Source organism: Lactococcus sp. FSL W8-0209 (genome assembly GCF_038006585.1).
Taxonomy (GTDB): Bacteria; Bacillota; Bacilli; order Lactobacillales; family Streptococcaceae; genus Lactococcus; species Lactococcus lactis.
Genome location: NZ_JBBOVN010000001.1, coordinates 230,687 through 288,357, shown reverse-complemented (window position 1 = coordinate 288,357; position 57,671 = coordinate 230,687). Strand labels below are relative to the sequence as shown.

Annotated in this window: 38 protein-coding genes, 10 tRNA genes and 6 rRNA genes (2 of these 54 running past the window's edge); 35 read left to right on the top strand and 19 right to left on the bottom strand. The window is 37.8% G+C overall.

Annotated elements, in window-relative coordinates:
* The 4 genes from MKX45_RS01445 to ychF all read right to left on the bottom strand — a co-directional run.
* Positions 1–910, bottom strand: partial view of a cell surface protein gene (locus MKX45_RS01445; RefSeq protein WP_445667034.1) — the 5' portion only. It extends 83 nt beyond the left edge of the window; only the first 910 of its 993 coding nucleotides appear in the window; its start codon is at positions 908–910; the stop codon falls past the left edge of the window.
* The gene (locus MKX45_RS01440; RefSeq protein ID WP_340816728.1) at positions 879–2,213 is read right to left on the bottom strand and encodes a trypsin-like serine protease; all 1,335 of its coding nucleotides are present in this window, start codon (positions 2,211–2,213) and stop codon (positions 879–881) included. The genes MKX45_RS01445 and MKX45_RS01440 overlap by 32 nt, the downstream gene beginning before the upstream one ends.
* Before the next feature lie 396 nt (positions 2,214–2,609).
* Positions 2,610–2,879, bottom strand: coding sequence for a helix-turn-helix domain-containing protein (locus tag MKX45_RS01435; RefSeq protein ID WP_340816727.1), 270 nt, complete (start codon positions 2,877–2,879; stop codon positions 2,610–2,612).
* Positions 2,880–2,990: 111 nt separating this feature from the next.
* Positions 2,991–4,106 carry a redox-regulated ATPase YchF gene (gene ychF, locus MKX45_RS01430; protein ID WP_015425597.1) on the bottom strand — a complete coding sequence of 372 codons (1,116 nt, stop codon included), beginning with the start codon at positions 4,104–4,106 and terminating at the stop codon, positions 2,991–2,993.
* Positions 4,107–4,386: 280 nt separating this feature from the next.
* Here ychF and MKX45_RS01425 point away from each other — a divergent pair, with 280 nt between their 5' ends.
* Entirely contained in the window at positions 4,387–4,944 is a 558-nt protein-coding gene (locus MKX45_RS01425) for a helix-turn-helix domain-containing protein (RefSeq protein ID WP_010905025.1), read from the top strand.
* Between the two features lie 9 nt (positions 4,945–4,953).
* Here the strand turns inward: MKX45_RS01425 and MKX45_RS01420 are convergent, their stop codons facing one another.
* The 5 genes from MKX45_RS01420 to dnaA all read right to left on the bottom strand — a co-directional run bounded on the left by MKX45_RS01420 (position 4,954) and on the right by dnaA (position 14,866).
* On the bottom strand, positions 4,954–5,154 hold the full coding sequence (locus MKX45_RS01420) for a DUF951 domain-containing protein (RefSeq protein WP_003132155.1): 201 nt from the start codon (positions 5,152–5,154) through the stop codon (positions 4,954–4,956).
* A gap of 36 nt (positions 5,155–5,190) precedes the next feature.
* Entirely contained in the window at positions 5,191–8,802 is a 3,612-nt protein-coding gene (gene addA / locus MKX45_RS01415) for a helicase-exonuclease AddAB subunit AddA (RefSeq protein WP_057719905.1), read from the bottom strand.
* Positions 8,795–12,094, bottom strand: coding sequence for an ATP-dependent nuclease subunit B (gene rexB / locus MKX45_RS01410; RefSeq protein WP_340816726.1), 3,300 nt, complete (start codon positions 12,092–12,094; stop codon positions 8,795–8,797). Before rexB ends, addA begins: the two co-directional genes overlap by 8 nt.
* Before the next feature lie 105 nt (positions 12,095–12,199).
* Entirely contained in the window at positions 12,200–13,342 is a 1,143-nt protein-coding gene (gene dnaN, locus MKX45_RS01405; protein ID WP_128267411.1) for a DNA polymerase III subunit beta, read from the bottom strand.
* 156 nt (positions 13,343–13,498) lie between these two features.
* Entirely contained in the window at positions 13,499–14,866 is a 1,368-nt protein-coding gene (gene dnaA, locus MKX45_RS01400; RefSeq protein WP_057719912.1) for a chromosomal replication initiator protein DnaA, read from the bottom strand.
* An 843-nt stretch (positions 14,867–15,709) separates the two neighbouring features.
* On the opposite strand from dnaA, the gene MKX45_RS01395 reads away from it, so the two are divergent.
* From MKX45_RS01395 to MKX45_RS01355, 9 genes are all read left to right on the top strand, one after another.
* Positions 15,710–17,256: ribosomal RNA gene (locus MKX45_RS01395) — 16S ribosomal RNA — on the top strand.
* 93 nt (positions 17,257–17,349) lie between these two features.
* Positions 17,350–17,422: transfer RNA gene (locus MKX45_RS01390), tRNA-Ala, on the top strand.
* A gap of 138 nt (positions 17,423–17,560) precedes the next feature.
* A 23S ribosomal RNA gene (locus MKX45_RS01385) occupies positions 17,561–20,461 on the top strand.
* Positions 20,462–20,544: 83 nt separating this feature from the next.
* Positions 20,545–20,660: ribosomal RNA gene (gene rrf / locus MKX45_RS01380) — 5S ribosomal RNA — on the top strand.
* Together the 16S, 23S and 5S rRNA genes with 3 tRNA genes alongside form the textbook arrangement of a ribosomal RNA operon.
* Before the next feature lie 9 nt (positions 20,661–20,669).
* Positions 20,670–20,741: transfer RNA gene (locus MKX45_RS01375), tRNA-Glu, on the top strand.
* A 36-nt stretch (positions 20,742–20,777) separates the two neighbouring features.
* Positions 20,778–20,851 (top strand) — tRNA-Asn (locus MKX45_RS01370).
* A 95-nt stretch (positions 20,852–20,946) separates the two neighbouring features.
* On the top strand, positions 20,947–21,888 hold the full coding sequence (locus MKX45_RS01365; protein ID WP_015427248.1) for a TIGR01212 family radical SAM protein: 942 nt from the start codon (positions 20,947–20,949) through the stop codon (positions 21,886–21,888).
* A 130-nt stretch (positions 21,889–22,018) separates the two neighbouring features.
* On the top strand, positions 22,019–22,609 hold the full coding sequence (locus MKX45_RS01360) for a class I SAM-dependent methyltransferase (RefSeq protein ID WP_128268131.1): 591 nt from the start codon (positions 22,019–22,021) through the stop codon (positions 22,607–22,609).
* Positions 22,610–22,734: 125 nt separating this feature from the next.
* A complete protein-coding gene (locus tag MKX45_RS01355) occupies positions 22,735–23,622 on the top strand; it encodes a GRP family sugar transporter (protein ID WP_003132622.1) in 888 nt (295 codons plus the stop codon).
* Positions 23,623–23,696: 74 nt separating this feature from the next.
* Here the strand turns inward: MKX45_RS01355 and MKX45_RS01350 are convergent, their stop codons facing one another.
* Entirely contained in the window at positions 23,697–25,004 is a 1,308-nt protein-coding gene (locus MKX45_RS01350; RefSeq protein WP_057720933.1) for a serine hydrolase, read from the bottom strand.
* 327 nt (positions 25,005–25,331) lie between these two features.
* Here MKX45_RS01350 and rpsL point away from each other — a divergent pair, with 327 nt between their 5' ends.
* From rpsL to purR, 4 genes are all read left to right on the top strand, one after another.
* Positions 25,332–25,745 carry a 30S ribosomal protein S12 gene (gene rpsL / locus MKX45_RS01345; protein WP_003129874.1) on the top strand — a complete coding sequence of 138 codons (414 nt, stop codon included), beginning with the start codon at positions 25,332–25,334 and terminating at the stop codon, positions 25,743–25,745.
* An 18-nt stretch (positions 25,746–25,763) separates the two neighbouring features.
* The gene (gene rpsG / locus MKX45_RS01340; protein WP_015427245.1) at positions 25,764–26,231 is read left to right on the top strand and encodes a 30S ribosomal protein S7; all 468 of its coding nucleotides are present in this window, start codon (positions 25,764–25,766) and stop codon (positions 26,229–26,231) included.
* Positions 26,232–26,499: 268 nt separating this feature from the next.
* A complete protein-coding gene (fusA, locus tag MKX45_RS01335) occupies positions 26,500–28,629 on the top strand; it encodes an elongation factor G (protein WP_003129877.1) in 2,130 nt (709 codons plus the stop codon).
* 350 nt (positions 28,630–28,979) lie between these two features.
* Positions 28,980–29,795: a pur operon repressor gene (purR, locus tag MKX45_RS01330; RefSeq protein ID WP_010906422.1), complete on the top strand. Its 816-nt coding sequence runs from the start codon at positions 28,980–28,982 to the stop codon at positions 29,793–29,795.
* A 50-nt stretch (positions 29,796–29,845) separates the two neighbouring features.
* Here the strand turns inward: purR and lepB are convergent, their stop codons facing one another.
* The 4 genes from lepB to MKX45_RS01310 all read right to left on the bottom strand — a co-directional run bounded on the left by lepB (position 29,846) and on the right by MKX45_RS01310 (position 33,257).
* Complete coding sequence (gene lepB, locus MKX45_RS01325) at positions 29,846–30,472, bottom strand: signal peptidase I (RefSeq protein ID WP_021465036.1); 627 nt, start codon at positions 30,470–30,472, stop codon at positions 29,846–29,848.
* 11 nt (positions 30,473–30,483) lie between these two features.
* Positions 30,484–31,362 (bottom strand): ribonuclease HIII, encoded by an 879-nt coding sequence (rnhC, locus tag MKX45_RS01320; protein ID WP_010906420.1) that lies wholly within the window; start codon positions 31,360–31,362, stop codon positions 30,484–30,486.
* A 144-nt stretch (positions 31,363–31,506) separates the two neighbouring features.
* The gene (locus tag MKX45_RS01315; protein WP_015427242.1) at positions 31,507–32,178 is read right to left on the bottom strand and encodes an ABC transporter ATP-binding protein; all 672 of its coding nucleotides are present in this window, start codon (positions 32,176–32,178) and stop codon (positions 31,507–31,509) included.
* 8 nt (positions 32,179–32,186) lie between these two features.
* Positions 32,187–33,257, bottom strand: a complete 1,071-nt coding sequence (locus tag MKX45_RS01310; protein ID WP_057720932.1) for an ABC transporter permease — start codon at positions 33,255–33,257, stop codon at positions 32,187–32,189.
* Positions 33,258–33,626: 369 nt separating this feature from the next.
* Here MKX45_RS01310 and rplM point away from each other — a divergent pair, with 369 nt between their 5' ends.
* The 12 genes from rplM to MKX45_RS01250 all read left to right on the top strand — a co-directional run bounded on the left by rplM (position 33,627) and on the right by MKX45_RS01250 (position 40,369).
* Complete coding sequence (gene rplM / locus MKX45_RS01305) at positions 33,627–34,073, top strand: 50S ribosomal protein L13 (RefSeq protein ID WP_010906417.1); 447 nt, start codon at positions 33,627–33,629, stop codon at positions 34,071–34,073.
* Positions 34,074–34,092: 19 nt separating this feature from the next.
* Positions 34,093–34,485 (top strand): 30S ribosomal protein S9, encoded by a 393-nt coding sequence (rpsI, locus tag MKX45_RS01300; RefSeq protein WP_004254378.1) that lies wholly within the window; start codon positions 34,093–34,095, stop codon positions 34,483–34,485.
* A gap of 407 nt (positions 34,486–34,892) precedes the next feature.
* A 16S ribosomal RNA gene (locus MKX45_RS01295) occupies positions 34,893–36,439 on the top strand.
* Between the two features lie 93 nt (positions 36,440–36,532).
* Positions 36,533–36,605, top strand: a tRNA-Ala gene (locus MKX45_RS01290).
* A gap of 138 nt (positions 36,606–36,743) precedes the next feature.
* Positions 36,744–39,644 (top strand): 23S ribosomal RNA (locus MKX45_RS01285).
* Positions 39,645–39,727: 83 nt separating this feature from the next.
* A 5S ribosomal RNA gene (rrf, locus tag MKX45_RS01280) occupies positions 39,728–39,843 on the top strand.
* A gap of 3 nt (positions 39,844–39,846) precedes the next feature.
* Positions 39,847–39,919, top strand: a tRNA-Val gene (locus MKX45_RS01275).
* 35 nt (positions 39,920–39,954) lie between these two features.
* Positions 39,955–40,035: transfer RNA gene (locus MKX45_RS01270), tRNA-Tyr, on the top strand.
* Between the two features lie 6 nt (positions 40,036–40,041).
* Positions 40,042–40,112 (top strand) — tRNA-Trp (locus MKX45_RS01265).
* A 10-nt stretch (positions 40,113–40,122) separates the two neighbouring features.
* A tRNA-His gene (locus MKX45_RS01260) sits at positions 40,123–40,195 on the top strand.
* Between the two features lie 6 nt (positions 40,196–40,201).
* A tRNA-Gln gene (locus MKX45_RS01255) sits at positions 40,202–40,273 on the top strand.
* Between the two features lie 12 nt (positions 40,274–40,285).
* Positions 40,286–40,369: transfer RNA gene (locus tag MKX45_RS01250), tRNA-Leu, on the top strand.
* 130 nt (positions 40,370–40,499) lie between these two features.
* On the opposite strand, the gene MKX45_RS01245 is transcribed toward MKX45_RS01250, so the two are convergent.
* Together MKX45_RS01245 and MKX45_RS01240 are read right to left on the bottom strand one after the other, a co-directional pair.
* Positions 40,500–40,793: a hypothetical protein gene (locus MKX45_RS01245; RefSeq protein WP_003131256.1), complete on the bottom strand. Its 294-nt coding sequence runs from the start codon at positions 40,791–40,793 to the stop codon at positions 40,500–40,502.
* 378 nt (positions 40,794–41,171) lie between these two features.
* Positions 41,172–42,191, bottom strand: coding sequence for an SDR family NAD(P)-dependent oxidoreductase (locus tag MKX45_RS01240; RefSeq protein WP_340816725.1), 1,020 nt, complete (start codon positions 42,189–42,191; stop codon positions 41,172–41,174).
* Positions 42,192–42,315: 124 nt separating this feature from the next.
* On the opposite strand from MKX45_RS01240, the gene MKX45_RS01235 reads away from it, so the two are divergent.
* Positions 42,316–42,855, top strand: a complete 540-nt coding sequence (locus MKX45_RS01235; protein ID WP_057720775.1) for a TetR/AcrR family transcriptional regulator — start codon at positions 42,316–42,318, stop codon at positions 42,853–42,855.
* A gap of 29 nt (positions 42,856–42,884) precedes the next feature.
* On the opposite strand, the gene MKX45_RS01230 is transcribed toward MKX45_RS01235, so the two are convergent.
* Positions 42,885–45,578, bottom strand: coding sequence for a cation-translocating P-type ATPase (locus MKX45_RS01230; RefSeq protein WP_128267910.1), 2,694 nt, complete (start codon positions 45,576–45,578; stop codon positions 42,885–42,887).
* A 128-nt stretch (positions 45,579–45,706) separates the two neighbouring features.
* Here MKX45_RS01230 and MKX45_RS01225 point away from each other — a divergent pair, with 128 nt between their 5' ends.
* From MKX45_RS01225 to MKX45_RS01205, 5 genes are all read left to right on the top strand, one after another.
* A complete protein-coding gene (locus MKX45_RS01225) occupies positions 45,707–46,228 on the top strand; it encodes a DUF536 domain-containing protein (RefSeq protein ID WP_003131246.1) in 522 nt (173 codons plus the stop codon).
* 277 nt (positions 46,229–46,505) lie between these two features.
* Complete coding sequence (gene gap / locus MKX45_RS01220; RefSeq protein WP_003131244.1) at positions 46,506–47,516, top strand: type I glyceraldehyde-3-phosphate dehydrogenase; 1,011 nt, start codon at positions 46,506–46,508, stop codon at positions 47,514–47,516.
* Between the two features lie 69 nt (positions 47,517–47,585).
* Positions 47,586–47,930, top strand: coding sequence for a zinc ribbon domain-containing protein YjdM (locus tag MKX45_RS01215; RefSeq protein WP_340816724.1), 345 nt, complete (start codon positions 47,586–47,588; stop codon positions 47,928–47,930).
* Positions 47,931–48,062: 132 nt separating this feature from the next.
* Complete coding sequence (gene recG, locus MKX45_RS01210; RefSeq protein WP_445667033.1) at positions 48,063–50,063, top strand: ATP-dependent DNA helicase RecG; 2,001 nt, start codon at positions 48,063–48,065, stop codon at positions 50,061–50,063.
* Entirely contained in the window at positions 50,063–50,809 is a 747-nt protein-coding gene (locus MKX45_RS01205; protein ID WP_057720772.1) for a hypothetical protein, read from the top strand. Before recG ends, MKX45_RS01205 begins: the two co-directional genes overlap by 1 nt.
* Positions 50,810–50,858: 49 nt before the next feature.
* Here the strand turns inward: MKX45_RS01205 and mnmE are convergent, their stop codons facing one another.
* Positions 50,859–52,226, bottom strand: coding sequence for a tRNA uridine-5-carboxymethylaminomethyl(34) synthesis GTPase MnmE (gene mnmE, locus MKX45_RS01200; RefSeq protein ID WP_057720771.1), 1,368 nt, complete (start codon positions 52,224–52,226; stop codon positions 50,859–50,861).
* Between the two features lie 211 nt (positions 52,227–52,437).
* On the opposite strand from mnmE, the gene MKX45_RS01195 reads away from it, so the two are divergent.
* Both MKX45_RS01195 and MKX45_RS01190 read left to right on the top strand, forming a co-directional pair.
* Positions 52,438–53,073 carry a hypothetical protein gene (locus tag MKX45_RS01195; RefSeq protein ID WP_003132036.1) on the top strand — a complete coding sequence of 212 codons (636 nt, stop codon included), beginning with the start codon at positions 52,438–52,440 and terminating at the stop codon, positions 53,071–53,073.
* 116 nt (positions 53,074–53,189) lie between these two features.
* Positions 53,190–53,918, top strand: a complete 729-nt coding sequence (locus MKX45_RS01190; protein WP_057720781.1) for a pseudouridine synthase — start codon at positions 53,190–53,192, stop codon at positions 53,916–53,918.
* A 78-nt stretch (positions 53,919–53,996) separates the two neighbouring features.
* Here MKX45_RS01190 and MKX45_RS01185 read toward each other — a convergent pair whose 3' ends face one another.
* Positions 53,997–54,611, bottom strand: coding sequence for a TetR/AcrR family transcriptional regulator (locus MKX45_RS01185; protein WP_015427233.1), 615 nt, complete (start codon positions 54,609–54,611; stop codon positions 53,997–53,999).
* A gap of 416 nt (positions 54,612–55,027) precedes the next feature.
* Between MKX45_RS01185 and MKX45_RS01180 the strand changes: the two genes are divergently transcribed.
* A protein-coding gene (locus tag MKX45_RS01180) for a 2-hydroxyacyl-CoA dehydratase (RefSeq protein ID WP_057720780.1) crosses the window boundary here: on the top strand, positions 55,028–57,671 show its 5' portion. Its footprint extends 1,658 nt past the window's final position; only the first 2,644 of its 4,302 coding nucleotides appear in the window; it begins with the start codon at positions 55,028–55,030; its stop codon lies off the right edge, out of view.

Here is a 57,671-nt window from a genome sequence, read left to right as displayed (position 1 = left end):
AATGAGTTCCTACTGTCGCATTAGGATTATAGAGACGATAAATAGGAGTTTGAGTTGATGTACTTGAATAAAAAGCTATCCCCTCGGCAAGCCAACCTAGAGAAACCAAATGAGCAACTTCTGCTTTATTTTCAGTATAAAAATGGTCCCCAGCATTCGGATTATAAACACGATAAACTGCTTGATTATAGACTGTCTTTATTGGAGATTCTTCTGAGATTCCTTCATAGTTCCAACCAGATTTCACGAGTGAATCACGTTCAAAGGAATTTTCCGTATAGAAATGTTCTCCAGAATTTGGATTGTACATACGATAAAGTGGGACGGTATGTTCCTTGATTGTTACATAGAAAGTTTGATTACTATATTTCGCATACATAAAATCAGGAGAACCGTAGCTAGTAGGTGCAATATTTGTCCAAGCATCAGGATATTTACTAAGTAATTCTTTTTTGAAATCACTAGACAGCATATAAGTCAATGCAACTGTAGCTGTTCCAGCTTTTTGAGCAGTATATTGCCAACCTTGTGTCAAAGCTATTGTTCCCGTGGATAGCGAGGGTAGGGTTGCCCCAATAAGATTATTAGTTGCTGTATTTTGATAAAAATTCACAGAACCCTTTGGCGTCATATTATAGATTGGCAAAACTTTAACTTGATTAAAAGCCCCACTTTCCCCAACATAAACACTTTTTGAAACCTTTGAAATATCATAAAAAGGACTATTTAAATAAAAACCATTGTCCCTATTGTAAACTTCAGTAAAACTTTCACCTGTATCTAATGACTTTGTTGATGCCTGAGCAGGTAGATTTTCTTTGAAACAAACAAGGCTCAAAATTACTAACGGAATTGTTGAAATCATTATTTTTTTATTTTTAGCTAAGACCATACCATGCCACTCCTTCATATTTCCATCCTGATTTTACAAGACTATTCTTTTCTGCCAGACTCGTTGTATAAAAGTGTGAACCAACTTTTGCATTTGGATTACAGAGCCGATAAACCGCCTGACCATTTGAGGGGTCAGAATAGAATGAAATTTGTTCATATCTCCACCCAACTTTTACAAGTGAATCACGCTCTGCAGAATTTCCTGTATAAAAATGATCCCCTGTGTTTGGGTTATACAAACGGTAGATTGGTAGTTTAGAGTTTGTTGGTGCAAACCAATCCACCCCTTCATATCGCCATCCAGCTTTTACTAGAACGGTTTGTTCGGTTGAATTTGTAGTATAAAAATGTTCGCCACTATTTGGATTATATAATCTATAAACATTTGTGTAAGAAGTATAACCAGTAAAAGCAGAAACGAATGAACCTTTTTCTCCATTCAATCTTGTACCAACATTTGTATTATTACTACTATTGGAAAATAATATTTGTTCTGTATTTACGGCAGAAACTTGATTATTTGAGGTATAAACAGGACTTCCACTATCTCCGGGTGACATATCATTGTTGTAAGACAAGGTATCTGTATTTACCGCTGTTACATTTCCTTTAGAAGTCCACATATTTCCATAACTTACTCCTTGGCTAACAGTAAATTTAGCACCAGGATAACCACTTAAAACAACAGAAGAACCTTTTGTAATTGAGGAATTAATTCCAAAGAAACCAGTCATTCTCCCTACACCTGTATTTAGAGAAATCGCTCCCAAATCATTTCTAGGGTTATATGTTGAAGATTCTGCATTGCTATCAGAAGAATTTACCCAGTTATAATCCGCATATAACTTAGAGGAAGAGAAATACCCATAAGGAGCATAAGTTCCATTATTTCCTGGATATACTCTTACTGATGTAGCCCATCCACCTAAATCCTTATTATATACGCAGTGCCCTGCCGTAAGAAGATTGTAAGGAGAAACGAAAAATGCTGTTCCTGCTTGAGAACCTTTGGGAAAATTAGCAACCACCCATGCAATTGCATAATAAGGATAGTTAGTAGTAGTATTAACATGAGTCCAATTGTTATTGATAATAGAGGAACTACCATTTCCAGTAAAATAACTATTTGTTAATGTATTGGGAACAAAAAGGGTTTTAGATACCCCTGATATTGAATTGGTAATGGTTGGGTTAGCATTAGATACAACTGTTGAACCATTATTGCTTACCAATTGTGTTGACGCATTTGCAGGAGCACTAAATATTAAAATAAACAATAAAATAGTTCCTACATTGATTAAATATTTTTTTAGTTTCATAAGTTTTCTCCTAAGCTTAATTTAAAACATTGAGCCACTTCTTGACTAAGGAAAATTTTTCAAATTAACTTCATCTTTATTTGTTATCTTCACTTAATCAAATTGATGGGATAATAATTTTATTCATCATTTTTTTGCGCTAATTTAAGCGCGTGTAAACTTCTATTTACATTATTACACCTCCTTCTTAACAGAAAATGTTTCCGTTTTCTTATAGTTATACTCTTATGTAACCTTTATGTCAATAAAAAGTTTTTTTTCAATCATTGTAATATTAAGCAAGGCATGGTATTTTATAGCGAACAAAAAGACCCAATATTCCTATTGAGTCTTTCATTATCATCAAAACAAATGTAAAACAAATTTCAAAATAAAAAGTAAAGGAATGATAAATCCTCAACCCACCTTATAAATTAACTTCAAAGTCCGTTTGTCATCAATCTCATGTTTTGCTTTTTCTTCCATCTTTTTGTCACCTTTGAGCAACGTGTCCAAAGAACAATCGAAAATTTCACTAAGTAAGATAATTTGGTCTGTTGTTGGTAGTGATTTTCCTGTCTCCCATTTTGAAATTGATTGACGAGAAATATGCATTTTTTTCGCCAATTCTTCCTGACTGAAATTTTTCATTTTACGATTTTCTTTGATTATCTGAGAGATTTCCATGTTGCCTTCCTTTCATGCTTTAAGAGTATCGTTTTTTATTCTTCAACTCAAGCATTTTTAGGTTGCAAAAATGCACCGATTCGGTGCACTTCTTCATTTCATTTACAAGGTTTACACGTTGAAACGGAATTCCATAATGTCGCCATCTTGACCAACATATTCTTTTCCTTCTTCACGCAAGCGACCGGCTTCACGAACAGCTTTTTCTGAACCGTATTTAAGCAAATCATCATAAGACATAGTTACTGCGCGGATAAAGCCTTTTTCAAAGTCTGTATGGATAATTCCTGCCATTTGTGGAGCTTTCATTCCACGCTTGAAGGTCCAAGCACGGACTTCTTTTTCACCAGCAGTAAAGTAAGTGGCCAGGCCAAGAAGGTGGTAAGCTGCACGAGTCAACATATCAACACCAGATTCTTTTAAGCCAATTGCTTCCAAAAATTCTGCTTTTTCATCATCTTCCAACTCTGAGATTTCTTCTTCAACACGAGCAGAAATCACAGCAACTTCAGCATTTTCAGTCGCCGCAAACTCACGAATTTGTTTCACGTATTCGATATTATCAGGTTCGCCTACTTCATCTTCTGAAACATTAGCCACATAAAGAACTGGTTTACTTGTCAATAAGAACAAGCTTTTAAGAACCTTTGTTTCATCTTCGTCAAAGTCAATTGTTCGTGCTGATTTACCATCTTCAAGAACCGGTTTGAGCTTTTTCAAAACATTAAATTCTGCGACCGCATCTTTATCTTTTGCTGTACGAGCAACTTTTTCAACACGCGCATAACGTTTATTGACTGATTCTAAATCGGCCAAAATTAATTCAAGATTAATTGTTTCAATGTCTGCCATTGGATCAATAAAAGCATCTTCACGATTATTTTCACGCATTACATTTTCATCATCAAAAGCTCGAACAACGTGAATGATGGCATCTACTTCACGAATATTGGCAAGAAATTTATTTCCTAGACCTTCTCCGCGTGAAGCCCCTTTAACAATCCCAGCAATATCTGTAAATTCAAAAGTTGTCGGAACAGTTTTCTTAGGTTTAATCAACTCTGTTAACTTGTTTAAACGTTCATCCGGTACTTCTACCATCCCCACATTTGGGTCAATTGTTGCAAAAGGATAGTTTGCAGCTTCTGCGCCTGCTTTTGTAATTGCATTAAAAAGAGTTGATTTACCAACGTTTGGTAAACCAACGATACCTGCTGTTAAAGCCATGTTTTATATTCTCCAAAATTAAGATTAATTAGTTCTAATTATACTGTAAATCGCCTAAAAACACAATAAAGGCAAGGAAAATCATAGAAAATCTCTAAGTTTACAAGTTTACACAAGGCTCGTAAACAATAGAGCGTATCATCACTAGCCTTTATTTTAAAGGCTTGCCACAAAATGTTACCCTAAAATACCACTATGTTCTTGCTTTTAACTTCGCTTTAGTTGATAATGAAATCAGAAACAAATCACTAGATTGCCCATTTAAATTTAAGGAGAAAAAATGCTCGGAGAAAATTTACAAAAAGCTCGTCTTGCCCAGAAGCTCACACAAGAAGAAGTTGCAAAAGAACTTTATTTTAGTAGACAAGCCATTTCACGTTGGGAATCCAATAAAACTGAACCAAATTTTGAAACATTGATTGCCCTAGCCGAATTATATGAATCAGATTTATCAGCTTTTGCTCAAGGAATTGAACCCCAAAAAAGAAAGAAACATATCAACCTATTTGCTGGTTTTGGCTTAGTCTTTTTTAACTTCGTTCTTGGTTTCTGGTTGATAATTACTACTGCTTTGATTCTTTTGGCTCTCTATGCTATTATATTAGCTTTATTCCTTGCTCCATTTATTATGATTTTCGCTGTTGCTACTCATAACCCACATATTACTTTTGGCAATGCGAATGGAGCAACAGGTTTTGACTGGTGGTACTGGTTAGTTGCAATTATCGCTTGTTCGCTGATGGTTCTTGTTAGCCCTTTGATTTGGCGATTTACAAAGTTACTTTACTTTTGGCTTATTAAATACCTCAAATTTAATCTCAAATCGGTTTATAATTAAAAAAAGGGCTCACTTGAGCACCTTTTTTATTTTTTTATTAAAGTCAAAACGACTCATCATCACTTCATGATTGCAGTTTGTACATCTTATCTTGATATCTGCACCCAATCTAGTGATTTCCCAAGCATTTGCTTTTTTACCAGTCGCCTTAACAGTGCAGGCATGAGGTTTCTTCATCTCGACAATCGAACCTAATTCATATTCCAGCATTATCTATCCTTTCTATACAATTCCTGTCATTATAATCTAATCATCTAGTTTTTCAACAAAAACTTGCTGAGGGCCTCCTAATAAAATGAGATACTTGTCAACTTGGTTGACATCGTAGGCTTTTTTCAAAGCCTCACTATAAAGATTCATCTGATCTCTATAACGCTCTTTTATTTCAGAAATAGCTGAAGAACTTGTAAATCTATCTGTCTTATAATCAAATAGAACGATTTTATCAGTAAGTTTAACAAATCCATCACAAATTCCCCGAACAATATACTGCTCTTTAGCAAATTCATCTGTTCTCAACATTGAAAATGGTGCTTCTTTAACTGTTTTATCAACATTTTCTGATAAAAACTGACCGAAATCTGTATCAAACAAAGTCAAAATTTTAGCAATATCAATTTGATTTTTTATTTTTTCATCAAATCCCATTTCATCAAGTGTCGCTTGAAAACTAAATAAATCTGCTTGAGAAAAATCTGCATACTGCATAAAACTATGTGTTGCCGAACCGATTTCTGCAGCAGTAACTTTCTTAGGACCAAAATCAGAAAAATCTAGCTTTTTGACCCGAGTAAATTCACTTATCGGTTGAATTTCACCCACTTGTAATTGTTTTTCATAGCTTCGTTTTTTAACCTGACTTGGTGTTTGAATACTTGAAAGCTCTGTTGCTGCTTGATTTGGATATTCATAATTCATAATTTTTTGAGCTTTTTGTATTTCATCAGAATAGGCCATGATATTATCAAATTTTTCCGATTCTTCGACCAATTTTTTGAAATCAGGTTGACTTGTAAATTCAAGTTTTTCTGCTTCCAACTCTTCTTTTGTGTAGACATTGAGTTTCATCGGAAGTTTTGTGGCATTTTGAAGCGCCAATATCCAGTGTTGAAAACCGCGACTTGAATTACGAAATTTATCTTCTAAAATCTTTCCTTCTAAACTTGCATTATCGTAAAGGTCAAGTCCTGATTTTTTATCCGTTTCTTTTATTTTTCCGACAAGATAAAGTTTTTTCTTTGCTCTTGTAAATGCAACATATAAAACACGCATTTCTTCTGAGAGAGCTGCTCTTTGTTTTAAGTCTTTATTCACCATATAAGGGAATGTTTCCATTTTCACTAAAGCATAAGGGAAATCAGTTATAACATCTGCTTCATCCTTTAAATCGGCAATAAGCTTCATTCCTAAACCATTTTCACGACTTAGGATAACATCTTCTTTCAAATCACGATCGTTGAAACGAGATTGTAAATTCATTAAAAAGACATAATCAAATTCTAATCCTTTTGATTTATGGAAGGTCATCACTCGAACAGCATTTTGAGGAAGTTTTATATTAACAGAAGCTAAATCATTATTTTGTTCCATAAATTTGTTGATTAATCTTACAAATTTAAATAATCCTTTATAACCAGAACTTTCATATGATTCTGCTCGAACCGCTAAGGCTTGTAAGTTCGCTTGACGCATTTCACCATTTTTTAAGGCACCAACATAGTCAAAATAGTAGGTTTCTGTATATATTTTCCAAAGTAAATCATGAATTGCAACTTGGTTTACAAGTTTACGCCACTCTGTAAACTTCTTATAAAATGCTTTAAGCTTGTCCTCTAAGGAAGGATTGATAAGTTCTGGATTTTGTCCTTCTTTATTAAGTGACAAAAGAATTTTATCCCAAAATCGAAGGTCATGGCTTCCTTGAGTACTGATTCTCGTTAATTCATCTTCATTAAATCCAAATAACGGAGACCTTAACATCGCAACCAATGATAAATCATAGAGTGGATTATCAATTGCTCGTAAAACGTCTAGCATAATTAAGACTTCCATTGATTTCAAAAAATCAACTCGTCCTTCATCAAGAACGACCGGAATATCGTAACTAAGCAGAATATCCTCAATTTTATTATTATTTGATTTAGAACGAACCAAGATTGCTATATCTTTTGGCTCAACTCCAGCTTCAATCAATTCTTTTATTTCTTGAGCTGCCCCTTTAATCTCTCCATCCGAAATTCTTACTTCGGATTCATCTGTTTCTTCATCACTTGTATTTTCTTTGTATAAAAGAAGTTCTGGATAAAAATCTTTCTCAGATTCAACTGGATAATCAGTAATGTTTCCTTGAACTAAGGCTTCTTCTTTGCCATAAGTCATCTCACCTAATTTTTCATCCATCAGGTGTTTAAAGATATCATTTGTAAATGTTAAAACCTCACCACGTGAACGAAAGTTTTCTTTTAGGCGAATTAATTGATTTGGATTTTCTGTCTTGGCATAGTCTTTATATTTTTCTAAAAAGAGGCCAGGGTCAGCTAAACGAAAGCCATAAATTGATTGCTTAATATCACCAACCATGAAGAGATTATGTCCATTCGATAAAAGTTCCAGCATTCGCTCCTGAGTGTGGCTGGTATCCTGATACTCATCAATCATGATTTCATCATAATGTTCTCTTAAAGTTTCACGTATATCTGGATTTTCCTCTAAAATTTCGATGGCAAAGTGTGCGATATCAGAGTACTCAAAAGCATTTTCATTCTTTTTACGTTCTAAATAACTTTGGTAAAACTCAATAACAAATTTTTGTAAATTTTCTGCGATTTCAAATGCTTGATTTTGATATTTTTCAATCAACTGACCATGTTTTATTTTATCAACAAACTTCCGAATTTCTCCAGGTTTGGATTTCGAGCCGACTAAGTCTTGCTTTTGTGCTGAAAAATCTTTTTTCAGAGCCGAAAGTATTTCATCTTTTGAAGAACCCACTCGAATATCTGTATCTATTGATAAAAATAGTTCTGTGAAAGTTGCAAAATCTTTAGTGGTTATTGCTTCTAAGAGTTCATTTTTATTATCTAAAATAAGGTTGGCCTTATCACGTCCAGCCCCTTTTTTAGCAATTACTCCATTGGTTAATGAAGTTTCTAGAAGTTCAAAAAATATCAGTAAATTCTCTTTTATATCTGCTGAAAAATCTGCAGACAAGTCTGTCAGTGATTTATATGTTTCAAAACCTTTTAAAAATTGATTTTCTAACCACTTTATTGGATTTTCAGTTGCTGATGCAAAACGGTAAGTAGTGTAAACCACTTTTTGAAAACCAGCAATATTTCTGTCTTTAGAAAAATTTTTTATAAGTTCTTCAAATTTTTCTTTTGAAACATTCAATCCTTCATCTCCTGATAGATAAGACTCAACCAATTGTTCAAAAACTTCTTGTCTAATTAAATCACTCTCTGTTTGATCAGCTAAGATTCGGAAATTCGGGTCAATATTTACTCGATTGAAATTCGTTTTTGTCAATTTTTGGGTGAAACTATCCATAGTTCCAATATCAGCATTTGACAAGTTATGTAAAGCAAGTGTCAACCTACGAGCTTGATTTTCATCAGAACTTTCTTGTCTGGCTTTTTTTAAATCTCGCTCAAGCCGCATCCGTAATTCGCTTGCTGCTTTTTTTGTAAATGTGGAAATGAAAAGTCGATCAATTTCAATTCCTTGTTTGACTTTCTCGACAATTCTCTGAGCCATAACAAAAGTTTTTCCGGAACCAGCACTCGCTGAAACTAGAATATTCTTACCAGAACTATGAATGGCTTCATTTTGCTCTGGAGTTAATTTTACTTCACTCATTTCGCCCTTCTCCTTTTAATTCTGCTAAGATTTCTGCTTGAGATTTTTGACCAATTTCACGACTGTGATCATTCATGTGTACATTTGCTTCAAATCGACAAATAGATTTAAGCGGACAGTAGCGACAACCTCGAACATTACCTGTTTGATCAATCCCTTCGGAGCGTTTCATAATTGGATTTATTGCAATCTGACCACTCTTAAGTCGCTGACCAGCATGCTGATAATGATTTTCATTCAATTTTAAAAGCTGTTCAAATTCTTCTTGATTGTAAATATTAGATTTTTTTACAGTAATATTTTCTATTGCTTTAATTTGGTCAGCTGCCTCTTCCAAAACTAAACCATCATAGCGCATTGATTCTTTCAATAAGCCAGCAATCTCTGATAAATGATTGATTTCTGATAAGTTAATTGGTTGATTTTTAAATTGTAAATAAAGAGCACCCCATATTTTTTGATTAGGAAAAGCTTCTTTAATCACGTCTAAATAGGTCATAAATTGTAAACTCAGACCGTCATAAGCATCCTGTAATTTAAAGGAATGAGCACTTGATTTGTAATCTATAGCTCCTAAATAATCAGAAGAAAGTTGGTCCAAACGGTCAATTCTTCCTCGTAAGTAAATATCATCAACAGAAAAATTACCTAATTCACTTTTTGGTAAGCCAAAACTACTTTCTGTCAGTAAAGTTTTAAGTTCATCAGTAGAAACTGTTTCCTTTAAAACTGTTGCAGTCTGTCTAACAATTTCTTCTAAATTGGTCCAAGTAAATCTTGCAGTTGCATCCTGAGTAAAATAACGAGAGTAATTACTGTCAACATCATGTAAAACTTTTGTCAATTTTTCATCAAAATTTTCAGCTGACAAAGCTTCTTCTTGCATGACTTTTTCAAAAACTTCATGGAAAAAGTTACCGACAATTTTGGAATTTATATCAATATTTTCAAAAGTTTCCAGACCCAAAGTGGTCTCTAAAAAGTACTGATATTCACAGTTATAAAAGCGTTCAAAAGAACTGACAGAAGCATAAAGTTTATCACCATAAATTTTGTCTAAGGTTTCTTTTGATAAGTTGACCGTATCAATATCTTTAGCTAAATCCAATAATATTTTTTGAAAATCAGGATTTGACTTAACTAAGATTCGGAAAATACTAGACCAAAAAACTCTTTTGTCATCATTTTTTCCTTCAGTTTCAATAAGTTCACGCTCAATTTTTCCAATCATAGAAATCACTGAACGACTGTTTCCAATGTGCTCTAAGCTTTCAAAAAGATTGACTTCTTGAATTTTTTGAAGAATTTTTTCATCCGCATGATTCAAAAATAATTGGAAAACTGGTGAAAATTCTCCTTGCTCATTTGCCATAATTTGTGGCATGGACAAAACTAAAGTTTCTTTTGCCGAATTCACTAAAGAAAGGAGTGTAAACTGATTTTTTTGATAGTTGACAACGTTCAACTGTTCAATAAACTGATTTTCATCAGTTGTTTGATTGATTTCTAGTCGTTCTTCATCGGATAAAAGTGTTGAATTTTTCTTTATTCTTGGAAAATTAGTTTGACTCAAACCAATGGCATAGATATATTTATTAGTTTTAGGTTCAACAAGTTCATAATCTTTGATGTTTACAACATCAACGTTTGCTGGAATTTGTCGATATTTTGCATTTTTCAATCCTGCTAATAAAATATCTAAAAACTCCACACTTTTCAATTTTTCATCAGAAAAAACGGCCAAAAACTCATTCAATATCGAAATAAGCATTTGCCAAACTTGTTCATGTTTATCAGCCATTTGATGCTTATTTTCAGATTCTGCTTCTGAAAAATAAGTGTTCATATTGGCCATTACATTTCCATTTTCAAGTAAAACTTGTAAATCAGAAACCCATTTTTTTCCTGTTTTTTGCCGATTTGTCCCCAAAAAGACTTGTAAAGGAGAATCATTTCCCAATAAGTTTTCGCGAAGTTGATTCACTAATTCAATTTTAGAAAACTCACTTTCATTGAATGCTTCCGTAAATTTTTTTCGACCAGAAATCTTATATTTTTGAACATAGTATTCAAAGTAATCAATAACTTCTTCATCAAGGTTGACATCAGTGTAAACCTTGCTTTTTAGAAGATTGACAACATCATCTGTCCGATAATTATTCTTTTTAATTGAAAGTAAACTTTCAAAAAAGATAACCAAAGGATGCTGACTCATTGATTCTTCTTGGGCATAGAAAAATGGAATTTCATAAAGTTCAAAAATTTCTTTCAAAGTAATTTCATAAGCAGCTGGATCGCCTACTAAAACTGTAAAATCTTTGAAAAAAGCCCCCTGACTTATTTTTTGTCTAATTTCCTTTGCGACACCTTCAATTTCAACTTTTTGATTTTCGGCTTCCCAAATTCTGAAATATTTTGCATCAGCAGAATTTATTTCAATATTTTGATCAGAAATGGCAAATCTTGAATCTAAATCGAGTAATTTTGTCAACTTATTGTAAACTTCATTGACAGATGAAGAAGCCATTTTTCTTAGTTCTACTGGAAATTTACTGCGAAAACGCCCAATCATTTGACTCGTACTGATATAAATTGTTTCAGATCCGGCTGTCAGTGAATTTTCATCACTATAAGTTCCAATGACAAAACGTGCCACTCTATCTTGAATACTTTCAATAAAAAGCTCTTCTTCCGCAGAAAATCGAGTATATCCATCAATGACAATTGTCACATCTTTGAGTTGAAAATCAAATTCCCCATCAGCAAGACGACTAGTAAAATCACTAAATTCTGAGTAGTTAGCATAGTCATTTGCTAACTTTTCTTCAAATCTACTTAAGATCTTTTTTAATTCTTGATTTTTAGGGCTGTCAGGTAAATTTTCTACTGACATATTTGCTGTCAGTAACTCTGTTCTTAACTGAATTAGCATTTCCAAAAAACCAGCAGAATCCTGTAGAGAAAAATACAATGGAATTTCTTCTTTTAAAAAACTCCTTAAAACACGTCGAAAAAGCATTGAAAGGCCTGCTGTTCCTAACTCTGTCTTTGTTGTCGCTTTTTCCCGCTTATCAAAATAATAGGGCAATTGCTTAAAACGAGTGACGAGTAAGTCAAAAACTGCTGCATCACCTCCCTTAGCCAAGCGCTCTAAAATTTCTTTCTCCTTCTCAAATGACATTGAAGAAGGCACAATGTAATAAACTTTTCGATTTTTTTCAAGTTCTTCAAGAGAAATCTCTAATAGTCCCTCTGTTAAATCTTGTGTAATTTCAGTATATAAAATTTCCATAAAAAATAGACCTAACTTTCGTTAAGTCCATTATAACAAAATCTAAAATTACTGACAGACATTTTCGTCAGCAAATCTAAGCTGACAAAAGAGCTGTCAGTAATTTTAATTTGTACGTACTGGTGTAATCAATTGAACAAATCCAGATTCTTCATTACGTGGTTGTAAAGTGAACGGACGAACATTAGAAATAAAGCGAATACGAACTTCTGGTGCTTTAATCACTTTCAAAGCATCAATCAAATATTCAGGATTAAAGCTGATTGCTAAGTCATTTCCTTCTTTTGATAAGGCTGTTAATTCTTCATGGACAGAACCTACCTCAGGAGAGTTGGCTGTGGTTACTACAGAATCACCAGAAACCGTCAATTTTACAGTTCCATTAGTTGTCATTACTGTCAATAAACGCGCACGATCCATTGTATGACGCAATTGCGCAGCATCAAAAACTAAATCTAAAGTATAATCAGCTTCATTTGGAATTAACCGATTAGTATCAGGATAAGATCCTTCAATCAAACGACTATAATAACTAATTGTTTCATTTCTAAAAAGCATTTGGCTTCCACTGATGAAAATTTCAATCTCTTCTTCATCATTTGTGAAAACATTTTTAAAACTATTGATTGATTTATTTGGCAAAATAACATCAAATTTTAATTCTGAATCTTCTAAAGGCAATAAACGTTGACTCATCCGATGTGAGTCAGTTGCGACTGCTTTTAATTCTCCAGTTGATAAAGTTTCTAAATGAACACCTGTAAAAATTGGACGATTTTCTTGAGTACTTACAGCAAAAACTGTTTCTGTAAAAATTTCTTTAAGTACTTTAACTTTCATTTTCAATGAAGAGCCTTCGGAAATTTCTTGTAAATGCGGATAGATTTCTGAATCCAGGCCTTTTAAAGTAATTTCTGACTTACCAGAAGTTAACAAAACTTGCTTTTGTTCTTTTTCAGTAAATTCAAGAGTGACTTCAGGTAATTGACTTACCACATTTTCAAAGAAAGCAGCTTCTAACAAAACTGAACCAGTCCCTGAAATAAGCATACTTGCATCTTTATTATCAACAGGTAAAAAATTCTTAATTGAAATTTGACCATTTGAACCAATTAAAGTAATTCCATTTTCTTCAACTTCAATTTTTAATTTTGTTAAAGCAGGAATTGTTACTTTAGAACCAATTGCTTGTTTGGTAATTCTCAAAGCATTTTGAAACGCATTTTTATTAATTGAAAATTTAATCATGAGATTCCTTTATAATTTCTTTTTATAAATATAATAGTAATAGTAGTAGGTCCTGTGGATAATCTGTATAAGACAAATCCACTTAGAAGTATAAGCTTTTCCCCTGTGGATAATTAAAGAATAAGTATTTTATAAGTCCTTGAGTTTTCCACAGGTTCAAAATTTACGTTTAATGCTATCGATGTCTTTTTGAACATCCATATCATTTTTCATCTTATCCGAAATTTGTTTATAAGCGTACATTACCGTTGTGTGATCACGGCCGCCAAAAGCAGTTCCAATTGCCGGAAGACTTGTACCTAAAAGTTCTCTGACAAGATACATCGCAATCTGTCTTGGAAAGGCAATTTCCTTAGGACGCTTAGGACCAACAAGATCTGAGAATGAAATATGATAATAATTAGCAACTTCATCTTGAATTTTTTTAATAGTAAGATTTGATAAAGATTGCTGAGTTGCATTTTTTAAAGAACGCAAAGCCTGACTTGCTGTCTCGATATCGACAACCGCAATGCCATTTGCTCGAGCCACAAATTCGACCCGATTTAGAGCGCCCTCGAGTTCTCGAACGTTTGAGTCAATCTGACCAGCAATATAAGATAGAGTTTCACTCGGAAATTCTAAACGACTTGATTCAGATTTAATCAAAAGAATAGCCATCCGAGTTTCATAGTCAGGAGCCGTAATGTCAGTAGTCAAACCCCAAGAGAAGCGTGAAACCAAGCGATCTTCCAAATTATTTAATTCTTGCGGAATACGATCAGAAGTTAAAACAATTTGGGAACCTTTATCATAGAGTGCATTGAAGGTATTGAAAAATTCATTTTTCGTCCCCTCTTTATCACTGAAAAATTGCACATCGTCCAATAGAAGTAAATCTAAATTACGATAAGTATTTTCAAAATTCTCCATTTGGTTTTTTCGCGTTGCATTAACATAGTCGTTAACGAAATTCTCCGAAGAAACATATTTAATTCGAGCCGTCGGATTGTCAGTCAAAATCTGATTTCCAATTGCATGCATTAAATGCGTCTTACCTAGACCAGCTCCACCATAAATAAATAGTGGATTATAGGTATCACCAGGTTTATCAGCAACAGCAATTGCCGCAGCCAAAGTCCAACGGTTACCAGGACCTTGCACAAAATTTTCAAAATTATATTTCTCGTTGAGACCACTAACCAAAGGAGAAGTGGGTTTAACAGTAGAACGCGGCTGCTCTTCAATAGAAGATTGATTATTTAAACGATGAAGTTCCAGTTCAGTTAACTCATCATTTGCATAGAGTTCATAATCAATCATCCGACCAAAGATCTCAAACCCCGCCGTTGTGATCAAATCGGACTGTTTTTTCCAATAATCTTTTTTCATTCCACTATCAAGCAAGATATTGGCAGTATCTTGCTCGACAGACATTAATTGAGCAGGCTCAATAAAAAAATCATAAGCTTGTTTCCCGATACTCTGCTGAGCTAGTTCGGTTACACGGGCCCAAAATTTTTGATTTTCATTAAGGGATGCCATATTACTCCTTTACTTTTTAGTTTGTTGATAACTCATTATATCACTTCACTTTATATTTTTCCACAGTCTGTTGAAATTAACAAAAGAAAGTTTTCCACCATAAGAAAAAGTTATTAACAAAACTGTGGATAATGTGTAAAAGTTTTTTTATCCACAGGAAAAGATAAGGAATACCAAATGCATACGGACTTATCCACAAACCAAAAAAAGTTAAATTTACAGATTATTTGCTGTGGAAAAAGAAAAAATTAAGAAAAATTTACCACAGCTTTTAGACAGTCATTTCTATCTTTGGGGATATTTTATCTCTAATGTAATAAAATCCAAGAATTTGAAAATAAATTGTTAAATTTTAAGTTTTCTACTATATAAAGACGTAATATAGAGACGAACTATTTACTACAAAATAAAAGAAAGTTCAATTTTCTACTATTTATAATAAAAATTTACTTAAGTTTAAAAACATCATTTCTACGTAAAAAATCAAAGAATTTTATTCTCAGAAGGTAAGAAAGACTAAAATAAGTACCTTATCTTACTAAAAAATAAGAAAAAATAAAAAGTAATGAAAATCAGTGGTGGCATGAAATAAAGCGAATACAGGGGAGGGAAAAAGCGAACGTAAGATAAAAAAAGTCGTAAAAGCCACAGTTAATTCTTGACAAGATTAGGTAGGTTTGATAGAATATAATAGTTGTCGCAAGAGACGAGGGTCTTGAAGCGATAAGCTAGACCATTGAAAACTGAATAAAGAAGAATGACTCATGTGATGTAGTAAGATACATCAAAAATCTGTCAATCAATAATGAAAGACAAGCCAGTCACTTCGGTGACTTAAATACTTTATTTGAGAGTTTGATCCTGGCTCAGGACGAACGCTGGCGGCGTGCCTAATACATGCAAGTTGAGCGCTGAAGGTTGGTACTTGTACCAACTGGATGAGCAGCGAACGGGTGAGTAACGCGTGGGGAATCTGCCTTTGAGCGGGGGACAACATTTGGAAACGAATGCTAATACCGCATAAAAACTTTAAACACAAGTTTTAAGTTTGAAAGATGCAATTGCATCACTCAAAGATGATCCCGCGTTGTATTAGCTAGTTGGTGAGGTAAAGGCTCACCAAGGCGATGATACATAGCCGACCTGAGAGGGTGATCGGCCACATTGGGACTGAGACACGGCCCAAACTCCTACGGGAGGCAGCAGTAGGGAATCTTCGGCAATGGACGAAAGTCTGACCGAGCAACGCCGCGTGAGTGAAGAAGGTTTTCGGATCGTAAAACTCTGTTGGTAGAGAAGAACGTTGGTGAGAGTGGAAAGCTCATCAAGTGACGGTAACTACCCAGAAAGGGACGGCTAACTACGTGCCAGCAGCCGCGGTAATACGTAGGTCCCGAGCGTTGTCCGGATTTATTGGGCGTAAAGCGAGCGCAGGTGGTTTATTAAGTCTGGTGTAAAAGGCAGTGGCTCAACCATTGTATGCATTGGAAACTGGTAGACTTGAGTGCAGGAGAGGAGAGTGGAATTCCATGTGTAGCGGTGAAATGCGTAGATATATGGAGGAACACCGGTGGCGAAAGCGGCTCTCTGGCCTGTAACTGACACTGAGGCTCGAAAGCGTGGGGAGCAAACAGGATTAGATACCCTGGTAGTCCACGCCGTAAACGATGAGTGCTAGATGTAGGGAGCTATAAGTTCTCTGTATCGCAGCTAACGCAATAAGCACTCCGCCTGGGGAGTACGACCGCAAGGTTGAAACTCAAAGGAATTGACGGGGGCCCGCACAAGCGGTGGAGCATGTGGTTTAATTCGAAGCAACGCGAAGAACCTTACCAGGTCTTGACATACTCGTGCTATTCCTAGAGATAGGAAGTTCCTTCGGGACACGGGATACAGGTGGTGCATGGTTGTCGTCAGCTCGTGTCGTGAGATGTTGGGTTAAGTCCCGCAACGAGCGCAACCCCTATTGTTAGTTGCCATCATTAAGTTGGGCACTCTAACGAGACTGCCGGTGATAAACCGGAGGAAGGTGGGGATGACGTCAAATCATCATGCCCCTTATGACCTGGGCTACACACGTGCTACAATGGATGGTACAACGAGTCGCGAGACAGTGATGTTTAGCTAATCTCTTAAAACCATTCTCAGTTCGGATTGTAGGCTGCAACTCGCCTACATGAAGTCGGAATCGCTAGTAATCGCGGATCAGCACGCCGCGGTGAATACGTTCCCGGGCCTTGTACACACCGCCCGTCACACCACGGGAGTTGGGAGTACCCGAAGTAGGTTGCCTAACCGCAAGGAGGGCGCTTCCTAAGGTAAGACCGATGACTGGGGTGAAGTCGTAACAAGGTAGCCGTATCGGAAGGTGCGGCTGGATCACCTCCTTTCTAAGGAATATATACAAAGACGTGAGCATTCAACTTTATTCAGTTTTGAGGGGTTTAGTCATAAACCTAAGCAAGAATCAACTTCTTGATTGTGGGGCCTTAGCTCAGCTGGGAGAGCGCCTGCTTTGCACGCAGGAGGTCAGCGGTTCGATCCCGCTAGGCTCCATTGTCAGACAAGACGTTAAAATCACTTGAACATTGAAAACTAAATAACAATATCTAATAACGATAAATAAACCAAAAGCTGTGAATTTTAAAGAATTTACAAACTTATACTTGAAAAACGATGATTATAAATCATCATGGCAAAGTTAATAAGGGCGCACGGTGGATGCCTTGGCACTAAGAGCCGATGAAGGACGTGACTAACGACGATATTCTAGGGGGAGCAGTAAGTACGCATTGATCCCTAGGTCTCCGAATGGGGAAACCCAGCTGCTACTAGCAGTTATTCATGAGTGAATACATAGCTCATGTAAAGGTAACGCAGAGAACTGAAACATCTAAGTACCTGCAGGAAGAGAAAGTAAAAACGATTTCGTAAGTAGCGGCGAGCGAACGCGAAGAAGGGCAAACCAAGAAGCTTGCTTCTTGGGGTTGTAGGACTGCAACGTGGACTTAAGCATTATAGTCGAATAACCTGGGAAGGTTAATCAAAGAGGGTAATAATCCCGTAGACGAAATAGCGCTTATACCTAGCAGTATCCTGAGTAGGGCTGGACACGCGAAATCCAGTTTGAATCCGGGAGGACCATCTCCCAACCCTAAATACTCCTTAGTGACCGATAGTGAACCAGTACCGTGAGGGAAAGGTGAAAAGAACCCCGAGAGGGGAGTGAAATAGCACCTGAAACCGTGTGCCTACAAGAAGTTCGAGCCCGTTAATGGGTGAGAGCGTGCCTTTTGTAGAATGAACCGGCGAGTTACGTTATGATGCGAGGTTAAGTTGAAGAGACGGAGCCGTAGGGAAACCGAGTCTGAATAGGGCGACTTAGTATCATGATGTAGACCCGAAACCTAGTGACCTATCCATGAGCAGGGTGAAGGTGTGGTAAGACGCACTGGAGGCCCGAACCAGGACACGTTGAAAAGTGTTTGGATGACTTGTGGATAGCGGAGAAATTCCAAACGAACTGGGAGATAGCTGGTTCTCTCCGAAATAGCTTTAGGGCTAGCGTCGAAATGTAAGTGTATTGGAGGTAGAGCACTGTTTGGGTGAGGGGTCCGTCTAGGATTACCAATCTCAGATAAACTCCGAATGCTAATACACATGTTCGGCAGTCAGACTGCGAGTGCTAAGATCCGTAGTCGAAAGGGAAACAGCCCAGACCAACAGCTAAGGTCCCAAAATATATGTTAAGTGGAAAAGGATGTGGGGTTGCATAGACAACTAGGATGTTAGCTCAGAAGCAGCTATCATTCAAAGAGTGCGTAATAGCTCACTAGTCGAGTGACCCTGCGCCGAAAATGTACCGGGGCTAAACATATTACCGAAGCTTTGGATTGATATTTTATCAATGGTAGGAGAGCGTTCTTAACCGCGATGAAGGTATACCGTGAGGAGTGCTGGAGCGTTAAGAAGTGAGAATGCCGGTATGAGTAGCGCAAGATAAGTGAGAATCTTATCCACCGTAAGACTAAGGTTTCCAGGGGAAGGCTCGTCCGCCCTGGGTTAGTCGGGACCTAAGGCGAGGCCGAAAGGCGTAGTCGATGGACAACTGGTTGATATTCCAGTACTAGATATGATCGTGATGGAGGGACGCAGTAGGCTAAGAGATGCCAGTTAATGGATTCTGGTCTAAGCAGTGAGGTGTGAGATGTGTCAAATGCATTTCTCTTTAACATTGAGCTGTGATGGGGAAGCAACTACGGTTGCGAACTCTCTGATGTCACACTGCCAAGAAAAGCTTCTAGCGTAAAGTCATATCTACCCGTACCGCAAACCGACACAGGTAGTCGAGGCGAGTAGCCTCAGGTGATCGAGAGAACTCTCGTTAAGGAACTCGGCAAAATAGCCCCGTAACTTCGGGAGAAGGGGTGCTGGTGTAAAAGCCAGCCGCAGTGAATAGGCCCAAGCAACTGTTTATCAAAAACACAGCTCTCTGCTAAACCGCAAGGTGATGTATAGGGGGTGACGCCTGCCCGGTGCTGGAAGGTTAAGAGGAGTGCTTAGACGTAAGTCGAAGGTATGAATTGAAGCCCCAGTAAACGGCGGCCGTAACTATAACGGTCCTAAGGTAGCGAAATTCCTTGTCGGGTAAGTTCCGACCCGCACGAAAGGCGTAATGATTTGGGCACTGTCTCAACGAGAGACTCGGTGAAATTTTAGTACCTGTGAAGATGCAGGTTACCCGCGACAGGACGGAAAGACCCCATGGAGCTTTACTGTAGTTTGATATTGAGTACCTGTAAGTCATGTACAGGATAGGTAGGAGCCATTGAAATAGGGACGCTAGTTTCTATTGAGGCGTTGTTGGGATACTACCCTTGACTTATGGTTACTCTAACCCGCTGGCATAATCGGCCAGGGAGACAGTGTCTGACGGACAGTTTGACTGGGGCGGTCGCCTCCTAAAGAGTAACGGAGGCGCTCAAAGGTTGGCTCAGATTGGTTGGAAATCAATCGTAGAGTGTAAAGGTAAAAGCCAGCTTGACTGCGAGAGCTACAACTCGAGCAGGTAGGAAACTAGGACTTAGTGATCCGGTGGTACCGCATGGAAGGGCCATCGCTCAACGGATAAAAGCTACCCTGGGGATAACAGGCTTATCTCCCCCAAGAGTTCACATCGACGGGGAGGTTTGGCACCTCGATGTCGGCTCGTCGCATCCTGGGGCTGTAGTCGGTCCCAAGGGTTGGGCTGTTCGCCCATTAAAGCGGCACGCGAGCTGGGTTCAGAACGTCGTGAGACAGTTCGGTCCCTATCCGTCGCGGGCGTAGGTAATTTGAGAGGATCTGTCCTTAGTACGAGAGGACCGGGATGGACTTACCGCTGGTGTACCAGTTGTTCCGCCAGGAGCACGGCTGGATAGCTATGTAGGGAAGGGATAAGCGCTGAAAGCATCTAAGTGCGAAGCCCACCTCAAGATGAGATTACCCATTCGTAAGAATTAAGAGCCCAGAGAGATGATCTGGTAGATAGGCTGGAAGTGGAAGAGTTGCGAGACTTGGAGCGGACCAGTACTAATCGCTCGAGGACTTTACCAAAAGAGTCAAATATAATATGCTTATGGTTTAAAAGTTAGAAGAATTGTTATTTAGTTTTGAATGTTCAAGGTAACATTTAATGATTTGGTCATCATTGCGATGGAGATACACCTGTTCCCATGTCGAACACAGAAGTTAAGTCCATCTACGGCGGAAGTACTTGGGGGTTGCCCCCTGGGAGATAGGCGAGTGGCCAAGTTGAAAGTATGGTCCGTTGGTCAAGGGGTTAAGACACCGCCTTTTCACGGCGGTAACACGGGTTCGAATCCCGTACGGACTATATTATTAAAACTCGGGGAACCGAGTTTTATGTTATTGCGGATTAGCTCAGTTGGTAGTAGCGCATGACTGTTAATCATGATGTCGTCAGTTCGAGTCTGACATCCGCAGCTTTTAAGAGACCTACGGGTCTCTTTTTTTATTATAAATACAGAAAATGTTTAAGAAATTTTGATATAATTTGATAAACGGAGAGATGATATAGAATGCAAAAGAGATATACAACTTGGAATGAATATTTGCGAACCAATTTTGGTGAAAAAATATTTAAAGTTCCTATTGATGCTGGTTTTGACTGCCCTAATCGGGATGGTACGGTTGCTCATGGTGGATGTACTTTTTGTACAGTATCTGGTTCAGGGGACATGATTTTGGAGCCAGAAGCTCCAATTGCGGACCAATTTGCTGCCGAAGTGGCTCAATTTCATAAAAAGTGGCCTGGAGTGAAGAAATATATTGTTTATTTCCAAAATTTCACTAATACTCACGCGCCTGTTGAAGTACTGAGAGAGCGTTTTGAACAAGCGGTAAACCAACCAGATGTTGTAGGTATTTCAATTGGTACTCGTCCTGACTGTTTACCAGATGACGTTGTGGATTACTTGGCAGAATTAAATCGTCGAATGGAAGTTTGGATTGATTTGGGTTTGCAGACTACTTATGAAGAAACATCAGATTTGATTAATCGAGCTCATGATTATGAAACCTATGTAGATGCGGTGAAGAGATTGAGGCTTCATAATATTAATGTTTGTACTCACTTAATCAATGGTTTACCTGGTGAAACTAGTGAGATGATGTTAGAAAATGTTCGTCGAATGGTTTTAGATTCTGATATTCAAGGTGTGAAATTACATTTACTTCATTTGATGAAGCAAACTCGTTTGCAACGTGATTATCATGAAGGAAAATTACAGCTGATGTCGCAAGAAGAATATGTAAAAGTGATTTGTGACCAATTAGAGATGATTCCAAAAGAAATTGTTATTCATCGTTTAACAGGAGATGCTCCGCGGGATTTAATTATTGGACCTATGTGGTCTTTAAAAAAGTGGGAAGTTTTGAATAGTATTGATGCTGAAATGGAACGGCGAGGAAGTGTTCAAGGTTGTAAAGATGTTCGGCTTAGTGATCTAATTACATTTTAACTGACAGGAGGTGAATTTTTATTCATCTCTTTTTTATTGAATTTGGTGTTATAATAGGAAAGAAATTGAAAATCTGTCAGTAAAACTGAAATTGGTATATAAAAATAATTAGAAAGTGATGAGGAAATAAATGTTAAAACAGTTAGAAATGGCTCACTGGATGTTGAAAGATATCATCAAAACTAATGATGTTGTGGTGGATGCAACGATGGGGAATGGTTATGATACTCAATTTTTAGCGGAATTAGGGGCGAATGTATATGCTTTTGATGTGCAAGAAGAAGCGCTAAATGCAACTGAAAAACGTTTAGATGATGCTGGAATAAAGAATCAAATATTTGAAAAAAATCTCTCGAATTTACTGACAGAGCCGTTAGTAAATCTAGTTTTGTCTGGTCATGAAAAGCTTTCTGAATATGTCAAAGAGCCAATCAAAGCAGCTATTTTTAATCTTGGATACTTACCCAAAACTGATAAAAGTGTGGTTACAAAGGCTGATACCACTTTGACTGCTCTAGATGCTTTGACTAATCAGTTAGTTGTAGGTGGAAGAATTGCGATTATGATTTATTACGGTCACGAGGGGGGAATGGAAGAAAAAGATGCCGTTATTAAGTGGACTTCTAGTTTGCCACAAAAGGACTGGGAAGTGACTTCTTATGCACCTCTTAACCAAATTCATACGCCGCCAATTTTAGTCCTAATCGAAAAAAGAAAATAAATTTACTTGAACAGTTGTGAATCTTATGTATTCTTTTATCTCTTGTTTTTTCCAAAAAAAAGAGTAAAATAGAGAAATGCTTAATTTTTTAAGTAAAAAATTATTTTAAAGAGGTAAATATACACATGCAAGGAGTTCTTCTCGCGCTTGTTCCAATGTTTGCTTGGGGTTCTATCGGATTTGTAGCTAATAAATTTGGTGGTGATGCTAAACAACAAACACTTGGAATGACTTTGGGCGCTTTTGTTTTTGCACTTATTGTTTTCTTATTCCGCATGCCAACGTTGACATGGCAAATTTTCTTAATTGGATTTATTGGTGGATTGCTTTGGGCAATTGGACAATTTGGTCAGTTTAATTCAATGAAATACATGGGTGTTTCAGTAGCAAGTCCGCTTTCATCAGGGAGTCAATTAGTAATTGGTGGCTTGATTGGGGTTTTTGCTTTCCACGAATGGACAAAACAAATTCAATTTATTCTCGGATTTATTGCGATGGCTGTTTTGGTAGTTGGGTTCTATTTCTCAGCTAAACGTGACCCAGAAAATGCAGTTGTTGAAGAAGGACGTAATTATACTAAAGGATTGACTGCTTTAACTTACTCAACTTTGGGATATGTTATCTATGTTATTCTTTTCAATAACTTAGCAGTACTTTGGTTCAATGTTCATTTTGATACATTGACAATTATCTTGCCAATGTCAGTTGGAATGATTTTTGGAGCACTTGTAATGGGTCGTTTCAAAATTAAAATGGAAAAATATGTTTATCAAAATATGATTGTTGGAGCAATGTGGGGTGTAGGTAATATCTTTATGCTTATGGCTGCAAGCGCTGCTGGTAACGCAATTGCCTTTTCATTCTCGCAATTAGGTGTCATCATTTCAACTATTGGAGGAATTCTCTTCCTTGGTGAAAAGAAAACCAAAAAAGAATTGGTTTATGTTGGAATTGGGATTGTTCTATTCGTAACAGGTGCAATTTTACTTGCAATTGTAAAATCTAAAGGATAATAAAAAAGCTGTCAGTAAATTGACGGCTTTTTTTTATAAGCTAATTTACTTACAGCTTTTTTGTCAGTAAAATTTTAGAGTTTTTCATTAACGAAATTTACAAAATGATTCCAAAAAACCTTTGGAGCGCTACTACGGGGGACAGTTTTCTTAGCAACCAATGGAATTTGTTCTGCGGTACAATTTGGAAGATAGCCTAAACTATCCTTTACTGTAGTAGAAAGAGTGACAAGTTTTTGGTTTTTAGTCACAGTTGCTTCAACGGAGGCTGTTTTTTCCTTACTGAATTTGACTGTCAGTGATTTTGTATCTGCACTACCATCTGTAGCGTAAGGAACAACGGGAGTGATATTTTGTGGAGCAACGAGTTGAACAGATTTTTCTTTTCCATCAGTCACAGTAATTTCTTTAAAATCATCTAAGGATTGATTTTTTTGCACAAGACTGGTCGTACGCCAATGACCATAAACATAGTTCATCAGTTGATTTGTGAGAGTGAAAGGAGTTGAGTTGTCAGCAGCAGGATCTGTAGCTTCTAAAACAACCGTAATGATTCTAAAACCGTTTTGATTTGTTGTTCCAGCAAAACAGTCAATTTGAAAACTTGTTGAACCTGTTTTCAAGCCATCAACACCAGTTCTTGAAGTAGAAAAACCACTAAGCATTTGATTTGTATTAGTTAAGGTCATCTTTGCTTCATTGCCGGTATCAAAAGGAATTTCTGTTTTTTTAGTGATTTGAAGAATTTCTGGAAAATCTTGAATAAGATGATAACTAAGTGTTGCTACAGCCTTTGCGCTCATTGTGTTTGTTGCTGAAGCACCAGACCCTGGATAAATATGACCGTTTAAATCATCATTTGGTAAGCCAGAAGCATTGACGAGATGGCTGTCAGTAATTCCCCAGTCTTTCATTTGTTTTGTCATCATATCAACAAATTTTGGTTCTGAACCAGCAATTTTTTCAGCTAAAGCGACAGCAGCAGAATTTGCTGACGGAAGAAGTAAAGCATTCAATAAATCTTTGACAGTATATTGACCATTTTGAGCAAGGGGAATATTGGAAGCATTAGAATTTTGAGTTAATTCATAAGCATAATCTGAAATAGGAACTTTAGTATTCCAAGTCAATTTATTTTCAGCTACATTTTTGTAAACTAAATAGGCTGTCAGTAATTTAGTGATAGAGGCGATCCGAGTGCTTGCATCATCAGCATTTTGCGCGTATAAAATTTTACCACTTGAGGCATCAATAGCAATTGCTGATTTAGCAGCAACTGTAAAATCATTTGTCGTTGGAGTCGTAGCAGCACTGACAGAAAAGCCCGAAAGGACTGACAGACTAATCAGGAAACTACAAAAAATAATTGCAATTTTTTTCATGACTCGATTATACCATAGTCTATTCGTAAGGTACAATAGATTCAAAACTTGATAGATAATTAAATAGTTTTATTTTTTCAAAGTCAATTCTAAAAAATAGATTGACAATTGTTATAAAAAATGATATTATATTAAACGGTACTTTTTACTTTGGACTCTCAGGAGAACTTGTATAAGTTGCTAAACTTCTTGTCAGAACTTGGCTTAAGCGACCATATACTGACTAAAAAATTGGCGATTCGCCATCCAATAAAAAGAAAGGAATGCTTTTGTATTTCTCATCGCTTCGCATAAAAATGTGGAAAAATACAAAAAGCAGACAGTAAAATGCCTACAATTAACCAATTGGTACGCAAACCACGTCGTGCTCAAGTGACTAAATCTAAATCACCAGCAATGAACGTTGGCTACAACAGCCGTAAAAAAGTACAAACTAAACTTGCAAGCCCACAAAAACGTGGAGTAGCAACTCGTGTTGGTACTATGACTCCTAAAAAACCTAACTCAGCGCTTCGTAAATTCGCGCGTGTACGTCTTTCAAACCTTATGGAAGTAACAGCGTACATCCCAGGTATCGGACACAACCTCCAAGAACACAGTGTTGTACTTCTTCGTGGTGGACGTGTAAAAGACCTTCCAGGGGTACGTTACCATATCGTTCGTGGTGCACTTGATACAGCAGGTGTCGCTGACCGTAAACAAAGCCGTTCTAAATACGGTGCTAAAAAACCAAAAGCTTAAGAAGGGAGATAAGTAAGAATGCGTAAAAATCGTGCCCCAAAACGTGAAGTTTTGGCAGATCCAATGTACAACTCAATCGTCGTAACTCGTCTTATCAACCGCGTTATGCTTGATGGTAAACGTGGTGTTGCGTCTCAAATCGTTTACGGTGCCTTCAAACAAATTGAAGAAGCTACTGGAAACAACCCACTCGAAGTCTTCGAAACTGCTATGGAAAACATCATGCCAGTTCTTGAAGTTCGCGCTCGTCGTGTCGGTGGTTCTAACTATCAAGTCCCAGTTGAAGTTCGTCCAGAACGTCGTACAACTCTTGGACTTCGTTGGTTGGTAACAATCGCTCGTAACCGTGGTGAACACACAATGCAAGATCGTCTTGCAAAAGAAATCTTGGATGCAGCTAACAACACAGGTGCAGCAGTCAAAAAACGTGAAGATACTCACAAAATGGCTGAAGCTAACCGTGCGTTCGCTCACTTCCGCTGGTAAAATCTATTTGCGTTGCAGCTGCTTCGTCAGAAGAACCCTCGCGTACTCTATAGTACGCTTCGGAACCTTCTTTCTCGCTTCTGCTTAGCAAATAAATTTTACGATCAGTCTTAAAGATTGTAAAGTAACATCGAATTGATGTAAAAAAACGAACATTACCGGGCTTGGGCTCCTCGCCTGCTCGGTTTTGTTTTAATTTTTTAACATAAATTTGATACAATAAAACTAATGAGAAATTCTCATGACTAAAATCAAATAGGAGAACAAAATGGCTCGCGAATTTTCACTTGCTAATACACGTAATATCGGTATCATGGCCCACGTCGATGCTGGTAAAACAACAACAACTGAACGTGTTCTTTACTACACTGGTAAAATCCATAAAATCGGTGAAACTCACGAAGGTGCATCACAAATGGACTGGATGGAGCAAGAACAAGAACGTGGTATCACAATCACATCTGCAGCAACAACTGCTGAATGGAAAGGTAACCGCGTAAATATCATTGACACACCAGGTCACGTGGACTTCACAATCGAAGTACAACGTTCACTCCGTGTTCTTGATGGTGCTGTTACCGTTCTTGATGCTCAATCAGGTGTTGAACCACAAACAGAAACTGTATGGCGTCAAGCGACTGAATACGGTGTTCCACGTATCGTTTTTGCTAACAAAATGGACAAAATCGGTGCTGATTTCTACTACTCACTTTCTACTTTGGGAGATCGTTTGGGTGCTAATGCTCATCCAATCCAAATTCCAATTGGTGCAGAAGATGACTTCATCGGTATCATTGACTTGGTAACTATGAAATCTGAAATCTATACTAACGACCTTGGTACAGATATTAAAGAAACTGTTGTAGGTTCAGACGAATTTAACGCTGAATTGGCAGCTTTGGATTTCAATGCTGAAGAATACACAGAACTTGCAAACGAATGGCGTGAAAAACTCATCGAAGCAATTGCTGATTTCGATGAAGATATCATGGAAAAATATTTTGCTGGTGAAGAAATTCCAGAAGCAGAACTTAAAGCTGCTATCCGTAAAGCAACAATCAATGTTGACTTCTACCCAATGCTTGCTGGTTCAGCCTTCAAGAACAAAGGTGTTCAAATGATGCTTGATGCAGTTATTGACTACCTTCCAAGCCCACTTGATATCCCTGCAATCCAAGGTGTTAACCCAGATACAGACGAAGAAGACGAACGCCCAGCTTCAGATGAAGAACCATTTGCAGCTCTTGCTTTCAAAATCATGACTGACCCATTTGTTGGACGTCTTTCATTCTTCCGCGTTTACTCAGGTACACTTGATGCTGGTTCATACGTTTTGAATACTTCAAAAGGTAAACGTGAACGTATCGGACGTATTCTTCAAATGCACGCTAACACTCGTAAAGAAATCCAAACAGTTTATGCTGGGGATATCGCCGCTGCTGTTGGTTTGAAAAATACAACAACTGGTGACTCATTGACAGATGAAAAAGCTAAAATCATCCTTGAATCAATTGAAGTTCCAGAACCAGTTATCCAATTGATGGTTGAACCTAAAACTAAAGCTGACCAAGATAAAATGGGTGTTGCCCTTCAAAAATTGGCTGAAGAAGATCCAACTTTCCGTGTTGAAACAAACCCAGAAACTGGTGAAACAGTTATCTCTGGTATGGGTGAACTTCACTTGGACGTTCTTGTTGACCGTATGAAACGTGAATTCAAAGTTGAAGCAAACGTTGGTGCGCCTCAAGTTGCTTACCGTGAAACATTCCGCGCTGGAACTTCAGCACGTGGATTCTTCAAACGTCAATCAGGTGGTAAAGGTCAATATGGTGACGTATGGATCGAATTCACACCTAACGAAGAAGGCGCTGGATTTGAATTTGAAAATGCTATCGTCGGTGGTGTCGTTCCTCGTGAATTCGTACCAGCCGTTGAAAAAGGTTTGGTAGAAACTATGGCTAACGGTGTCCTTGCTGGATACCCAATGGTTGACATTAAAGCTAAACTTTATGATGGTTCATACCATGATGTCGATTCATCAGAAACTGCCTTCAAGGTTGCCGCTTCTCTTGCAATGAAAGAAGCTGCTAAAACTGCTAAACCAGCAATTCTTGAACCAATGATGAAAGTTACAATCACTGTTCCTGAAGAAAACCTTGGAGATATCATGGGTCACGTGACTGCTCGTCGTGGTCAAGTTAACTCAATGGAAGCTCATGGTAAATCACAAATCGTTAATGCTTTCGTTCCACTTGCTGAAATGTTCGGTTACGCAACTACTCTCCGTTCATCTACACAAGGACGTGGTACTTTCATGATGGTATTTGACCACTATTCAGACGTACCTAAATCAGTACAAGAAGAAATTATTGCTAAAAACGGCCGTAACGCTGACTAAGTTTTAATTTTAATAATATGAGATAACCTGTCAGTACTGACAGGTTATTTTTTTACTGACAAGATTTTCTTTGGTTTAGTTTCACTTTATCTTGACTTAATGAACCATTAAGTCAGTGAAGCTATAATATATTTATTCCAAAAAAATTTTTTCATAACTTTACTCCTAAAAGTGAAAAAGCAGTATCTAAGTGATACTGCTTTTTTTATTTTCATTTTAAAATGAAACGTTACTGACAGAAAAATATTTTATGAATCTGAAATCTGTCAGTAAAATTGTTTCATGTGAAACTTGAATGTTCGGAAATGCCATGCTATAATAAGCTTATCAAATAGGAGATGAGATAATAAATGAAAAGAAACGAACGTTTAGTTGATTTTACAAATTTTTTAATTAATCATCCCAATCAAATGCTAAATTTAAATGAATTAAGTAAACATTATGAGGTAGCCAAATCATCTATCTCAGAAGATTTAGTATTTATCAAACGTGTTTTTGAAAACCAAGGAGTAGGTCTGGTTGAAACTTTCCCAGGTAGCCTTGGAGGAGTTCGGTTTACGCCTTACATTACTGACGAACGTTCGTTGGAAATGAGTCAGGAAATTGCTGAACTTTTACGTGAAGAAAATCGAATTTTACCTGGAGGATATATTTATCTGTCAGATATTTTAGGCACTCCATCAAATCTTCGTAAAATTGGTCAAATTATTGCTCATGAGTATCATGAAAAGCAAGTTGATGTCGTCATGACTATTGCCACAAAAGGGATTCCAATTGCTCAGTCAGTTGCTGAGATTCTAGATGTTCCTTTCGTAATTGTTCGTCGTGACCCTAAAGTGACCGAAGGAGCAACGCTTAATGTAAATTATATGTCAGGCTCAAGCTCTCGTGTTGAAAATATGACTTTATCCAAACGGAGTCTTTCAATTGGTCAAAATGTTTTGATCGTTGACGACTTCATGAAAGGCGCAGGAACAATCAATGGAATGAGAAGTCTTGTTCATGAATTTGATTGTTTACTTGCCGGTGTTGCCGTTTTTCTTGAAGGACCATTTAAAGGTGAGCGATTGATTGATGATTACAAATCAATCTTGAAAGTTGATCGAATTGACATTGCTAACCGTTCAATTGATGTTCAATTGGGAAATATATTTAATGACAAATAAAAAAAGTTACTGACAGGATATTCTGTCAGTAACTTTTTCTATTTATTCACTTAAAAGAAAGAAATTTTGTTGAGTGGCCACACTCGTAATTTCGCTTCACCAACAATTGCTGAACGCTTGAAAGTTCCAACTGCGCGACTATCTTGAGAAACTACCCGATTATCTCCCATCAGGAAGTATTGTCCCTCAGGAACTTTTACTGTAAAGGTTGGATTACCAGTGCTGTCAGTGGTAAATGCTTTGGTGCTTTGAGCTAAACTAACAAACAAACTGCGGTTTTGTTCACTGAGTGCATTTGTTAAAGGATACTTACCGTAAGTTTTTTCCAACTGACCGTCAGCAAGTTGTTTTTGATAATCTTTGAGATAATTTTCTGGATAAACTTTGTTATTGATTGTGAGTTGGTCATGGTCGAATTTTATAGTATCTCCGGGCATTCCAATGACACGTTTCACGATATCTTTAGTTGAACCATCGGCTGTTTCTTCTTTGGCAACAACAATATCAAAACGATTAATAGTTGATTTTCTTACAATAACCAGACGTTCTTTGTCAGCTAAAGTTGGGTCCATTGAATGACCATCCACAACAACAAGTGACCAAAGAAAGACACGTGAGAGAAGAATAGCGACAATTATAAAGAGAAACAATCCCCACTCTTTTAAAAATTTCATCATAATTTTACTTTCTATAATTGAGCGATTTTAATCGCTTTTTGTGTATTAGCAAAATGAAGTTTTGCTAACTGATTCAGAGCATCAACTCCCTGACTTTTGATAATTTGTGCTGCAATTTTGTCAGATAAATTTCCTGCCCCACTGGGTAACGTGAAACCTGATTCTTTAGATAATTTTTTTAGATTTTCTAAAAAAAGATAACGAGAAATAATTGAACTGACAGCAACAGCCAGAAACTGATCTTCAGCTTTTGTCAGTAAAGTTACCTTTGTCAGCGGATGATTTTGCTCTTTATTAACATATTTTTTATAATTTGCTTCCGTTGTGAAAGCATCAATAACAATATTTTCAGGCTTATGACCTAATTGTTTTTCAAGAAGATAAATGGCTTGATTATGGAGAGCAACTTTAATGCTGACAGCATTATAACCAGAAGCAATCACCTCATTATACTTGGCAGGTTCAACCACTAAAGCAACATGTGGAATTCTATCAATCAATTTTGGAGCAATTTGACAAATTTTTTCGTCAGTTAATTTTTTAGAATCAGCGACTCCAATTTCCTTTAGAAAATTCAAGTTTTCTTCACTGACAAAACTAGCAGTAACCATTAAACCACCAAAATATGACCCGTTGCCCACCTCGTCAGTCCCAATAAGATTTGTTTGTTTTTGAGGAACGACTTGAGCAATATGACCAAAGTCACTCGCTAATTTTTCAGCCTCGTTTCCTTGAAAAACAACTTTTCCAGAAGTATAAACCGAGATAGAAGTTTTCCCAACCTTGGCAAAAAAAGTGATGTAAGGATTTTTGGAAACTTGCTCATAGGATTTGTATTTCTCAGCGAGCTGTTGGCGTTCTTTAGTCTCTAATTTTAGAACAATATTCATAAGAACATTCTACCATAAATTAGCTATTCTAGAATAAGAATCCGACCATTTATTAAAAATAATTTCTTATTAGAATCTATTATAGCAAACATGTTGTAAAATAATGAAAAAAGTCTTCATATTCTAAATACGAAGACCTCAAAGTTAGTCAACTTTCTCACTTAAACGCCCATCTTCCATCAGATAAACTTTGTCACAATAATCAACCAAACGTAAATCATGAGTGACCATAATTGTTGCCTTATTTTTTTCTTTTGCTTCCTTAGCTAATATTTTAACCACTTCATAAGCTTTTTCAGTATCCAAACTTGCGGTCGGTTCATCAGCCAAAATGATTGTAGGGTCATTATATAAAGCACGAACAATAGCTACCCGTTGCCGTTCCCCACCAGAAAGTTCCTCAGGATATTTATCCACCAATTTTTCAAGCCCCAAACGGTTGAGTAAGTCTAAGCCTGCTCTATTTTCTTTTGCCTTATTTACCTTGTCAACCAATTGAAGTTGTTTCTTAACTGTTAGGAATGGCACGAGATTAGAAGCTTGTAAAATAAAACCAATTTCTTCAAAACGAACCTTAGCGCGTGCTTTCTCCTTTTTTTCATTTAAAGCTCGGCCATTAATCCAAATTTCCCCAGAAGAAGGACTTTGCAGTCCGCCGGCAATAGTAAGTAAGGTACTTTTCCCAGAACCTGAGGGGCCAATGATTGCCGCAAACTCACCCTTATCAACAGAGAAATTAGTTTCTTTTAAAGCCTCTATTGTTTCATCCCCATCCTTAAAAGATTTTTTGACATTTTTTAATTCAATAGCTTTCATTATTTCTCCTATCCAATCGCTTTTAGTGGATCAATTTTGACAATTGCTCTGACAGAGAACAAAGCGCCCACAATTGCAACCACAATCATTAAAAGGGTAATCACTCCAAAGAAGAGGAGATTTGTTTGAAAAGGAACAGCTTCCGGTAAAATTAACGCAGAACCTAAAGTGGCTAACAAACCAATTAATACCCCACTAAAAGCTAAAATAAAAGTTTGAGCGATGACAGAATTACTAATAAAGCGACTGGAAATTCCCTGAGCCTTCATTACACCAAAAATCGCTATTTTTTGCATTGTCAGAACATAAATAAAGATTCCAATGACAACCGCAGCAATAACCACTAGAAAGCCAATCATGAAACCAAAGGTCAACACTTGTGCACTATAACCAGGAAGTTTATCTATAAATTTACTGATAGATAATTTTTGGAGCCCTTTAGGCTGTTGGCTAATTTTTCCGCGCGTGACGATAGCATTGTAAGTAGTTTTAGGTTGAAAATTGGAATTTGAACCATAACGAATTTGTTGGAAAGTATCTAAAGAAGTATAAAGCACAGGTGAAATATTGAATTTAGCATTATCTGTAAAGCCAACAATAGTCAATACTTCATTATTGGTTGCTAATTTAATTTTATCACCAAGTTTATAATCATATTGATTTTTAAAACTAATATCAGCTACTACCTCGCCCTTATTTTTAAAATCCCTCCCTTCAAGAATATTGGGATTTAAAAATTCATTTGAATTAATTCCAAAAAAACTGACATTATTTTTTTTATTTTCATTATTGGCATCATAAATAATCCCAGCAGTTTGAGCGAGAACTGCCTTTTCTTTCGCCTTCACCTGACTGGCAATATCTGAATCAATCATTGACATATTGAGAGAATCATTGGCTTTCTCAGATAAAAAAATATCAGTTGCTTTCCATTTATCAGCTGCCATTCTATTTTCTTGAGCCAAACCATAGGCCAAACCAGATAAGAAAAACACAAGATAGGAAATCAAAAACATGACACCAATTACGAGAGCATATCTTAATTTTGAATGTTTAATTTCATTAATTGCTAAAAACATCATTGAGCTCCTATTTTCTATATAAATCCCCCAAATTTCCGAGGGCTAACTGAATAAAAGGACTTGTATTATATAAACCCCTTTTAAAAAAGTCTATCATAGTTCAAATGGAAGTGCTACCATAATGCTTGTAGCAAAAACCACAAAGAAACATTTGAAAAGATATAAAACTAAAAAATACATAATCCACGAAAAGAAGTAAATAAAGGGGATATAATCCCTAAAATGTCTTGACAAACCCAGGAATAATATGATATGATGATAAACGGTATTGTTTACCCCATTTTTGTGGCCCCGGAAACCCAAAAATACTTTGCAGGACTCTTACACCTGCTGTAAACAAATTCTAGTAAAAGGAAAATAACCAAAATGATGAAAACTACATTCATGGCTAACGCTCAAAACGTTGACCGTAAATGGTACGTCGTCGATGCAACTGATGTTCCTCTTGGACGTCTTTCTGCAGTTGTCGCAAGCGTACTTCGCGGAAAAAACAAACCAACATACACACCACATACTGATACAGGTGATTTCGTAATCGTTGTTAACGCTGAAAAAATCAAATTGACTGGTAAAAAAGCAACTGATAAAGTATATTACTCACACTCACTTCACCCAGGTGGATTGAAATCAGTTACTGCTGGTGAACTCCGTGAAAAAAATGCTGTACGTTTGATTGAAAAATCAGTAAAAGGTATGCTTCCACACAACACACTTGGACGTGCTCAAGGCATGAAACTTAAAGTGTTTGTTGGCGCAGAACACACACATACAGCTCAAAAACCTGAAGTCCTTGACATCACAGGTTTGATTTAATCAGGAAGGAACGAACATAATGGCACAAGTACAATATGCCGGCACAGGCCGTCGTAAAAATGCAGTAGCACGCGTACGTCTCGTACCTGGTACTGGTAAAATCACAGTTAACGGACGTGAAGTAGAAAGCTACATCCCACACGCAGACATGCGTCTCGTTATCAACCAACCATTTGCAGCTACACAAACAGAAGGTAGCTACGATACACTCGTAAACGTAAATGGTGGTGGTGTATCAGGTCAAGCAGGAGCTATCCGTCACGGAATCGCTCGTGCATTGCTCCAAGTAGACCCAGACTTCCGTAGTGCTTTGAAACGCGCTGGACTCCTTACACGTGACGCCCGTATGGTTGAACGTAAAAAACCAGGTCTCAAAAAAGCCCGTAAAGCATCACAATTCTCAAAACGTTAATATTATTCATATATCAACGTTTAAAACACTTCCATATGGAAGTGTTTTTTTGTATTAAATTTATACCTAGAAAATTTGTAAATTCTCTCATACAATATCCAAAAGGTAAAATAATAAACCCCAAAATTACATTTTCTATAAAAACTGTAGATTATAAAACATGACAACCGTGGGATTTTCCGGATGTAAGATAAAAAAAGTCGTAAAAGCCACAGTTAATTCTTGACAAGATTAGGTAGGTTTGATAGAATATAATAGTTGTCGCAAGAGACGAGGGTCTTGAAGCGATAAGCTAGACCATTGAAAACTGAATAAAGAAGAATGACTCATGTGATGTAGTAAGATACATCAAAAATCTGTCAATCAATAATGAAAGACAAGCCAGTCACTTCGGTGACTTAAATACTTTATTTGAGAGTTTGATCCTGGCTCAGGACGAACGCTGGCGGCGTGCCTAATACATGCAAGTTGAGCGCTGAAGGTTGGTACTTGTACCAACTGGATGAGCAGCGAACGGGTGAGTAACGCGTGGGGAATCTGCCTTTGAGCGGGGGACAACATTTGGAAACGAATGCTAATACCGCATAAAAACTTTAAACACAAGTTTTAAGTTTGAAAGATGCAATTGCATCACTCAAAGATGATCCCGCGTTGTATTAGCTAGTTGGTGAGGTAAAGGCTCACCAAGGCGATGATACATAGCCGACCTGAGAGGGTGATCGGCCACATTGGGACTGAGACACGGCCCAAACTCCTACGGGAGGCAGCAGTAGGGAATCTTCGGCAATGGACGAAAGTCTGACCGAGCAACGCCGCGTGAGTGAAGAAGGTTTTCGGATCGTAAAACTCTGTTGGTAGAGAAGAACGTTGGTGAGAGTGGAAAGCTCATCAAGTGACGGTAACTACCCAGAAAGGGACGGCTAACTACGTGCCAGCAGCCGCGGTAATACGTAGGTCCCGAGCGTTGTCCGGATTTATTGGGCGTAAAGCGAGCGCAGGTGGTTTATTAAGTCTGGTGTAAAAGGCAGTGGCTCAACCATTGTATGCATTGGAAACTGGTAGACTTGAGTGCAGGAGAGGAGAGTGGAATTCCATGTGTAGCGGTGAAATGCGTAGATATATGGAGGAACACCGGTGGCGAAAGCGGCTCTCTGGCCTGTAACTGACACTGAGGCTCGAAAGCGTGGGGAGCAAACAGGATTAGATACCCTGGTAGTCCACGCCGTAAACGATGAGTGCTAGATGTAGGGAGCTATAAGTTCTCTGTATCGCAGCTAACGCAATAAGCACTCCGCCTGGGGAGTACGACCGCAAGGTTGAAACTCAAAGGAATTGACGGGGGCCCGCACAAGCGGTGGAGCATGTGGTTTAATTCGAAGCAACGCGAAGAACCTTACCAGGTCTTGACATACTCGTGCTATTCCTAGAGATAGGAAGTTCCTTCGGGACACGGGATACAGGTGGTGCATGGTTGTCGTCAGCTCGTGTCGTGAGATGTTGGGTTAAGTCCCGCAACGAGCGCAACCCCTATTGTTAGTTGCCATCATTAAGTTGGGCACTCTAACGAGACTGCCGGTGATAAACCGGAGGAAGGTGGGGATGACGTCAAATCATCATGCCCCTTATGACCTGGGCTACACACGTGCTACAATGGATGGTACAACGAGTCGCGAGACAGTGATGTTTAGCTAATCTCTTAAAACCATTCTCAGTTCGGATTGTAGGCTGCAACTCGCCTACATGAAGTCGGAATCGCTAGTAATCGCGGATCAGCACGCCGCGGTGAATACGTTCCCGGGCCTTGTACACACCGCCCGTCACACCACGGGAGTTGGGAGTACCCGAAGTAGGTTGCCTAACCGCAAGGAGGGCGCTTCCTAAGGTAAGACCGATGACTGGGGTGAAGTCGTAACAAGGTAGCCGTATCGGAAGGTGCGGCTGGATCACCTCCTTTCTAAGGAATATATACAAAGACGTGAGCATTCAACTTTATTCAGTTTTGAGGGGTTTAGTCATAAACCTAAGCAAGAATCAACTTCTTGATTGTGGGGCCTTAGCTCAGCTGGGAGAGCGCCTGCTTTGCACGCAGGAGGTCAGCGGTTCGATCCCGCTAGGCTCCATTGTCAGACAAGACGTTAAAATCACTTGAACATTGAAAACTAAATAACAATATCTAATAACGATAAATAAACCAAAAGCTGTGAATTTTAAAGAATTTACAAACTTATACTTGAAAAACGATGATTATAAATCATCATGGCAAAGTTAATAAGGGCGCACGGTGGATGCCTTGGCACTAAGAGCCGATGAAGGACGTGACTAACGACGATATTCTAGGGGGAGCAGTAAGTACGCATTGATCCCTAGGTCTCCGAATGGGGAAACCCAGCTGCTACTAGCAGTTATTCATGAGTGAATACATAGCTCATGTAAAGGTAACGCAGAGAACTGAAACATCTAAGTACCTGCAGGAAGAGAAAGTAAAAACGATTTCGTAAGTAGCGGCGAGCGAACGCGAAGAAGGGCAAACCAAGAAGCTTGCTTCTTGGGGTTGTAGGACTGCAACGTGGACTTAAGCATTATAGTCGAATAACCTGGGAAGGTTAATCAAAGAGGGTAATAATCCCGTAGACGAAATAGCGCTTATACCTAGCAGTATCCTGAGTAGGGCTGGACACGCGAAATCCAGTTTGAATCCGGGAGGACCATCTCCCAACCCTAAATACTCCTTAGTGACCGATAGTGAACCAGTACCGTGAGGGAAAGGTGAAAAGAACCCCGAGAGGGGAGTGAAATAGCACCTGAAACCGTGTGCCTACAAGAAGTTCGAGCCCGTTAATGGGTGAGAGCGTGCCTTTTGTAGAATGAACCGGCGAGTTACGTTATGATGCGAGGTTAAGTTGAAGAGACGGAGCCGTAGGGAAACCGAGTCTGAATAGGGCGACTTAGTATCATGATGTAGACCCGAAACCTAGTGACCTATCCATGAGCAGGGTGAAGGTGTGGTAAGACGCACTGGAGGCCCGAACCAGGACACGTTGAAAAGTGTTTGGATGACTTGTGGATAGCGGAGAAATTCCAAACGAACTGGGAGATAGCTGGTTCTCTCCGAAATAGCTTTAGGGCTAGCGTCGAAATGTAAGTGTATTGGAGGTAGAGCACTGTTTGGGTGAGGGGTCCGTCTAGGATTACCAATCTCAGATAAACTCCGAATGCTAATACACATGTTCGGCAGTCAGACTGCGAGTGCTAAGATCCGTAGTCGAAAGGGAAACAGCCCAGACCAACAGCTAAGGTCCCAAAATATATGTTAAGTGGAAAAGGATGTGGGGTTGCATAGACAACTAGGATGTTAGCTCAGAAGCAGCTATCATTCAAAGAGTGCGTAATAGCTCACTAGTCGAGTGACCCTGCGCCGAAAATGTACCGGGGCTAAACATATTACCGAAGCTTTGGATTGATATTTTATCAATGGTAGGAGAGCGTTCTTAACCGCGATGAAGGTATACCGTGAGGAGTGCTGGAGCGTTAAGAAGTGAGAATGCCGGTATGAGTAGCGCAAGATAAGTGAGAATCTTATCCACCGTAAGACTAAGGTTTCCAGGGGAAGGCTCGTCCGCCCTGGGTTAGTCGGGACCTAAGGCGAGGCCGAAAGGCGTAGTCGATGGACAACTGGTTGATATTCCAGTACTAGATATGATCGTGATGGAGGGACGCAGTAGGCTAAGAGATGCCAGTTAATGGATTCTGGTCTAAGCAGTGAGGTGTGAGATGTGTCAAATGCATTTCTCTTTAACATTGAGCTGTGATGGGGAAGCAACTACGGTTGCGAACTCTCTGATGTCACACTGCCAAGAAAAGCTTCTAGCGTAAAGTCATATCTACCCGTACCGCAAACCGACACAGGTAGTCGAGGCGAGTAGCCTCAGGTGATCGAGAGAACTCTCGTTAAGGAACTCGGCAAAATAGCCCCGTAACTTCGGGAGAAGGGGTGCTGGTGTAAAAGCCAGCCGCAGTGAATAGGCCCAAGCAACTGTTTATCAAAAACACAGCTCTCTGCTAAACCGCAAGGTGATGTATAGGGGGTGACGCCTGCCCGGTGCTGGAAGGTTAAGAGGAGTGCTTAGACGTAAGTCGAAGGTATGAATTGAAGCCCCAGTAAACGGCGGCCGTAACTATAACGGTCCTAAGGTAGCGAAATTCCTTGTCGGGTAAGTTCCGACCCGCACGAAAGGCGTAATGATTTGGGCACTGTCTCAACGAGAGACTCGGTGAAATTTTAGTACCTGTGAAGATGCAGGTTACCCGCGACAGGACGGAAAGACCCCATGGAGCTTTACTGTAGTTTGATATTGAGTACCTGTAAGTCATGTACAGGATAGGTAGGAGCCATTGAAATAGGGACGCTAGTTTCTATTGAGGCGTTGTTGGGATACTACCCTTGACTTATGGTTACTCTAACCCGCTGGCATAATCGGCCAGGGAGACAGTGTCTGACGGACAGTTTGACTGGGGCGGTCGCCTCCTAAAGAGTAACGGAGGCGCTCAAAGGTTGGCTCAGATTGGTTGGAAATCAATCGTAGAGTGTAAAGGTAAAAGCCAGCTTGACTGCGAGAGCTACAACTCGAGCAGGTAGGAAACTAGGACTTAGTGATCCGGTGGTACCGCATGGAAGGGCCATCGCTCAACGGATAAAAGCTACCCTGGGGATAACAGGCTTATCTCCCCCAAGAGTTCACATCGACGGGGAGGTTTGGCACCTCGATGTCGGCTCGTCGCATCCTGGGGCTGTAGTCGGTCCCAAGGGTTGGGCTGTTCGCCCATTAAAGCGGCACGCGAGCTGGGTTCAGAACGTCGTGAGACAGTTCGGTCCCTATCCGTCGCGGGCGTAGGTAATTTGAGAGGATCTGTCCTTAGTACGAGAGGACCGGGATGGACTTACCGCTGGTGTACCAGTTGTTCCGCCAGGAGCACGGCTGGATAGCTATGTAGGGAAGGGATAAGCGCTGAAAGCATCTAAGTGCGAAGCCCACCTCAAGATGAGATTACCCATTCGTAAGAATTAAGAGCCCAGAGAGATGATCTGGTAGATAGGCTGGAAGTGGAAGAGTTGCGAGACTTGGAGCGGACCAGTACTAATCGCTCGAGGACTTTACCAAAAGAGTCAAATATAATATGCTTATGGTTTAAAAGTTAGAAGAATTGTTATTTAGTTTTGAATGTTCAAGGTAACATTTAATGATTTGGTCATCATTGCGATGGAGATACACCTGTTCCCATGTCGAACACAGAAGTTAAGTCCATCTACGGCGGAAGTACTTGGGGGTTGCCCCCTGGGAGATAGGCGAGTGGCCAAGTTTTGGGAGTTTAGCTCAGCTGGGAGAGCATCTGCCTTACAAGCAGAGGGTCAGCGGTTCGATCCCGTTAACTCCCATTGGTTGTTTCAGCCATTAAGTGAATAAAGAGTTTGGAAGGGTAGCGAAGAGGCTAAACGCGGCGGACTGTAAATCCGCTCCTTCGGGTTCGGGGGTTCGAATCCCTCCCCTTCCATAGAAAACGGGCATCGTATAAAGGTAGTACAAAGGTCTCCAAAACCTTTAGTGTGGGTTCAATTCCTGCTGCCCGTGTTTCATTATGGCGGATGTGGTGAAGTGGTTAACACACCGGCTTGTGGCGCCGGCACTCGCGAGTTCGATCCTCGTCATCCGCCTTTTAATGGGGTATAGCCAAGCGGTAAGGCAAGGGACTTTGACTCCCTCATGCGTTGGTTCGAATCCAGCTACCCCAGTTGTTATGTTTCGCCGAAGTGGCGGAATAGGCAGACGCGCCAGACTCAAAATCTGGTTCCTTCACGGGAGTGCCGGTTCGACCCCGGCCTTCGGCATAACATAAAAGCTAACATGCCTATTGTTAGCTTTTTTTATATAATTAATTAGATTATTTTATAGTTAATAAAAACTACTGAAAACTATTGAATTCGGTAGTTTTTTATTATATTAAATAAGTTTTTGAAATCAGGAGAAGCGTAAAGCCTGAACTGAGAAGCTTGCTCCAGCAATGATAAAAATATAGCCAATAATCAAGGATTTGAGAATATTTCCGTCGCCATGAACGATTAGAGGAATCAAAAATCCTGCTAAGCACAGAATTGGGGTCCATGTTCTAGTTGCTAGATTATGCCAAGCTAAATAGAAAATTAATAGTGAAAGAATCGTCCCTACAGCTAGAAGTAAAATCAGTAGTGTAGAGTTGATTGCTGTTAAATTCCCATTTATCCAGAAGACACCATGTTTTAGTATCTCATCCACCTTTCCTCGGTAAGTCCCATCTATATCATACCTTTGCCAATCTACTTTAAAAAATGTGTGGTTAAAAATAATATAAGTGATGGTAATAATTAGTGAAAGGATAGAATATAGTAATAAGATCCATCTTTTAATATTATTTGGTTTGTTTATAAAAATTTTCATAGTTCTCCTTAATTATAAAAAACGATATATTCAAACTATTTTGAATATATAGCATAATATTAGCACTTGATCAATAACATGTCAAAGAAGTTTGTGTATTTTTAATATAAATGCTATTATTTAATCAAACGTAGTATGTATAATGAGTTTCATCTAATGAAAAAATAGATAAACTGACCTATTTATAATAGGTCAGTTTTATTTTATAGTAAGGTTTTATTCAAAATCCAGACCTGTTATATTTTTTGAAATCTGCCAAAGTCTATCTGCGTCATTGTGGTCTACTGCATGCGGACGTAAGCCTCCAGAAAAATTATTAGCTTCTTCTGATGTCATAAGTCTGGCAATATTAAGGTCTTCACAATAAAGCCCACACTTACCTTCTAAATCAGGGCTTGTTGAGGCCCAAAGAGGTGTTGCGGCACCTTGAGCTATTGTTTTTAAATAGCGATATTTACTTCGGTCAAAGCCGGATTTAAGTGCATTAAAAAATACGGGGATATGAATTAATTTAAAATAGTCGGCTAGGTAGCGGAGCCAAGGGGTAATAGGTGAATTTTGACGACCAATATTTGTCATTGGAATCATACCAGGGTGGACGGCAAAACTTCTAATTCCATATTTTTTTCCTAGTTCATCTAGTTTTATTGAAAATAAAACGTTGGCAGTTTTAGATTGTTGGTAGCCTATTTGGGGATTATAGTTTTCTATTTTTTCAAAATTCCAATCTTCTAGTAATGGTGTCATTTGTTGAGCACGACTGGATAAATTTATAACTCTTGAGATTTTTGCATTTTTTAAAGCGGGTAAAAGTTCCATTGTTAATTGATAGTGGCCTAGATGGTTTGTGGCAAAGTGATATTCTATTCCTCGAGAATCTCTTTTTAAAGGAAGGTACATTAATCCAGCGGAATTAATAAGAATATCTAGTTTTGAATTATTTTGCAAATAACTTTCGGCAAATTGATGAATACTTTCTGGATTGGTGAGGTCAAGGGGAAGAATGTCAATATTTTTTATTTTAGATAAATTTTTCTTGGCTACTTCCATTCTTCGGGCGGGGATAATAATTTTTGCTCCAGCACGTGAAAGTTGTTTGGTCATCTCTAAACCAATACCAGAATACCCACCAGTGATGATGATTGTTTTTCCTGAAAGATTAATATTTTTCATAACTTTATTTGCTGTTGTTTTATAATTAAATTTGTAGTTTGCTATTGGTTCTTGATTTGACATAATAAAATTTTCCTTTGTGTTATAATATTTATGTGATACAAGTGTAACAGCAAAAAAGAACTTTTACAATTAACTTTGGACGGTTTGTCTTTAAAAGTGACAACAAAATGAAAGTGTAACAGAAATGAAGCGAAAAGAGCAATATCAAGATTTTCATGACTTTATTATTGAAGGAATGATGTTGTGTTTAGAGAAATATACAATCAATGAATTGCCATTGACAGAAGTTTGCAAAAAAGCCGGGGTGAGTCGGATGACTTTCTATCGGCACTTCAAAAATAAGGAAGAAGTCGTATTAGAGTATTTTGAGCTAATCTATGATAAATTTCTCAAAGAACTTTTGGAGCTAGAAAGTATTAACTCACTTATTTTAAGTGAGAAGTTGGTGGGACTATTTGTTGAACAAGAAGAAGAAATAGAAAAAGCTGTCAAGGGGAATTATTATTCGCTGATTTTTCAGGTATTTGCTCAAAAGATGACTATTTTTTATAATGAAACAACGACTTGGGCTGATTATCTAGGGACAAAGCAAAAATTTTGGAACGATTTTATGGCTGCTGGTTTATTTTATGTTTTAGGAAATTGGGTGAAAAATGGCTGTCAAGACTCTTATGATGAAGTGGTGAAGATGGTTGTAGAATTCCATGAACAAGTGAACAGATAAAAAGGCTCAAGTTATTTTGAGCCTTTCTTTTAGCCAATAAATTTTTTCCCTTGTTTATTAAGAATCACTTTCGTAATTTCAATGACAAGGGTTGGGATTAAAGCTAAGATGATAGCTATCAGCCAGTGTGTCATTGATAAAGGAGCAACTTCTAGGATGTTCATCAAAATTGGAACATTTGTAAAGAGAACGGTTATTCCTAGTGATAATAAGGTGGTACCAAAAATCATTTTATTAGTGGTAATTCCTCTTGTGAAGAGAGATTCATTACTTCTAGCATTATAGATATTTATTGTAGAAGCAAGGGTTAATATCACAAAGGCCATTGTTTGTCCGAGTTGATGGTTGGGTGTCAATCCAGCGATTTCAATAAACCTACCGAGATAAAAACCAACTAGAGCAGTAATGATGAATGCAGTGGAACAAATGGCGATACGCCAGCTGACCCCTCTTGAGAAGATACTTTCTTTGACTCCAACAGGTGGTTGTTCCATGATATGACTGTCGGCTTTTTCACGTGAAAGTCCAAATCCGGGAATTCCATCAGCAAGGACATTGATGTAAAGGAGTTGAATTCCTGTAAAAGGCATTCCCCAACCGACAATTGCTCCAATGAGCATTGTTAGAATTTCAGCTACGTTTGCTGAGAGAAGGTAATAAATTGTTTTTTTGATATTGGTGTAAACGCGACGTCCTTCGCGAATGGCAGCGACGATGGTCGCAAAATTGTCGTCAGCAAGAATGATATCAGAAGCGGATTTTGCAACTTCTGTTCCAGCTATTCCCATTGCAGTTCCGACATCGGCAGCTCTTAAGCTGGGTGCGTCATTGACCCCGTCTCCTGTCATGGCGACGATTTGTTCTTTTTCTTGCCAGATTTTTACAATACGAAGTTTGTCTTCAGGACTTACTCGGGCATAGACCGAAATTTGTTCAATCATTTGGCTAAGTTCATCATCTGTCATTGATTTGAGCGTTAAGCCATCAATAACTTTATCTCCGTCACGATAGATGTCAATTTGTTGAGCGATTGCTTTTGCTGTAAGCGCGTGGTCCCCTGTAATCATGATTGGTTTAATACCAGCAGCCCTTGCTTCTTGAACAGCGGCTTTTGATTCTAAGCGTGGAGGGTCAATCATTCCCACGATTCCAAGAAAGGTAAGATTATTTTCTAATTCAGTTAAATCTTCTGGGACTTTATCGATGATTTTGTAAGAAAGAGCAAGAACACGTAGGGCTTGGTCAGCAAAAATATCATGTATTTTTTGGGCTTGACTCAATAAATCATTTGATAAGTGAGTGGAAGTCTCCTCGTTATTTGAAGAAAGGAGCTGTGGATGCTGTGCTTGATGTTGACTGCTTGGTTCAAGTCTATCAAAAGCGCCCTTGGTCAGTACAAGATATTTTTCATTATCTTGCGGATGTGGAATGACAACGGTCATTTTTTTGCGTGAACTATCAAAAGGGAGTTCGGCAAGTCGTTTTGGATTTTTTTCGGGTTCATAGAGGTCATGAGTAATTAAGAAGCGAATGATTGCTGCTTCGGTTGGGTCACCATGGATTTCCCAATCACCGTCAATGAGTTGTGCACTGGCGTTTGAGGCATAAGCAAAATTTTGTATTAAGGAAACTTCAGAGCTTGATAATTGACCTCCTGACCAACTATCTTGTCCAGATAGCCAAAGTTTTTGAATGGTCATCTGATTTTGTGTGAGTGTTCCGGTTTTGTCAGAAGCGATGACTGTTGCGTTTCCAAGGGTTTCAACGGCAGGGACATTTCGGATAATGGCTTTTTTCTGAGCCATATTTTCTACACCGTAAATCAGACTGAGGGTAACAATAACTGGAAGTGTTTCTGGAACGGCAGCTACTCCTAAAACAACGGCGGTCATTAAATTATCAACAAAAGGAACGTTTCCATACAAAAGATTAATGACAAAGATTAATATTCCAGCGGCAAAGGCAATGACTGCTAAGCGTTTGGCAAGTTTATCGATTCTTTTTTGAAGAGGAGTTTTTCCTTTTATTTGTTCGCCAATAAGTGTAGCAATTTGTCCCATTTGTGATTCGGAACCAACTGCGACAACGATTCCTTCGGCTGTTCCGTTAAGGATATTTGTTCCTGAGAAAACCATGTTCAGTTGATCTCCAAGAGGAACTTCGTCAGTAATATCAAGGTCAGCATTCTTGTCAATGGGTTCTGATTCACCTGTCAGTGAAGATTCATCAACTTGCAGGCTATTACTTGTGAGTAAGCGAATATCAGCTCCAACTTGTACACCGGCTGTCAGCTCAATGAGGTCACCGCAGACTAATTCACTTGAAGGAATAGTTTGGCGTTTTCCAGAACGAATAACAGTTGATGTTGGTGAGGAAAGCTCTTTGAGTGCAGCGAGTGCATTTTCCGCCCTATTTTCTTGGAAGATTGAAACGAAAACGTTGATGGCAACGATAAGTAAAACAACAATTGTTTTAGTATAGTTTCCATTACTGATATAAGCCAAATAGGCTGAGAGAACACCAACTAAAATAAGAATGATATTCATGACTTCTAAGAGGTGATGAAGAAGTTTTTGAAAAATATTTGGGCCACTTTGTTCTTCAAGGTTATTATGACCATATTTTATTCGAGAATTTGTGACTTGAGTTGGACTGAGACCAGTTTTACTATTAATATCATAGAATTTTTTTATATTATCAATGGATTCTGTTTTATATTTCATATTTTTTAGCCCTTTCTTTTGGAAATTTACACTATAATATAATTATAATATATTTTTAATAATTCCTAGAACAATATGCAAATAAAATTTTTACAAAAGTCTGTATAATTAGCCGAAAATATGGTATTATGGATGATATGAAAACTAAAACAGTAAGTGAATTGGCAGAGCTTTTTGGAGTGACTCGCCAAGCGATGAATAAACGTGTTAAGTCGCTAGATACTAAATTTGTTGAAAAAAATGAGAAGAATGTAACAGTCGTTAATGCTGAGGGAATTCATGAACTTGAGGGACTATACGGAAAAGTGGTGACTGCCAAGGCAGAGGTTCTGGAAGAAAATGCTGACAAAGGTTCTGAGGTTGCGCTTAAGACAGATGATGCAACATCCGCAGCTTACGAAATGATTAGCGCTTTGATGAAAGATAAAAACGCTGAGATTGAACGTTTAAACAGTCAACTTATCTCAAAAGATCAACAATTAAACGTAAAAGATGCTCAAATTGCTGAAAAAGATGTACAGATTAAAAAACAGCAAGAGTTAATGGAAAAAGCTTTGACAGACCAAAAACAATTTTTTACGGATTTGCAAGAACAGCTAAAAACCACTGACAATAAGGGCTTTTTTGGGCGTTTATTTGGTAAGAAATAAATCATAAATTTGCTGAGCGTTTCATCAGTAAATTTTTTTATTGCTTTTTATAGAGGTGGAAGAAGAAACTATTTTTAAAAGTACGAGCTTTTTTAATGTTAAACGCTTTCAAGAGAAGTGGACTTCTTTTGCTTTTGTAGAGCGCTTTCTAAGGGAGTTTATGTTTGCAAATTTTAAAAAAAGTGTTAAAATAAAAGAGTAAGTTAAATTGTTAACTTAGTCAATTTAAAAGGTAAGCCTTTTATAAAATCTAATCCCTATAAGGAGGAAACTACTAATGGTAGTTAAAGTTGGTATTAACGGTTTCGGTCGTATCGGTCGTCTTGCTTTCCGTCGTATTCAAAATGTTGAAGGTGTTGAAGTTGTTGCAATCAACGACTTGACAGATCCAGCAATGCTTGCTCACTTGCTTAAATACGATACAACTCAAGGTCGTTTTGATGGTAAAGTTGAAGTTAAAGATGGTGGTTTTGAAGTTAACGGTAAATTCGTTAAAGTTACTGCTGAATCTAACCCAGCTAACATCAACTGGGCTGAAGTTGGTGCAGAAATCGTTCTTGAAGCAACTGGTTTCTTCGCAACTAAAGAAAAAGCTGAACAACACTTGCACGCTAACGGTGCTAAAAAAGTTGTTATCACTGCACCTGGTGGATCTGATGTTAAAACAATCGTTTTCAACACTAACCACGAAGTACTTGATGGAACTGAAACAGTAATTTCAGCTGGTTCATGTACAACTAACTGTCTTGCTCCAATGGCTGATACTTTGAACAAACAATTCGGTATCAAAGTTGGTACAATGACTACAGTTCACGGTTACACTGGTGACCAAATGACTCTTGATGGCCCACACCGTGGTGGAGACTTCCGTCGCGCACGTGCTGCAGCTGAAAACATCGTACCTAACTCAACAGGTGCTGCTAAAGCTATCGGTCTTGTATTGCCAGAACTTCAAGGTAAACTTCAAGGACATGCTCAACGTGTACCAGTTCCAACTGGTTCATTGACTGAACTTGTTACTATCCTTAACAAAGAAGTTACAGTTGACGAAATCAACGCAGCTATGAAAGCTGCTTCAAATGAATCATTCGGTTACAACGAAGACCAAATCGTTTCATCTGATATCGTTGGTATCTCAAACTCTTCACTCTTTGATGCTACTCAAACTGAAGTTACTTCAGCTGATGGAGCTCAACTTGTTAAAACTGTATCTTGGTACGATAACGAAATGTCATACACTTCAAACCTTGTTCGTACACTTGCATACTTCGCTAAAATCGCTAAATAATTTTCCGATTTTAACGGTATAAAAACCAGTCTTCGGGCTGGTTTTTTTTGATTTAATAAAGGAGAGAAGATGGGAACACCAAAATGTATTCATTGTTCAAGTGAATATACTTATGAATTATCAGATACGAGCTTTGGCTGTTCTGAATGTGGAAATGAATTTACTCTTGAGGAAATTGAGGCAGCTGGAAAATTTATTGTCCTTGATAGTTTAGGAAATGAGTTAGAAACTGGGGATGACCTTGTTATTGTACAAGATTTGCCAGTTAAGGGAATGCCAAAACCAATTAAGCAGGGAACAAAAGTGAAAAACATTCGCATTAATCCAGAAGGGAAAAATGAACATTTTATTGATTCAAAAATTCCGGGCTTTGGAGCAATTGCTTTGAAGGGTTCAGTTGTTAAGAAAGCATAAAAAATAATCAGAGTAATTTCTGATTATTTTTTTACTGACAGAGCTTTCTGTCAGTAAATTTTTAAATTCTCTGTCAGCAAATTATATTTGATTTTTGAAGCATTTAACCTTATATATTGGTATAATAAAAGTATGAAATTAACAGATTCAGTGCAATTTTTAAAAGGTGTGGGACCGAAATCTGTGGAAAATTTCCATAAGTTAGGAATTTTCACGGTTCAAGATTTATTGCTTTATTTCCCTTTTCGTTATGAAGATTTCGCAAGTCGTTCGGTTTTTGAACTTGTTGACGGAAAAAAAGCAACAATTATTGGAACGGTAGTGACACCAGCTAATGTCCAGTATTACGGATTTAAACGTAATCGACTTTCATTTAAAATTAAAGAAGGTGAGGCCGTGGTTGCTGTCAGCTTTTTTAATCAACCTTATTTGGCTGACAAAGTGGAAGTTGGTAAGGAAATTGCAGTTTACGGAAAATGGGAGCAGGCAAAGCAACAACTGATGGGGATGAAAGTTGTGGCTCAGGTGGACGATGGCTTAGAACCTGTTTATCATTTGACAGCTGGTATGAAACAAAGTCAATTGGTCAAAGTAATTCATCAGGTTTTTGAATCAGACCTTCTATCAGAATTACCTGAGAACTTACCAGAATTTTTGATTAAAAAATATCGTCTGATGAACCGGCAAGAAGCCGTTTTGGCTATGCATTTTCCTGAAGATATGGAAGCTCATAAGCAGGCTTTACGTCGTGTAAAATTTGAAGAATTATTCATGTTTCAGTTGAAATTACAGGCCTTAAAAAATAAAGAAAAGTCGGGCCGAGCAGGATTAGAAGTTGTTTTTGAGCAAGGAGAAATTGATCAGAAGATTTCTGAATTACCTTTTGAACTGACAGGTGCTCAATTAAGCGCTTTGTCAGAGATTCTGACGGATATGAAATCTCCTTATCACATGAATCGACTTTTGCAAGGTGATGTGGGTTCTGGTAAAACAGTTGTTGCTTCCCTTGCCATGTACGCGGCTTGTTTGGCGAATTTTCAAGCAGCAATTATGGTACCAACGGAAATCCTTGCCCGTCAGCATTTTGCAAACTTGAAAGCTCTTTTTCCAGAATTGCAAATTTCACTTTTGGTTTCGGGTTTGAAAGTGGCAGAGCGCCGCGAGATTTTGGCTGATTTAGTTAGTGGTCATACACATATGGTAGTTGGAACTCATGCGCTAATTCAAGAAGGGGTTGATTTTTATAATTTGGGTTTGGTGATTACAGACGAACAACACCGTTTCGGAGTCAATCAACGAAAAATTTTACGAGAAAAAGGGCAAAATCCAGATGTTCTAATGATGACAGCTACACCCATTCCAAGAACGCTTGCGATTACGGCTTTTGGGGATATGGATGTTTCAATTATTGATGAACTACCCAAGGGACGTCAACCCATTACTACAAGGTGGGTCAAACATGAACAATTTTCCGAAGTTTTAAGTTGGATAAAAGCAGAGGTTGCTAAAGATTCACAGGTTTATTTTATTTCACCTTTAATTGAGGAAAGTGAAACGTTGGACCTGAAAAACGCAGAAGCTCTTTTTGCGGAATTAAATGAATACTTTGGATTATTTGCCAAAATTGGTCTTTTACATGGAAAAATGAAAAATGATGAAAAAGACCAAATCATGCAAGAATTTAAGGCTAAAAAATTAGATATTTTGGTTTCAACAACAGTGATTGAAGTGGGAGTTGACGTTCCTAATGCTACCATTATGGTGATTATGGATGCTGACCGCTTTGGACTTTCGCAGCTTCACCAATTGCGTGGTCGTGTTGGTCGGGGAACAAAAAAATCTTATGCCATTTTAGTAGCAAATCCTAAGTCCGATTCAGGAAAACAACGGATGAAAATTATGACAGAAACACAAAATGGTTTTATTTTAGCTGAAGAAGATTTGAAAATGCGTGGTTCTGGAGAGATTTTTGGACTTCGTCAGTCAGGACTTCCAGAATTTATTGCGGCTGATTTAGTCAATGATTATAATATTTTAGAAGTGGCTAGAAAAGAAGCAGTTGAAATTTTTAAAAATGCAGATGAGTTTCCTGATTTGATTGCTCAAGTTAGTGTTGACGGGGGCTTTGATTGATGAGTAAAATGGATAATGAAAAATTAGACCACTTGATTTTAGAAACGTGGACAGATTTTATCGACTTAAAAAATAAAGCTGAGCTGTCAGAAGTTTTGATTCCAAATAGTATGCCACTTTTGTGGTTTGGTGACTTAGCCAAATATGAAAAATCAGACTTAAAAATACTGACGGTCAGTAAAAATGCTTCTTATGCAGAATTTGGTGAAAATCAACGTTATGAAAAATTACTGACAGAATTTTCGTCAGTAAATTTGGAAACTTACAAGTCAAATCTCAATCGGTATTTTGAATACAATCCTAGTCCTTGGTTCAATCAGTTAGCAAAATTTTTACCTGTTTTTGATTCAGCTTATAAAGAATCTGAAAATCAAATTAATCGAGCCTTACACATTGATTTGTTTACCCCAATTGCGACACATCCAGTTTGGCCAGGTTTAGCTAAGAGCCAACAAGAACAATTCAAGATGAAATTTCCGCAACTTTTGCAACTTTTAGAACCAGATATTTTACTGACAAGTCTGTCAGTAAGTAATTTAAAAATTTTACTTAAAAATGCTGGAACTGAAATCGAAGAAATATTTGATAAAGAAGAAATAGGAAAAGCTGCCAAATACGTTCGAGCTTATCGCGTCGATAAAAAATTAATCGTGATTAACGGTCGAAACTTTCAAGGAACTTATTTTGGTGGAATGACTGACCAGTTTGTTAGAAAATGTCTGACAGAAATTAAAGGGATGATTTGATGATTGACCAATTTCTGTCAGTAAAAAAAGAGTTCATTTGAACTCTTTTTTATTTTCCCAAACAAAATTGTGAAAAAAGTTGTGTAATCAATTCATCTGGGGCAGCTTCCCCTGTGATTTCTCCGAGTAATTGCCAACAATGTGTGACATCCACTTGAATTAAATCAACAGGTAAGCCCAGAGCAAGCCCAGAGTTTGCTTCTTTAAGAGCCTTCAAAGCTTCTTCAACAATTGAAATGTGGCGGGCATTAGATAATACCGTTGCATCTTTGGCTTCTATTTCACCGGCAAAGAAAATTTGATTGATTTTTTCTTCAACAGCATTTAAGTTTTCATTTTTAAGAGCTGAAATTCGGATATAATCACCAGAAATTTGAGTGCTATCAATTTTTTCTGGCAGGTCGGTTTTGTTGAGTAGAACAATGCGATTTGAATTTTTAGACAGTTCTAAGAGCTCTAAATCTTTGTCAGTCAATTCATTTGAGGCATCTAAAACGAGTAAAACTAAATCAGCTTCAGCCAAAGCTTTTTTAGAACGTTCAACCCCAATCGCTTCGACTAAATCATCTGTTTCACGAATACCAGCAGTATCCACTAGTTCAAGAGGAACACCGCCAATATTGGCAAATTCAGTAATGACATCGCGCGTTGTTCCAGCAATATCAGTGACAATGGCTTTTTCTTCACGAAGCAATTGATTAAGTAAACTTGATTTTCCAACGTTTGGCCGACCAATAATCGCCGTTTTTAAACCTTCTCTTAAAATTTTTCCGCGTTTAGCTGTTGATAAAAGATTTTCCAAAAGCTGTTCAAAATGAGCCGTTTTTTCAAGGAGCATTTGTGAAGTCATTGTTTCCACATCATCATACTCTGGATAGTCAATATTGACCTCGACTTGTGCCAAACTTTCGAGAATCTCTTGACGAATGTTATTAATCATTTTTGAAAGACTACCGTCAAGTTGTTTTACGGCAATGTTGGCAGCCTTATCTGTTTTAGCTCGAATTAAATCCATCACAGACTCAGCCTGAGCCAAGTCAATTCGTCCATTTAAAAAGGCACGTTTGGTAAATTCGCCAGGTTCAGCGAGTCTTGCGCCATTACGTAAAAGTAATTGCAAAATTTCTTGTGTGACTGCAATTCCACCATGCGTATTTATTTCAACAATATCCTCACGTGTAAATGTTTTAGGCGCACGCATGACTGAAACCATGACTTCGTCAACGAGACGTTCTTCTTCAAAAATATGGCCATAATTAATCGTATGGCTAGCAACTTGAGTTAAATTTTTTCCTTTATAGACAGATTGAGCAATTTTTAGGGCATCTGTCCCTGATAAACGAACAATGGCAATTGCTCCTTCACCAAGCGGTGTGGAAATCGCCGCAATCGTATCAAATTCTTGTGTTAATGTCATAAAGACTATTTTAACGCAAAAAGGCTGAATTTCCTAGCCTATTTAATTTATTTTTTTATAAAAAATAAAAATTTATAATAATTGAGTTTGCACCAATAAAAAGTGATAAAAAAAATAAATTTTGAAGCTGACTAAAAATAGAAACAAAAAATTTTCTATTTTTTCTTCGCATTTTCCCAATTTATGCTCACATCTTGATATAATAGTAGATATGACCTATCAAGTAAAAATTATCTATCCAAAAGAAGAAGCCGCTGAAAATAACAAACTCACTGAGCGTACATTTAATGAGTTTATTGATGGACTCGAATTAGAAGAAGTCATCACGCAATATGAGCAATTACTGACAAAAGGTTATTCAATCTCAGTCAATTTTGCTCCACCTCAACTTGATGACAAGGGAACTGAGCCAGACCCATTTATGATTGCGGGTCGCTTAGAGCTTGCTGGGATTCCTTATAAAGCCACTTTGAAATTAAAAGCAAGTGGTGATTATGAATCAATGGTAAAAATTGCTAAAATGATTGAACAGCAAGATTATGATTATGATATCTCAGCTAAATTGCAAATTCGTGAAAATTCATCAGTTGATTTTGAAAAAGAAGGTTCTTGGTTTGATAAAGATTACACCAAATATACAATTTTACCCAAAGCCAGCAGCCAAGATATTGCCGATTTAAAAACACTTTATGACGCACTTGTTGAAGAACATCAAAAAGTGACCATTAATATCAAAGCAAAAGTCAAAAAAGATGATGATGACAGTTTTGCCAATCAATTGGCAGCATATCCACCAGAAACAATGATTATTTTTAAGCTGACAGATGCAGATATTTATGGAGAATAAGAATGAGAAAAATTACTGACAGAAATTCCGTCAGTAATTTTTTTAATTCTGTCAGTAACTTTTTTTCCATTATTTTACTGACAGACCTGTCAGCAAAATCTGATATAATAAAAGACATGAGACTAGATAAATTTTTAGCAGAAAGTGGCCTCGGAAGCCGTAGTGAAGTCAAAATTCTATTGAAAAAAGGGCGCGTGACGGTTGCTGGGGAAGTTCAGCGAGACGGCAGGTTTCAAGTAGATAAGAATTCTAGACAAGTCGCCTTTGATGGTGAGATTTTAGATTACCAAGAATATTATTATTACTTATTAAATAAACCGCAAGGTCTTGTTTCTGCAACAAAAGATAATCTTTTTAAGACAGTTGTTCAATTATTATCGGAAAAAGATTTTCGTGAGGATATTTTTCCAGTCGGACGTTTAGATAAAAATACTGAGGGACTTTTAATTTTAACGAATGACGGAGCATTGGGACATGATTTAACTCAACCCAAAAAGCATGTTGAAAAAGAATACTTTGCGCGAATTGATGGAAAAGTTACTGACGAAATTGTCAATAAATTTGCTGAGGGCTTGACTCTAAAAAATGGAGAAAAAGCACGACCAGGAGAATTATTCATTGAAAGTATTTACAAAGGGGAGAGTCAATCTGGCTGGATTAGTGAAATTCGTGTGATTATTCATGAAGGAAAATTTCATCAAGTCAAACGGATGTTTGAAGCTGTTGAAATGTACGTTCTCTATCTCAAACGCATTCGGATGGGCAATTTAGCATTGGATTCAGATTTAGCGCTAGGAGCCTATCGTCCTTTAACAACCGAAGAAATAGAAAATTTGAAAAAATAAAAAGTTACTGATAAAAATTCGAAGGTATCCGTAAGTTAAAAAACAACGGCTATCCTAGAAGTTTCATCAGTAACTTTTTTAATTTTCGCGATTAATATTGACCCCAAGGACGGTCAAATGGCCATTAGAAATTAATTTGATAATCAAATGAGCAAAATCTCGAGCAGACATTTGGGTAGAAGTGCTGACCCACCAGTCTAAAGTTCCCACCAAAATCGAGCTGATATAAGAAATTACAAAATCATTGGGAACCACAACATCTTTTTCTCTAACTTCCAGTTTTTCAAATAACTCGGTATAGCGTTCAGATAAAATCTCCAGAAATCGATTTTTTAACCGTTGATCATGCGCTCTGTCAGTAATCATTTGTGCAACCTCTGGTTTGTCCTTAACAAATTCATAAAAGCGACTCAGAACAGTTTCAATTTCTTTGACATGAACATTGTTACCATCGACCAAATTTTGTTCATCTAAAATGCCAGTGAAGCTAGCTAAAAATTGGTCAATCAAACTATCATATAAATCTTGTTTGTCAGCATAATGAGCATAAAAAGTTGCCCGATTAATCATGGCTGAATCGGCAATTTCTTGAATTGAAATCTTTTCAAATTTTTTCTTGCGTAACAAACCAAAAAAAGCCTGACTAATCAATTTTCTTGTTCGTTTCACACGTAAATCATCTGATTTAACCATAAAAAACCATCTTTCCAGTTTCAAAAAGACCCAGTCCCAATAGACTGTTTTGTCTAATTTTTCACATTGTACTATTTAACTCCATTATAATCAAAAAATAGATTAAAGTCATTAAAGAATTTAGTCAAAAGATTTTGTCATTCGATGTCAAAGTCTTTTAACATAATCAACAGCTTGTTTTGAATTGTCGTTTATGTGACAACCACGCCCTTTTTGCTGGTTGCTTTTCTTATGACAAATGATAAAATGAACATATAATAAGATAAGCAACAGACCGTCTAAATTACTTTTTATCAAAATTCTGCGTCCAAAAGATAAGTTAGATTTCAAATTTAACTTGCCGAAAAAATATTAAGAGCTTAGCGGACTTGTTCAAGTGATATTTCTCACATAACTAGGAGACCATCTTGACACAAATTTATAAAACAGGGATTGACGTTGGATCAACCACAGTAAAACTCGTCGTTTTTGACGAAAATTTTAAGCTCATTTTCTCACGCTATGAGCGCCATTTTTCAGATGTGAAAGCAGCAACCATCAAAGTATTCAAAGATTTTATAGAAGAACATGGAGATTTAAATCTAGAACTAGCCATTACCGGCTCAGGAGGAATGGGACTTGCAGAAGTCATTGATGTTCCTTTTGTTCAAGAAGTTATCGCTTCATCAATTACCATTGAAAAATTCATTCCCCAAACAGACGTGATGATTGAGCTTGGTGGTGAAGATGCCAAGATGACCTTTTTTGATAACGGGACTCAAGAATTACGTATGAACGGAACATGTGCCGGTGGGACAGGTGCTTTCATTGACCAAATGGCAGCCCTTTTGAAAGTTGATGCCAATGGTGTCAATGAGTTAGCTAAAAACTACGAAAAACTCTATCCGATAGCATCACGCTGTGGCGTTTTTGCCAAGACCGACGTTCAACCGCTGTTAAATGAAGGAGTGCGTCGTGAAGATATTGCTGCTAGTATTTTTCAAGCCGTTGTCAATCAAACCATTGCAGGTTTAGCAAGTGGGCGAAAAATCAAAGGAAATGTAGCCTTTCTAGGCGGTCCGCTTTTCTTTATGAGTGAATTACGCAAACGTTTCATCGAAACCTTGGATTTAAAAGAAGAAAATATTATCTTCCCAGAAAATCCACAACTTTTTGTGGCAATGGGAGCTGCGCTCTATGAAGAAACAAGTCAGAAAACAGCAACTGATTTAATTCATAGTTTAGAAAATGATGATTCAGACAGCTTAATTCCACAAGATACAATGGATAAACTTTTTGAAAATCAAGCAGAACTTGATGAATTTCGGACGCGTCATGCCAAAGCAACAGCTAACTATAAGAGCCTGTCTGAACATCATGGAGCTGCCTTCTTAGGAATTGATGCCGGCTCAACCACAACAAAAGTTGTTCTTATTGATGATGAAGGAAATATTCTTTATGACCATTATGGTTCTAACAATGGAGAACCGCTTGAATCTGTCATTAATATTTTAAAAGATGTCTATGCTAAACTTCCGGCGGACGTCTATATTGCAAAATCAACAGTAACTGGTTATGGAGAACACCTGATTAAAGCAGGACTTCATGTTGATTATGGTGAAGTTGAAACAATGGCCCATTATAAGGCCGCTGATTATTTCAATCCAGGAGTAGATTTCATTCTTGATATTGGTGGACAAGATATGAAAGCTATGCGAATTCGTGATGGTGCTCTATCAAGTATTCAACTTAATGAAGCTTGTTCATCAGGTTGCGGTTCATTCATTGAAACCTTTGCCCATTCACTAAAACATGATGTTCGTGAATTTTCACAAAAAGCACTTTTGGCTGAGCATCCAGTTAACTTGGGTTCTCGTTGTACCGTCTTCATGAACTCAAAAGTAAAACAAGTTCAAAAAGAAGGAGCGACTGTCGGAGATATATCCGCAGGCCTTTCATACAGTGTCATTAAAAATGCCCTCTATAAAGTTATAAAAGTAAAACGTCCAGAAGAACTTGGTAAGAAAATCGTTGTTCAAGGGGGAACATTTTACAATGAAGCCGTTCTACGTGCTTTTGAAAAAATTTCTGAGCGCGAAGTGGTTCGTCCAAGTATCGCTGGACTAATGGGAGCTTATGGTTGTGCTTTGATTTCCCTAGATAACCAAGAAGCAAATAAAGAATCAGAAATTCTAAAACTTGATGAATTAGAAAAATTCACAACTCATAAAGAATTTATGGTCTGTGGTCTTTGCGAAAATAACTGTAAAATGACCCTAACGGTCTTTAATGATGGGAATAAGTTTGTAACTGGGAACCGTTGCGAACGTGGTGCCGAAAAAGCTACAAAAGTTAAAGTCGCTAAAAAAGATAAAAAAGTTAACTTAGTTGATTACAAGTATAAAAAACTTTTCCGTTACCATAGCTTAAGCAAGAAAAAACAAACCAGAGGAGAAATTGGGATACCACGTGTACTCAATATGTATGAAAACTATCCGCTTTGGCACACGATGCTGACAGACCTTGGATTCCGTGTTGTTTTAAGCCCTCGCTCTGATAAAGAACTCTTTGAAGAAGGAATTGAAACCATTCCTTCAGATACGGTATGCTATCCAGCCAAAATGAGTCATGGACATATTATGGCTTTGATTAAGCAGGGCGTTCCAAATATCTTCTATCCATCTGTCCTTTTTGAACAAGAAGAACAAAAAAATGCTCAAAACCATTTTAACTGTCCGATTGTGCAATCTTACCCTGAAGTTCTTAAAAATAATATCGATGAAATTCGTGAAGGGCAAGTTAATTATCTTCATCCTTTCATTAATCTAGCCAATCCGGAAGGAGTAGCTGTTAATGTTCATAAGGCTTTAACCGCCCAAGGGATTTCTGTCAATCTTACGGAAGTACAAGCTGCTGTCCAACATGGCTTTGAAGAAATGGATAAATTTAAAGAAGATTTGCGTCTTAAAGCTGAAGAGTTGCTCATGCAAATTAATTTAAATAATGAAAAAGCCATTGTTCTCGCTGGACGTCCTTATCATTTGGACCCAGAAATCAATCATGGAATTGCTGACATCATCA

What these genes read in the sequence shown, in the direction of transcription:
- MKX45_RS01420 (WP_003132155.1), bottom strand. Translation starts at nt 5,154, where the DNA reads ATGCTGGAATATGAATTAGGTTCGATTGTCGAGATGAAGAAACCTCAT.
- gap (WP_003131244.1), top strand. Translation starts at nt 46,506, where the DNA reads ATGGTAGTTAAAGTTGGTATTAACGGTTTCGGTCGTATCGGTCGTCTT.
- rpsL (WP_003129874.1), top strand. Translation starts at nt 25,332, where the DNA reads ATGCCTACAATTAACCAATTGGTACGCAAACCACGTCGTGCTCAAGTG.
- addA (WP_057719905.1), bottom strand. Translation starts at nt 8,802, where the DNA reads ATGAGTGAAGTAAAATTAACTCCAGAGCAAAATGAAGCCATTCATAGT.
- MKX45_RS01440 (WP_340816728.1), bottom strand. Translation starts at nt 2,213, where the DNA reads ATGAAACTAAAAAAATATTTAATCAATGTAGGAACTATTTTATTGTTT.
- purR (WP_010906422.1), top strand. Translation starts at nt 28,980, where the DNA reads ATGAAAAGAAACGAACGTTTAGTTGATTTTACAAATTTTTTAATTAAT.
- MKX45_RS01360 (WP_128268131.1), top strand. Translation starts at nt 22,019, where the DNA reads ATGTTAAAACAGTTAGAAATGGCTCACTGGATGTTGAAAGATATCATC.
- MKX45_RS01185 (WP_015427233.1), bottom strand. Translation starts at nt 54,611, where the DNA reads ATGGTTAAATCAGATGATTTACGTGTGAAACGAACAAGAAAATTGATT.
- MKX45_RS01425 (WP_010905025.1), top strand. Translation starts at nt 4,387, where the DNA reads ATGCTCGGAGAAAATTTACAAAAAGCTCGTCTTGCCCAGAAGCTCACA.
- rnhC (WP_010906420.1), bottom strand. Translation starts at nt 31,362, where the DNA reads ATGAATATTGTTCTAAAATTAGAGACTAAAGAACGCCAACAGCTCGCT.
- MKX45_RS01190 (WP_057720781.1), top strand. Translation starts at nt 53,190, where the DNA reads ATGAGACTAGATAAATTTTTAGCAGAAAGTGGCCTCGGAAGCCGTAGT.
- MKX45_RS01315 (WP_015427242.1), bottom strand. Translation starts at nt 32,178, where the DNA reads ATGAAAGCTATTGAATTAAAAAATGTCAAAAAATCTTTTAAGGATGGG.
- MKX45_RS01365 (WP_015427248.1), top strand. Translation starts at nt 20,947, where the DNA reads ATGCAAAAGAGATATACAACTTGGAATGAATATTTGCGAACCAATTTT.
- recG (WP_445667033.1), top strand. Translation starts at nt 48,063, where the DNA reads ATGAAATTAACAGATTCAGTGCAATTTTTAAAAGGTGTGGGACCGAAA.
- dnaA (WP_057719912.1), bottom strand. Translation starts at nt 14,866, where the DNA reads ATGGCATCCCTTAATGAAAATCAAAAATTTTGGGCCCGTGTAACCGAA.
- MKX45_RS01225 (WP_003131246.1), top strand. Translation starts at nt 45,707, where the DNA reads ATGGATGATATGAAAACTAAAACAGTAAGTGAATTGGCAGAGCTTTTT.
- MKX45_RS01240 (WP_340816725.1), bottom strand. Translation starts at nt 42,191, where the DNA reads ATGTCAAATCAAGAACCAATAGCAAACTACAAATTTAATTATAAAACA.
- MKX45_RS01195 (WP_003132036.1), top strand. Translation starts at nt 52,438, where the DNA reads ATGACCTATCAAGTAAAAATTATCTATCCAAAAGAAGAAGCCGCTGAA.
- MKX45_RS01230 (WP_128267910.1), bottom strand. Translation starts at nt 45,578, where the DNA reads ATGAAATATAAAACAGAATCCATTGATAATATAAAAAAATTCTATGAT.
- dnaN (WP_128267411.1), bottom strand. Translation starts at nt 13,342, where the DNA reads ATGATTAAATTTTCAATTAATAAAAATGCGTTTCAAAATGCTTTGAGA.
- rexB (WP_340816726.1), bottom strand. Translation starts at nt 12,094, where the DNA reads ATGGAAATTTTATATACTGAAATTACACAAGATTTAACAGAGGGACTA.
- MKX45_RS01435 (WP_340816727.1), bottom strand. Translation starts at nt 2,879, where the DNA reads ATGGAAATCTCTCAGATAATCAAAGAAAATCGTAAAATGAAAAATTTC.
- rplM (WP_010906417.1), top strand. Translation starts at nt 33,627, where the DNA reads ATGATGAAAACTACATTCATGGCTAACGCTCAAAACGTTGACCGTAAA.
- ychF (WP_015425597.1), bottom strand. Translation starts at nt 4,106, where the DNA reads ATGGCTTTAACAGCAGGTATCGTTGGTTTACCAAACGTTGGTAAATCA.
- rpsI (WP_004254378.1), top strand. Translation starts at nt 34,093, where the DNA reads ATGGCACAAGTACAATATGCCGGCACAGGCCGTCGTAAAAATGCAGTA.
- MKX45_RS01235 (WP_057720775.1), top strand. Translation starts at nt 42,316, where the DNA reads ATGAAGCGAAAAGAGCAATATCAAGATTTTCATGACTTTATTATTGAA.
- MKX45_RS01355 (WP_003132622.1), top strand. Translation starts at nt 22,735, where the DNA reads ATGCAAGGAGTTCTTCTCGCGCTTGTTCCAATGTTTGCTTGGGGTTCT.
- lepB (WP_021465036.1), bottom strand. Translation starts at nt 30,472, where the DNA reads ATGATGAAATTTTTAAAAGAGTGGGGATTGTTTCTCTTTATAATTGTC.
- MKX45_RS01310 (WP_057720932.1), bottom strand. Translation starts at nt 33,257, where the DNA reads ATGTTTTTAGCAATTAATGAAATTAAACATTCAAAATTAAGATATGCT.
- MKX45_RS01350 (WP_057720933.1), bottom strand. Translation starts at nt 25,004, where the DNA reads ATGAAAAAAATTGCAATTATTTTTTGTAGTTTCCTGATTAGTCTGTCA.
- rpsG (WP_015427245.1), top strand. Translation starts at nt 25,764, where the DNA reads ATGCGTAAAAATCGTGCCCCAAAACGTGAAGTTTTGGCAGATCCAATG.
- MKX45_RS01215 (WP_340816724.1), top strand. Translation starts at nt 47,586, where the DNA reads ATGGGAACACCAAAATGTATTCATTGTTCAAGTGAATATACTTATGAA.
- fusA (WP_003129877.1), top strand. Translation starts at nt 26,500, where the DNA reads ATGGCTCGCGAATTTTCACTTGCTAATACACGTAATATCGGTATCATG.
- MKX45_RS01205 (WP_057720772.1), top strand. Translation starts at nt 50,063, where the DNA reads ATGAGTAAAATGGATAATGAAAAATTAGACCACTTGATTTTAGAAACG.
- mnmE (WP_057720771.1), bottom strand. Translation starts at nt 52,226, where the DNA reads ATGACATTAACACAAGAATTTGATACGATTGCGGCGATTTCCACACCG.